Origin of the sequence: Candidatus Rhabdochlamydia oedothoracis (genome assembly GCF_019453995.1) — a bacterium.
Lineage (GTDB): Bacteria > Chlamydiota > Chlamydiia > Chlamydiales > Rhabdochlamydiaceae > Rhabdochlamydia > Rhabdochlamydia oedothoracis.
In genome coordinates, this window is the sequence record NZ_CP075587.1 from 115,344 (window position 1) to 171,801 (window position 56,458).

At 36.3% G+C, this 56,458-nt stretch carries 57 protein-coding genes, 1 tRNA gene and 3 pseudogenes (1 of these 61 running past the window's edge); 36 read left to right on the forward strand and 25 right to left on the reverse strand.

What is annotated here, in order from left to right:
• Positions 1-531, reverse strand: partial view of an exodeoxyribonuclease V subunit gamma gene (locus RHABOEDO_RS00545; RefSeq protein WP_215216702.1) — the start only. Its footprint begins 2,559 nt before the window's first position; only the first 531 of its 3,090 coding nucleotides appear in the window; it begins with the start codon at positions 529-531; the stop codon falls past the left edge of the window.
• 131 nt (positions 532-662) lie between these two features.
• On the opposite strand from RHABOEDO_RS00545, the gene RHABOEDO_RS00550 reads away from it, so the two are divergent.
• On the forward strand, positions 663-2,282 hold the full coding sequence (locus RHABOEDO_RS00550) for an MFS transporter (RefSeq protein WP_215216701.1): 1,620 nt from the start codon (positions 663-665) through the stop codon (positions 2,280-2,282).
• A 132-nt stretch (positions 2,283-2,414) separates the two neighbouring features.
• On the opposite strand, the gene rpsT is transcribed toward RHABOEDO_RS00550, so the two are convergent.
• On the reverse strand, positions 2,415-2,705 hold the full coding sequence (gene rpsT / locus RHABOEDO_RS00555; protein WP_215216700.1) for a 30S ribosomal protein S20: 291 nt from the start codon (positions 2,703-2,705) through the stop codon (positions 2,415-2,417).
• Positions 2,706-3,112: 407 nt separating this feature from the next.
• Between rpsT and RHABOEDO_RS00560 the strand changes: the two genes are divergently transcribed.
• The 3 genes from RHABOEDO_RS00560 to RHABOEDO_RS00570 all read left to right on the forward strand — a co-directional run bounded on the left by RHABOEDO_RS00560 (position 3,113) and on the right by RHABOEDO_RS00570 (position 7,571).
• Complete coding sequence (locus RHABOEDO_RS00560; RefSeq protein ID WP_215216706.1) at positions 3,113-4,777, forward strand: RNA polymerase sigma factor; 1,665 nt, start codon at positions 3,113-3,115, stop codon at positions 4,775-4,777.
• 1 nt (position 4,778) lies between these two features.
• The gene (locus RHABOEDO_RS00565; RefSeq protein WP_215216699.1) at positions 4,779-6,869 is read left to right on the forward strand and encodes an ATP-dependent DNA helicase; all 2,091 of its coding nucleotides are present in this window, start codon (positions 4,779-4,781) and stop codon (positions 6,867-6,869) included.
• Positions 6,870-7,121: 252 nt separating this feature from the next.
• Complete coding sequence (locus RHABOEDO_RS00570) at positions 7,122-7,571, forward strand: hypothetical protein (RefSeq protein ID WP_215216698.1); 450 nt, start codon at positions 7,122-7,124, stop codon at positions 7,569-7,571.
• A gap of 975 nt (positions 7,572-8,546) precedes the next feature.
• Here the strand turns inward: RHABOEDO_RS00570 and RHABOEDO_RS00575 are convergent.
• From RHABOEDO_RS00575 to RHABOEDO_RS00585, 3 genes are all read right to left on the reverse strand, one after another.
• Positions 8,547-9,110: a hypothetical protein gene (locus RHABOEDO_RS00575; RefSeq protein ID WP_220017650.1), complete on the reverse strand. Its 564-nt coding sequence runs from the start codon at positions 9,108-9,110 to the stop codon at positions 8,547-8,549.
• 109 nt (positions 9,111-9,219) lie between these two features.
• Complete coding sequence (locus RHABOEDO_RS00580) at positions 9,220-11,025, reverse strand: hypothetical protein (protein WP_215216696.1); 1,806 nt, start codon at positions 11,023-11,025, stop codon at positions 9,220-9,222.
• Between the two features lie 22 nt (positions 11,026-11,047).
• Positions 11,048-11,380: a hypothetical protein gene (locus tag RHABOEDO_RS00585; RefSeq protein ID WP_215216695.1), complete on the reverse strand. Its 333-nt coding sequence runs from the start codon at positions 11,378-11,380 to the stop codon at positions 11,048-11,050.
• 99 nt (positions 11,381-11,479) lie between these two features.
• On the opposite strand from RHABOEDO_RS00585, the gene RHABOEDO_RS00590 reads away from it, so the two are divergent.
• Positions 11,480-12,493, forward strand: coding sequence for an IS30 family transposase (locus RHABOEDO_RS00590; RefSeq protein WP_215216525.1), 1,014 nt, complete (start codon positions 11,480-11,482; stop codon positions 12,491-12,493).
• Positions 12,494-12,509: 16 nt separating this feature from the next.
• On the opposite strand, the gene RHABOEDO_RS00595 is transcribed toward RHABOEDO_RS00590, so the two are convergent.
• On the reverse strand, positions 12,510-12,890 hold the full coding sequence (locus RHABOEDO_RS00595; protein WP_215217786.1) for a hypothetical protein: 381 nt from the start codon (positions 12,888-12,890) through the stop codon (positions 12,510-12,512).
• 71 nt (positions 12,891-12,961) lie between these two features.
• On the opposite strand from RHABOEDO_RS00595, the gene RHABOEDO_RS00600 reads away from it, so the two are divergent.
• Entirely contained in the window at positions 12,962-13,132 is a 171-nt protein-coding gene (locus RHABOEDO_RS00600; RefSeq protein WP_215217785.1) for a transposase family protein, read from the forward strand.
• A 130-nt stretch (positions 13,133-13,262) separates the two neighbouring features.
• Here RHABOEDO_RS00600 and RHABOEDO_RS11330 read toward each other — a convergent pair.
• Positions 13,263-13,352 (reverse strand): annotated as a pseudogene (locus RHABOEDO_RS11330) (transposase); the annotation flags it as partial.
• 89 nt (positions 13,353-13,441) lie between these two features.
• Here RHABOEDO_RS11330 and RHABOEDO_RS00610 point away from each other — a divergent pair.
• On the forward strand, positions 13,442-13,795 hold the full coding sequence (locus RHABOEDO_RS00610) for a transposase (protein ID WP_215217041.1): 354 nt from the start codon (positions 13,442-13,444) through the stop codon (positions 13,793-13,795).
• Positions 13,752-14,267: a transposase gene (locus tag RHABOEDO_RS00615; RefSeq protein WP_215216393.1), complete on the forward strand. Its 516-nt coding sequence runs from the start codon at positions 13,752-13,754 to the stop codon at positions 14,265-14,267. Before RHABOEDO_RS00610 ends, RHABOEDO_RS00615 begins: the two co-directional genes overlap by 44 nt.
• Before the next feature lie 387 nt (positions 14,268-14,654).
• Here RHABOEDO_RS00615 and RHABOEDO_RS00620 read toward each other — a convergent pair whose 3' ends face one another.
• From RHABOEDO_RS00620 to RHABOEDO_RS00630, 3 genes are all read right to left on the reverse strand, one after another.
• Positions 14,655-14,864, reverse strand: coding sequence for a transposase (locus RHABOEDO_RS00620; RefSeq protein ID WP_215216434.1), 210 nt, complete (start codon positions 14,862-14,864; stop codon positions 14,655-14,657).
• Positions 14,865-14,886: 22 nt separating this feature from the next.
• Positions 14,887-15,075: a hypothetical protein gene (locus RHABOEDO_RS00625; protein ID WP_215216394.1), complete on the reverse strand. Its 189-nt coding sequence runs from the start codon at positions 15,073-15,075 to the stop codon at positions 14,887-14,889.
• Between the two features lie 78 nt (positions 15,076-15,153).
• A tRNA-Ala gene (locus RHABOEDO_RS00630) sits at positions 15,154-15,226 on the reverse strand.
• 791 nt (positions 15,227-16,017) lie between these two features.
• On the opposite strand from RHABOEDO_RS00630, the pseudogene RHABOEDO_RS11645 reads away from it, so the two are divergent.
• The 4 genes and pseudogenes from RHABOEDO_RS11645 to RHABOEDO_RS00655 all read left to right on the forward strand — a co-directional run.
• Positions 16,018-16,445 (forward strand): annotated as a pseudogene (locus tag RHABOEDO_RS11645) (IS3 family transposase); the annotation flags it as partial.
• 209 nt (positions 16,446-16,654) lie between these two features.
• The gene (locus RHABOEDO_RS00645) at positions 16,655-17,836 is read left to right on the forward strand and encodes an amino acid aminotransferase (protein ID WP_215216396.1); all 1,182 of its coding nucleotides are present in this window, start codon (positions 16,655-16,657) and stop codon (positions 17,834-17,836) included.
• Positions 17,837-17,988: 152 nt separating this feature from the next.
• Positions 17,989-18,963 (forward strand): rod shape-determining protein MreC, encoded by a 975-nt coding sequence (locus tag RHABOEDO_RS00650; protein WP_220017651.1) that lies wholly within the window; start codon positions 17,989-17,991, stop codon positions 18,961-18,963.
• Positions 18,964-19,095: 132 nt separating this feature from the next.
• Positions 19,096-19,245, forward strand: a complete 150-nt coding sequence (locus RHABOEDO_RS00655) for a hypothetical protein (RefSeq protein ID WP_215216398.1) — start codon at positions 19,096-19,098, stop codon at positions 19,243-19,245.
• A gap of 20 nt (positions 19,246-19,265) precedes the next feature.
• On the opposite strand, the gene RHABOEDO_RS00660 is transcribed toward RHABOEDO_RS00655, so the two are convergent.
• The 3 genes from RHABOEDO_RS00660 to RHABOEDO_RS00670 all read right to left on the reverse strand — a co-directional run bounded on the left by RHABOEDO_RS00660 (position 19,266) and on the right by RHABOEDO_RS00670 (position 21,864).
• The gene (locus tag RHABOEDO_RS00660) at positions 19,266-20,327 is read right to left on the reverse strand and encodes a CDP-glycerol glycerophosphotransferase family protein (protein ID WP_215216399.1); all 1,062 of its coding nucleotides are present in this window, start codon (positions 20,325-20,327) and stop codon (positions 19,266-19,268) included.
• Between the two features lie 184 nt (positions 20,328-20,511).
• Positions 20,512-20,712: a hypothetical protein gene (locus tag RHABOEDO_RS00665; RefSeq protein WP_215216400.1), complete on the reverse strand. Its 201-nt coding sequence runs from the start codon at positions 20,710-20,712 to the stop codon at positions 20,512-20,514.
• Between the two features lie 705 nt (positions 20,713-21,417).
• On the reverse strand, positions 21,418-21,864 hold the full coding sequence (locus RHABOEDO_RS00670; RefSeq protein ID WP_215216401.1) for a hypothetical protein: 447 nt from the start codon (positions 21,862-21,864) through the stop codon (positions 21,418-21,420).
• Positions 21,865-22,097: 233 nt separating this feature from the next.
• On the opposite strand from RHABOEDO_RS00670, the gene RHABOEDO_RS00675 reads away from it, so the two are divergent.
• The 3 genes from RHABOEDO_RS00675 to RHABOEDO_RS00685 are packed head-to-tail and all read left to right on the forward strand — an operon-like array spanning position 22,098 to position 24,877.
• A complete protein-coding gene (locus RHABOEDO_RS00675; RefSeq protein ID WP_220017652.1) occupies positions 22,098-23,018 on the forward strand; it encodes an A/G-specific adenine glycosylase in 921 nt (306 codons plus the stop codon).
• The gene (locus RHABOEDO_RS00680) at positions 23,015-24,094 is read left to right on the forward strand and encodes a glycosyltransferase family 4 protein (protein ID WP_215216403.1); all 1,080 of its coding nucleotides are present in this window, start codon (positions 23,015-23,017) and stop codon (positions 24,092-24,094) included. The genes RHABOEDO_RS00675 and RHABOEDO_RS00680 overlap by 4 nt, the downstream gene beginning before the upstream one ends.
• A gap of 21 nt (positions 24,095-24,115) precedes the next feature.
• Complete coding sequence (locus RHABOEDO_RS00685) at positions 24,116-24,877, forward strand: hypothetical protein (RefSeq protein WP_215216404.1); 762 nt, start codon at positions 24,116-24,118, stop codon at positions 24,875-24,877.
• A 5-nt stretch (positions 24,878-24,882) separates the two neighbouring features.
• On the opposite strand, the gene RHABOEDO_RS00690 is transcribed toward RHABOEDO_RS00685, so the two are convergent.
• Positions 24,883-25,269: a hypothetical protein gene (locus RHABOEDO_RS00690; RefSeq protein ID WP_215216405.1), complete on the reverse strand. Its 387-nt coding sequence runs from the start codon at positions 25,267-25,269 to the stop codon at positions 24,883-24,885.
• A gap of 164 nt (positions 25,270-25,433) precedes the next feature.
• Between RHABOEDO_RS00690 and RHABOEDO_RS00695 the strand changes: the two genes are divergently transcribed.
• Genes RHABOEDO_RS00695 through RHABOEDO_RS00730 form a run of 8 tightly spaced genes read left to right on the forward strand, consistent with a single transcriptional unit; the run spans position 25,434 to position 33,568 of the window.
• Positions 25,434-26,687, forward strand: a complete 1,254-nt coding sequence (locus RHABOEDO_RS00695) for a hypothetical protein (protein ID WP_215216406.1) — start codon at positions 25,434-25,436, stop codon at positions 26,685-26,687.
• Positions 26,684-28,978, forward strand: a complete 2,295-nt coding sequence (locus RHABOEDO_RS00700) for a type II secretion system protein GspD (protein WP_215216407.1) — start codon at positions 26,684-26,686, stop codon at positions 28,976-28,978. Before RHABOEDO_RS00695 ends, RHABOEDO_RS00700 begins: the two co-directional genes overlap by 4 nt.
• 2 nt (positions 28,979-28,980) lie before the next feature.
• Positions 28,981-30,630, forward strand: coding sequence for a type II secretion system ATPase GspE (gspE, locus tag RHABOEDO_RS00705; protein WP_245397529.1), 1,650 nt, complete (start codon positions 28,981-28,983; stop codon positions 30,628-30,630).
• The gene (locus tag RHABOEDO_RS00710) at positions 30,631-31,809 is read left to right on the forward strand and encodes a type II secretion system F family protein (protein WP_215216408.1); all 1,179 of its coding nucleotides are present in this window, start codon (positions 30,631-30,633) and stop codon (positions 31,807-31,809) included.
• 10 nt (positions 31,810-31,819) lie between these two features.
• On the forward strand, positions 31,820-32,200 hold the full coding sequence (locus tag RHABOEDO_RS00715) for a type II secretion system protein (protein ID WP_215216409.1): 381 nt from the start codon (positions 31,820-31,822) through the stop codon (positions 32,198-32,200).
• Between the two features lie 25 nt (positions 32,201-32,225).
• Positions 32,226-32,675, forward strand: a complete 450-nt coding sequence (locus RHABOEDO_RS00720) for a hypothetical protein (protein ID WP_215216410.1) — start codon at positions 32,226-32,228, stop codon at positions 32,673-32,675.
• A gap of 2 nt (positions 32,676-32,677) precedes the next feature.
• On the forward strand, positions 32,678-33,139 hold the full coding sequence (locus tag RHABOEDO_RS00725) for a YbhB/YbcL family Raf kinase inhibitor-like protein (RefSeq protein ID WP_215216411.1): 462 nt from the start codon (positions 32,678-32,680) through the stop codon (positions 33,137-33,139).
• A 57-nt stretch (positions 33,140-33,196) separates the two neighbouring features.
• Positions 33,197-33,568: a hypothetical protein gene (locus tag RHABOEDO_RS00730; protein ID WP_215216412.1), complete on the forward strand. Its 372-nt coding sequence runs from the start codon at positions 33,197-33,199 to the stop codon at positions 33,566-33,568.
• Between the two features lie 130 nt (positions 33,569-33,698).
• Here the strand turns inward: RHABOEDO_RS00730 and RHABOEDO_RS00735 are convergent, their stop codons facing one another.
• Both RHABOEDO_RS00735 and RHABOEDO_RS00740 read right to left on the reverse strand, forming a co-directional pair.
• On the reverse strand, positions 33,699-34,274 hold the full coding sequence (locus tag RHABOEDO_RS00735) for a hypothetical protein (protein ID WP_215216413.1): 576 nt from the start codon (positions 34,272-34,274) through the stop codon (positions 33,699-33,701).
• 226 nt (positions 34,275-34,500) lie between these two features.
• Complete coding sequence (locus RHABOEDO_RS00740) at positions 34,501-35,580, reverse strand: hypothetical protein (RefSeq protein WP_220017654.1); 1,080 nt, start codon at positions 35,578-35,580, stop codon at positions 34,501-34,503.
• Positions 35,581-35,832: 252 nt separating this feature from the next.
• On the opposite strand from RHABOEDO_RS00740, the pseudogene RHABOEDO_RS00745 reads away from it, so the two are divergent.
• Positions 35,833-36,522 (forward strand): annotated as a pseudogene (locus RHABOEDO_RS00745) (transposase family protein).
• Positions 36,523-36,692: 170 nt separating this feature from the next.
• On the opposite strand, the gene RHABOEDO_RS00750 reads toward RHABOEDO_RS00745, so the two are convergent.
• Entirely contained in the window at positions 36,693-37,832 is a 1,140-nt protein-coding gene (locus RHABOEDO_RS00750) for a class I SAM-dependent RNA methyltransferase (RefSeq protein WP_220017655.1), read from the reverse strand.
• Between the two features lie 252 nt (positions 37,833-38,084).
• On the opposite strand from RHABOEDO_RS00750, the gene RHABOEDO_RS00755 reads away from it, so the two are divergent.
• The 5 genes from RHABOEDO_RS00755 (at position 38,085) to RHABOEDO_RS00775 (ending at position 42,073) form a co-directional block, all read left to right on the forward strand.
• A complete protein-coding gene (locus tag RHABOEDO_RS00755) occupies positions 38,085-39,224 on the forward strand; it encodes a 3-oxoacyl-[acyl-carrier-protein] synthase III C-terminal domain-containing protein (protein WP_215216416.1) in 1,140 nt (379 codons plus the stop codon).
• Positions 39,215-39,721, forward strand: coding sequence for a hypothetical protein (locus RHABOEDO_RS00760; protein WP_215216417.1), 507 nt, complete (start codon positions 39,215-39,217; stop codon positions 39,719-39,721). Before RHABOEDO_RS00755 ends, RHABOEDO_RS00760 begins: the two co-directional genes overlap by 10 nt.
• On the forward strand, positions 39,691-40,431 hold the full coding sequence (gene ubiG / locus RHABOEDO_RS00765; RefSeq protein WP_220017656.1) for a bifunctional 2-polyprenyl-6-hydroxyphenol methylase/3-demethylubiquinol 3-O-methyltransferase UbiG: 741 nt from the start codon (positions 39,691-39,693) through the stop codon (positions 40,429-40,431). The genes RHABOEDO_RS00760 and ubiG overlap by 31 nt, the downstream gene beginning before the upstream one ends.
• An 80-nt stretch (positions 40,432-40,511) precedes the next feature.
• Positions 40,512-41,186, forward strand: coding sequence for an LbetaH domain-containing protein (locus RHABOEDO_RS00770; protein ID WP_215216419.1), 675 nt, complete (start codon positions 40,512-40,514; stop codon positions 41,184-41,186).
• Positions 41,183-42,073 (forward strand): polyprenyl synthetase family protein, encoded by an 891-nt coding sequence (locus RHABOEDO_RS00775; RefSeq protein WP_215216420.1) that lies wholly within the window; start codon positions 41,183-41,185, stop codon positions 42,071-42,073. Before RHABOEDO_RS00770 ends, RHABOEDO_RS00775 begins: the two co-directional genes overlap by 4 nt.
• Before the next feature lie 85 nt (positions 42,074-42,158).
• Here RHABOEDO_RS00775 and RHABOEDO_RS00780 read toward each other — a convergent pair whose 3' ends face one another.
• The 3 genes from RHABOEDO_RS00780 to recA form a co-directional block, all read right to left on the reverse strand.
• A complete protein-coding gene (locus RHABOEDO_RS00780; RefSeq protein ID WP_220017482.1) occupies positions 42,159-43,193 on the reverse strand; it encodes an IS630 family transposase in 1,035 nt (344 codons plus the stop codon).
• Positions 43,194-43,266: 73 nt separating this feature from the next.
• Positions 43,267-44,301, reverse strand: a complete 1,035-nt coding sequence (locus tag RHABOEDO_RS00785; RefSeq protein WP_220017482.1) for an IS630 family transposase — start codon at positions 44,299-44,301, stop codon at positions 43,267-43,269.
• Positions 44,302-44,724: 423 nt separating this feature from the next.
• Entirely contained in the window at positions 44,725-45,777 is a 1,053-nt protein-coding gene (gene recA, locus RHABOEDO_RS00790) for a recombinase RecA (RefSeq protein ID WP_215216910.1), read from the reverse strand.
• A 121-nt stretch (positions 45,778-45,898) separates the two neighbouring features.
• On the opposite strand from recA, the gene glk reads away from it, so the two are divergent.
• Positions 45,899-46,876, forward strand: a complete 978-nt coding sequence (gene glk / locus RHABOEDO_RS00795) for a glucokinase (protein ID WP_245397530.1) — start codon at positions 45,899-45,901, stop codon at positions 46,874-46,876.
• Here the strand turns inward: glk and RHABOEDO_RS00800 are convergent.
• Positions 46,817-47,659: an NlpC/P60 family protein gene (locus RHABOEDO_RS00800; protein WP_220017657.1), complete on the reverse strand. Its 843-nt coding sequence runs from the start codon at positions 47,657-47,659 to the stop codon at positions 46,817-46,819. The two genes, glk and RHABOEDO_RS00800, sit on opposite strands and share 60 nt — an antisense overlap.
• Positions 47,660-47,726: 67 nt before the next feature.
• Here RHABOEDO_RS00800 and RHABOEDO_RS00805 point away from each other — a divergent pair, with 67 nt between their 5' ends.
• On the forward strand, positions 47,727-49,283 hold the full coding sequence (locus RHABOEDO_RS00805) for a peptide ABC transporter substrate-binding protein (protein WP_215216912.1): 1,557 nt from the start codon (positions 47,727-47,729) through the stop codon (positions 49,281-49,283).
• Positions 49,284-49,321: 38 nt separating this feature from the next.
• Positions 49,322-49,732 (forward strand): hypothetical protein, encoded by a 411-nt coding sequence (locus RHABOEDO_RS00810; protein ID WP_215216913.1) that lies wholly within the window; start codon positions 49,322-49,324, stop codon positions 49,730-49,732.
• A 15-nt stretch (positions 49,733-49,747) separates the two neighbouring features.
• On the opposite strand, the gene RHABOEDO_RS00815 is transcribed toward RHABOEDO_RS00810, so the two are convergent.
• From RHABOEDO_RS00815 to RHABOEDO_RS00830, 4 genes are all read right to left on the reverse strand, one after another.
• A complete protein-coding gene (locus tag RHABOEDO_RS00815) occupies positions 49,748-50,329 on the reverse strand; it encodes a 5-formyltetrahydrofolate cyclo-ligase (protein ID WP_215216914.1) in 582 nt (193 codons plus the stop codon).
• A complete protein-coding gene (locus RHABOEDO_RS00820; RefSeq protein ID WP_215216915.1) occupies positions 50,283-51,572 on the reverse strand; it encodes a toxin-antitoxin system YwqK family antitoxin in 1,290 nt (429 codons plus the stop codon). Before RHABOEDO_RS00820 ends, RHABOEDO_RS00815 begins: the two co-directional genes overlap by 47 nt.
• Complete coding sequence (locus tag RHABOEDO_RS00825) at positions 51,569-52,114, reverse strand: hypothetical protein (RefSeq protein ID WP_220017658.1); 546 nt, start codon at positions 52,112-52,114, stop codon at positions 51,569-51,571. Before RHABOEDO_RS00825 ends, RHABOEDO_RS00820 begins: the two co-directional genes overlap by 4 nt.
• 90 nt (positions 52,115-52,204) lie before the next feature.
• On the reverse strand, positions 52,205-53,614 hold the full coding sequence (locus RHABOEDO_RS00830; protein ID WP_215216917.1) for a hypothetical protein: 1,410 nt from the start codon (positions 53,612-53,614) through the stop codon (positions 52,205-52,207).
• 92 nt (positions 53,615-53,706) lie between these two features.
• Between RHABOEDO_RS00830 and RHABOEDO_RS00835 the strand changes: the two genes are divergently transcribed.
• From RHABOEDO_RS00835 to RHABOEDO_RS00850, 4 genes are all read left to right on the forward strand, one after another.
• On the forward strand, positions 53,707-53,967 hold the full coding sequence (locus RHABOEDO_RS00835; protein WP_194845822.1) for a YggT family protein: 261 nt from the start codon (positions 53,707-53,709) through the stop codon (positions 53,965-53,967).
• Entirely contained in the window at positions 53,967-54,992 is a 1,026-nt protein-coding gene (dusB, locus tag RHABOEDO_RS00840) for a tRNA dihydrouridine synthase DusB (protein ID WP_215216918.1), read from the forward strand. The genes RHABOEDO_RS00835 and dusB overlap by 1 nt, the downstream gene beginning before the upstream one ends.
• A gap of 101 nt (positions 54,993-55,093) precedes the next feature.
• Positions 55,094-55,555, forward strand: coding sequence for a hypothetical protein (locus tag RHABOEDO_RS00845; protein ID WP_215216919.1), 462 nt, complete (start codon positions 55,094-55,096; stop codon positions 55,553-55,555).
• A gap of 151 nt (positions 55,556-55,706) precedes the next feature.
• Positions 55,707-56,291: an acyloxyacyl hydrolase gene (locus tag RHABOEDO_RS00850; RefSeq protein ID WP_215216920.1), complete on the forward strand. Its 585-nt coding sequence runs from the start codon at positions 55,707-55,709 to the stop codon at positions 56,289-56,291.
• Positions 56,292-56,458: the final 167 nt, after the last annotated feature.

The window sequence follows — 56,458 nt, forward strand, 5'->3', positions numbered from 1 at the left end:
GTAAGAAGAGAATATTTGATTCCACAATGTTTGTTGCCAACCTGATTTCTTGATCCAGATAGGTAAAAAATGTAGTCCATAGGCACCATATTCTTCAAATATATTAGACAGTTGATCGCTAAGACCTATAATTCTCTTACTTCTTTTAGACTTCTCTTCACAAGCGATATAGGAATACAGTTTGCTCATTTCATCTTTTTGCCAAGATTGTTCGATAATCTCTTCTAGTACCAGAGAAATTTCTATAGAATCCGGCATTTTTTTCCCAAAAGGAAATAGCCATTCATTGATGGCCTGTTTTAAAGAAAGAAATTGGATTCCTGTAACAATTTCCAGCTCTTTTGCAAAAAAACCAATTAGATATTCCTTAATGGATTGACTAGGTGTGATAATGATTTTTTTACTAAAGGGATGTGTCGAAGAAGCAATTAGATCTTGTTTTAGTTTATCGGCAAGACTTTCTATATTTTGGCTAAATGTACAAGGTAGAGCTATTGAAGGACAAGAGATCTCTTCTTTACAAGATTTCATTCTCGCTCTCTTTTGTTGAGCTTGTTATAGTGTATGGGAAGAATCCATTTTAATCTTAGTATATTATTCTTATGTGTTTTAGACAGCTTTTTAAAAGGATCCCCTCTTTTTCCAAAACAGGCCGTTGCTCTTTGGCCTGTTTAAATTTAGCTCAAGCGCTAGGGGTTGTGAATGATAATATTTTTAAATTCACAATGGTGTTTTTGCTGATTGAAACTTTAGGGGATATGAAAGCAAGTTTTATTCTTTCAGCAACGGGTGCCATTTACGTAATCCCCTTTTTACTTTTTTCTTCTTATGCGGGAATTTTAGCAGATCGCCTAAGCAAGCAGAAGTTGCTTGTTTTTATGAAGGGAATTGAAGTTCTTGCAATGGGTATTGCTATTGTTGCTTTTGCAGCAAGAGTCCCTTGGCTCTGTTACAGTCTTTTATTTATTTTAGCTGTTCACAGCGCTGTGATGAGCCCTTCTAAATACGGAATGATCCCAGAGCTTGTTTCCCAGCATATGGTTCCCCGAGCAAATGGATTAATTACCTCAGCATCCTATCTTGCTATTATTTTTGGCACTTTTTTGGCTTCTTTTTTAACAGAAAAGACTCATAGCCAATTTACTTGGATTGCTTGTATTTGTTTTATGATTGCACTGGGAGGTTTTTTTGCTGCTTTAGGCATTAAAAAAACACCAGCGCAAGCGACAAGAATAAAGGCCCATCCTTTTTTTTTAAAAGAGATTTACTATACCTTGAAAATCGCCTCTTTGACACCCCATTTAGTTACAGCGATTTTTAGTTCAGCATTTTTTTTATTTATTGGTGCTTTTACACAACTTAACGTAATTCCTTTTGCCATCCAAACCCTGCATTTAAGCAAGATTGCAGGGGGGTATTTATTTTTGGTTTCTGCTTTAGGGATTGCTGCAGGGGCTTTTTTGGCAGGGAAACTCTCCAAATATAAAACATCTTTAGGACTCTCTTGTGTAGCTTGCTTGGGCATTGCGATTAATTTTTTGTTTTTATCGATTACCACAAGTTTACCTCTTGTTGTTATCTCTCTAATTTTAATTGGTGCATTTGGGGGATTATTTGCTGTACCTTTTGACACATTTATTCAACTCAATAGCAAAGATGAAAGAAGAGGACAAATGATTGCAGCTGCTAATTTTTTTAGCTTTACAGGAGTATTTATTGCTTCTCTTCTTCTGTATGTATTTAGTCAATTTTTAGAACTCTCTTCTGCTAGTGGTTTTGCTGCTGTTGCAGCGCTTACCCTTCTGGTTTTTTTGGTTTTAATCTCTCGATTATCTGAATTTTTCTTTTCTTTTGTAGCAAAAGTATTCTTCTTTTTTTCTTCTCCGTGTCGTACGGAGTTTTCCGCTTTGGAGATAAATCTTTCTTCAATATTCATTTTAGAAAAGCCTTCTTTTCGCAAAGCTTTTTTTTTAGCAAGCAAGTTTCCCATGATGCATTTTCTTTTTCCTTCCAACAGATCTAAACAGCCTTGGTACTATCGCTTTGTATATTCATTACATGCAGCTCCTAAGGGTCTAGATATAAGAGAGCTGATTGCTTATGCACAAACACAACTTCTTCCAGAAAGACCTATTTGCTTATTTTTTAGAAAAACTTTTCAGATTCCCACAGCGGCTATATATGGATGGATTGAGTTATTTCAAACCGAACCCCTGGTCTTTTTCGTCCGTTTTTACAAAGAAAAAACAGGTTGGGTGTGCAAATTAGAAAAAAAAGATTAATCTTTTAAAGACTGTTTCTAATTATTAAAAGACGTTTCGATCTTTAGCTTTGAGGCAAAAAAGAACTCCGGCCATACATGACCGGATTTTCATATCTTTGGAGGATAAGAAATGATTTAAGCAAAATTCAAATTATACAGAAGCTTTTTTCGCTGCTGTGCTTAAACGGGCTTTTAGGCGACTGGCTTTGTTGATTTTAAAGACCCCTTTTTTAACCCCTTTATCCATTAAACTATAGACTTCACTAAGTTTTTCTTGAATGAAAGAAGCATCTTTTTGAGCAAGGGCTTCTTTTAAAGATCTTGAAGCGCTACCAACTCTTGCTTTAAGCACGCGATTGCATAGATTGCGCTTTTTGCTTTGTATATTGCGTTTCTCTGCGCTAGGGCGCTTTTCTTTCTTGTCTTTTTTTTCATTTGCCATAAGTTTTCCTTTGGACTTAAAGATGGAAGAAATATAACTTAAAAGAACATAATTCGTCAAAATGCTTTTAAGATAAAATTTATTTTATGAATAGGGTGTGAATAATAATGATGCCAACGACTTAATCGATAGTAGCATGCTAAAATTGCCTCTATCTTAAACAGAATCGCAAAAAGAGTTCTATAGAAAAAGTTTTTCCTGTTAAAAAAATTATACAAACTTTTATCGTATTGGGGATAATACAGATATTTCACTTTTCTTAAAAAAAATTTTATAGTTTTAATAGAAAAAGTAGACTTTTGATGTTAAACAATTTTATAAGAGGATAATAAATATAGAGTAGCTTGACAATAAGAAAGATTATTATCAAAATCGATTCATAATTTACTTAAATTAATTAGAGTCACATATCAAAAGGATTATTTAATAATTTGTTTACACAACAGCATCAACAAAAAGTCGAAGAACTTGTCGCTATAGCTAAAGAACAAGGGTATATCACATACGAAGAAATTAATGAAATTTTGCCTATGACATTCGATTCTGCTGAACAGATCGACCAGGTTTTAATTTTTTTAAGCGGTATGGATATTCAAATCCTTAATCAAGTTGAAGTAGAAAGACAAAAAGAGCGGAAAAAAGAGGCAAAGGAGCTAGAAGGATTACCTAAGAGATCTGAGATAACCTCTGATGATCCGGTACGTATGTACCTCAAAGAGATGGGTTCGGTTCCTCTATTGACTAGAGAAGAAGAGGTTGAAATTTCTAAACGCATTGAGAAGGCGCAAATTCAAATAGAAAAAATTATTATGCGTTTTCGTTATTCAACGCGTGAGACCATCTCAATTGCTAACTATCTCATTTCCTCCAAAGAGCGTTTTGATAAAATTATCTCAGAAAAGGAAGTCGAAGACAAAAACAATTATGTAACTGTACTTCCTAAACTATGCATGTTGCTTCGACAAGAAGATCAAATCTTAGAAAATCTTTTGCGTGAGCTTTATAGTACAGAAGAGAAAAAAATCGATAAGGTAAAACTTGCAGAAGAAATCGAAAAGTGTCGCATTCGAACACAAGCTTATTTGAGACGAATGCACTTTCGTCACAATATCATTGAAGATTTTGGCGAGGTGATCCTTAACGCTTACGAGCGATTTCTCATATTGGAAAAAGAGATACAAGAATTAATTCCTCGAGCAGAGAAAAATAAGTTCGCCGCGGGAAAACTGCGTGCAGTAAGGCGTAAACTATTAAATCGTGAGTTAGCTGCAGGGCGCACATTAGATGAATTTAAAAAAGATGTTCGTATGTTGCAGCGCTGGATGGATAAGAGCCAAGAAGCCAAAAGAGAGATGGTGGAATCTAATTTGCGCTTGGTGATTTCTATTGCTAAAAAATACACCAACCGTGGCTTGTCGTTTTTAGATTTGATTCAAGAAGGAAATATGGGATTGATGAAAGCTGTAGAAAAATTTGAGTATCGACGTGGTTATAAGTTTTCTACTTATGCTACTTGGTGGATTCGTCAAGCTGTAACCCGTGCAATCGCTGATCAGGCAAGAACCATCCGCATTCCTGTGCATATGATTGAGACAATTAACAAGGTTTTACGTGGAGCTAAAAAGCTCATGATGGAGACAGGTCGAGAGCCTACCCCTGAGGAACTTGCTGTAGAATTGGGTATAACTCCTGAACGTGTGCGTGAAATTTATAAAATTGCTCAACATCCTATTTCTTTACAAGCAGAGGTTGGAGATGGAGGAGAGAGCCAGTTTGGAGATTTTCTAGAAGATACAGCTATTGAGTCCCCAGCTGAAGCAACGGGCTATGCGATTTTAAAAGATAAAATTAATGAAGTGCTTGCTACTTTGACAGACCGGGAGCGCACAGTATTAATGGAGCGCTTCGGTCTTATCGATGGAAAACCCAAAACCTTAGAAGAAGTAGGAGTGCGTTTTAAAGTTACAAGAGAGCGTGTCAGACAAATTGAAGCAAAAGCGCTACGTAAAATGCGTCATCCCACACGTGCTAAACAATTGCAGGCTTTCTTGGATCTGTTGGAAGAGGAATAAGTTGTTCATTCGCTCTGCTGAGCAATTTTTTGCAGCTGTTTTTTCTGAAACAGGGCTGTTACAAAAACTGCCTAGATTTGAAATTCGAGCTGGACAAAAAGAAATGGCTCTTTTGATTCATAATGCTTATCAAGCCCAAGAAATTGTTTGTATTGAAGCAGGAACCGGTACTGGCAAAAGCTTAGCATATCTACTGCCTGCGATCTATTGGGCTATTCAGCATAAAAAACGCACTGTGATTTCCACTCATACTATTGCACTACAAGAGCAATTAATGAGTAAAGATATCCCTTTCTTACTCAAAGCATTGCAGATCGATCTAAAAGTCTCTTTAGCCAAAGGGATGAATAATTATCTATGTTTAAAGAAACTAAAAATAGTAGAAGAGCAGATTTTGTTCTTTCCTGAACAAGAGATTAGACTATTGCAAGCCTCAATTAAAACAGCTGAAGAAGGCACTCGCTCAGAAATGCCATTTAAAGTTTCCCAACCCATTTGGGATAGAATATCGGCAGAGAGGGATAGCTGTGATCACATCCGATGCCCTTACTATAAGGAATGTTATTTCTTCAAAGCTCGCAGGCAAACCTTAGAATCGCAACTTATTATTGTTAACCATCATCTTTTATTAGCGGATTATAAATTTAGATTACAGCAGGTCAAAGATTCTCCTCTTCCTTCTTATGAGTATCTGATCATTGATGAAGCACACCATTTAGAATTAATTGCTCTACAAAGCAGTGCAGAACGATTAGACAAACGCTATCTCTTATATCTTTTGTCTCGTTTGTTTTCAGAAACTCAACCAGAGAGCTCTTTATGTGGGCTAATTAGAAAAGATCTTTTAGGGTTTAATCGCTACTCCTTAGAACTCCAGCAGAAAATAGAAATTGATATACTCGGACAAAAAAAAGTTTGTAATTTACAAATAGAGCAGGTTTTCACGCATGATTATTTTAGTAAAATAGATGCTAAGTATCGCATTACAGATGCCTTTAAACAAACCTCTGTCTGGAAGGAAGAGATCCTGCCATCTCTTGCTATGCTAGCAAAAGAGCTAACAGGGCTTGCTGTTATCATTCAGGATTTAAAGCAAGAGTTAGATCAATACTCGGAAGAAAAGTTACATACATATGCACTAGAGTTGCATTCTCTTAAGATTCGTTTAGAAGAAGAAGGTAAAAAGATTTCCCTGTTTTGTACAAATGATCCGAGCTTAAAAAGAGTACAATGGTTGGAGAGAACCGCTCAGAATCTCTCTTATATAGATGCAAATCTAGATATAGCTCTTTTTTTAGGTAAGCAATTTTTTACTCCTTTACACGCAGCTGTTTTATGTAGCGCAACGCTTACTACGCAAAATAGCTTTTCTTTTATAAAACGTACCTTAGGACTAGATCAAATAGATAAGGTAGTTCAGGAAAAGATCTATCCTTCTCCTTTTTCTTTTGATACCCAAGCGCTTTTTTTGGTTCCCAAAGATTTACCTCTGCCTTCAGATCTACACTTCTTGTTACATATTGCGCAAACAATAGAGGAAATGATAGCAATTAGCCAGGGGAGTGTATTTGTGCTATTTACCTCTTTTGAGATGTTACACGATTGTTTTCAGAGATTGCAGAGCTCCTATCCTATCCTCAAACAAGGGGATCTTCCTCGGCATATGTTGCTTGAAAAATTTAAACAAACCCCAGGGCAGGTTTTGCTAGCCACAGATTCTTTTTGGGAAGGAGTTGATGTTCCAGGAGATGCGCTAAAATGTGTGATTATTGTAAAACTCCCCTTTGCTGTTCCTTCCGATCCTCTGCATGAGGCCTATATAGAAGCGATGAAGCAAGATGGCAAAAATCCTTTTTTGGAATATAGTGTACCCCAGGCAATTATTCGGTTTAAACAAGGTTTTGGAAGACTGCTTAGATCACAGCAAGATAGAGGGTGCGTAATATGCTTAGATCATCGTCTAATAAGCAAATCATACGGCAAGCTTTTCTTAAATAGCCTTCCCTCATGCAAAAATTATTTTGGCTCAAAAGAAGACGTATATAAAGAAATGAGAACTTTTTATGAGAATAAAAGAAATGCTTTAGCGTAAGATTTACTTTTTACCTAAGGGCTTTTTTAGGATTGGCTTAAGATTTCAGATCCCCTTGTAAAAAGAAAATAGGAGAAAAAACAACAGTAAAAAATTCTTTTCTTTTCTTATTCAATTTAAAAAAGTACACTAGTGTAATTGTTCAAATCATTTTTTTAGTGATTTTTCTAGCGTGGTTTTGAACATTCTAAACTTCCCATGTTTTATAAATTTTTTAAAGTTACATGTTACAGCTGTAATGAGGAGAAATAAATGAAAAAATATATGATCCTAGCTTGTACTATGGTCTGTCTGTCGATTTTTGCAGACTCTACTATTAATTCAGAGACCGGAGAAACTTTTCTTGAAGATATGGAGATTGTTAATCTCTGTGATTTAACAGAAGATGATCTATTACAGGTTACCCAGGGACTGCATCCTGACAAAATTATTGAATTCTCAGCCAACACTACTTTACCTATTGACTGCTATTTAAGAGGGGACTTGATTAATTTAGTACAAAACGTGGAAAAGTGGGGAGTAATAGAAATAAAACAAACCTTTTATGCTAGATGTACAGGTAAAGAATTGCTTTTTAGTTCTGATTTAACTGAATGGAAACCTTTATTGGAATTCATTACAGGCGAGGCATTTGTTATCTTAAGCCTTCAAGATGGGCAAACATTCCTTGCAATTGGGACAGAACTAATTAGGCGCACATAGGATTCAAGTTTATATGAGCTTAGAAGCTTTCCTGTTTTTAAGCTCATCATATATCTTTTTCAAGCTAGGTAAAATCTCTAAGGTTTTATCTGCTTCTTTCTAACCCTGTGTAGGTTATTTTCTCCTTGCGCAGTTTTTCCTTTGCAGTTCCTCAAGTTATCTTTTACGATTTTAATCGTCTAAACTGATTCTTAATAGCCAACGCGAATTCTAATCACTCCAGGATCCTATTGGAACAAGTCTAGACTAACCGTATTAGTCAATGTATTAATAGGATTATTTGTAGTAAGGACAGTAAATTTATCAGATCTTTCCACTATTTTATACAGTAAAGCAAAAATACCATCGAATTACAAGCGCCTTAAAAGATTTTTTACATGGCTTATTTCTGTAAATAATTATCCTTATTTGACTATGAAATTTGTGGTATTGGTTTTAGGTCTCAAAAAGGCCCTTTCAACCTCGAAGTGCACAAAAAAGAACATATAAATACTTGAAAAAACATCTATTGTGCACCCGAGCATAGCATGTTTGTAGATAAGCTCCTAAACGCTTCTAGTGGAGTTTCGAAGTTGAGAGCCTTTCTAGGTCTGTTATTTAGTATAAGTTTCCACCCTTTCCATATCCTTAGAAGTAGTATCTAAAAAGCTTTGTGTTTTAGGAAAATATTGCCTAACTAGTTAAAATCGTACCAAACCTTCCCATTTCCGAAGGAGTTGAACTAGCACGTGGAATATTTCCAAGGCTGTGGATAGATAGTAAAAAATGCAGCTTTTTTATTAAAGCTGCGGAAAACTACCACAAATACTACAACGAAAAACTAAACGTTTACAGCGATCGACCTATTCACGACTGGTCTTCTCATACAATGGATGCTTTTCGATACTTGTCCATTATCCAAAGCAAGAGAAGAAACAAAGGCATGACGGAAGAGGAAGCTGAGCGCATGCAAGCGATGTACCAGGTTCGCCATATTTAATCAAATGATACTGGATGTTCAGGTATGTAATTCGGATCTCGACGATGCATAAGATCTTCTTGTGTCGGTACGTATTCAGGTTCGTAAGTCGGATCTCGATGAAGATAAACATCTTCTTGATAATTCATAAATTTGGGTTTCACTACTCCTGCTGCACATCGAAGATCTTTTTTATGTCTCTCGCTATGCAAAGTACCTTGTTTAGCACAGAGCAAGTTAGTTTTAAGGCATTCTATTTTTAACATTGTAAAGAACTTAGGATCTATACAAATCCCCACCAGATCGTCAATACAATCAATAGGAAAATATATTAAACGCAAAATATCCAAGGGCATGTTGACGAATATCTCTTTCAGTCCTTTTTGGGCATGAGGAACTTTATCGCTGATAAATGGAGTAGATAGCAGGGTAGATGAGCCTTTAAGAAAGGCTTCTGCAATGCTAGTCACTCTTGTAGCAATGGTAATAACATTGGCTCCCATCCATACGCTAATCACAAGAGGTCTTATTAAATGTTGAGACTGCTCGGTATATTGTCTCTCGTCTGCTTGCTTATCCAACCAATTGTATATACCTGATTGCATGTGACAGTTAAGTAAGTAAGAAGCCGATGGCGAACAAGTAAACGAAAAATGTTCTAGCATAAGAAAACTCTCTAAATGTAATGGTTTATATTTTTATATTAACAAAGAGGTTTTTTTCCTGCTCTTTGAATGTATCGGTGAAAGCTCTTGGCCAAGCAAACATCCCGCTATGAAAATTTTTTCCTAATTGAACGTCTACCATAGCAACAGACTTTTTCGTCCATGTAAAGCAATTGTCCAATCCTCCAGAGAACCAGGAATCTGATCCGGTGACTGCCCATTCAATTTTTTCTCCTCTTTCTGTTTGTTCTTCATGTAAACGTTGTTGTTTAGCAATCTCTTGTAGCATTACTATAACTTGTTTAGCCGGTCTCACCCACACTTCAGTTCTCCGCATTCCCTGCGGAATATACATCTTTAACCTTCTTAACGAATAAAGTTTAGAGCGAATAGGTGGATTGAATTCAGATTTGTGTATGAAATACTCTCCATTTGGTACAGATCCTTGGAAGTATTCATTGGCAAGACCTTCAACTATAATTGCGGTGTGATTTTTAGAGGGGCCTTTTAGTCCATTTACTATAGTCACAGTCCAAGTAAACTTGCTAACACGCATTCTAGGGTCAATTTCACTTGGGAGACTGATTGGTTCGATTTCAATTAACTTTTCCGGAGATATTGAAGATAACAAGCTTACTCTTTTTTCTAAAAAAAATGATACATTGTTAATGTGGTGTTCAATTGGGTAATGGGCATGATTTTTAAAAACCTTGATAACGGCAGCTGCGCCAGCGACAAAAGCCAAATACCCGGCAGCTCCTGCTGCAATAATCCCTAAAGGAATACCCCCGAAAAATACACCCGCAGATCCTATTGCACTAATTGCATTATATGATAAATAGACGGCTCCAGGACCGGTTCCAAGGATCCCTATGGGTCCTGTTATGTTAAAAATGTCTTTATTCTTTTTTTCTATGCACTCTGTGTACTTTTGGCGTTCTTCTATAACTAAATCTAGTGCCTCGCGTTCTTTTTTACCAATTTCAATATTAAGAGACGCGTCGATCTTTAATATTTTTTTACATCTTTCTAAGACGGATTTAACTTCATTACATAGCTCTGTTTTGGAGTAAAGTTCTTTCTGAATTCTTTTTATTCGGTCATCTAAGTCCGGTTCAGAATAATACTCAATTACGGCTTGCAATTTTTTTCGTTCTTTTAAAAGAGGTTTTAATACTTTCTCGTATTTTTCTATAGATTTTTTACACCTATCTAATCTGCTATTTATTTCTTTATATTCTTCTCTGAGAAACTTAGAATCAATTATCCTTACTTGAAAATCAGTCATTAAACAATACAAAAGAGGCATGTTATCGAAGGTTTCTGTTTTGATTTTCTCAATCAGCTCAATTGTTTCTGGGTGGCATTGTAAAGAAGGAATTGTAGTTTTTTGAAAATCAAGAAAACAGTTTTCGTTTGTAGATTTCTTAAAGATATTCCAAGCTAAACCTTCAAGTCCGCAAACCAGATTAATGTCTATACTTTCTTCTGCATCATTAATTTCCCAGGTTTTGTAGATTGAACAAAAGTTCACAAAGCCATTATCTCCTACCATGACTGCAGATCTTTTTAAATAAGAAATCATCTCCTCTAAATTGTCTTCTTCTGAAATCTCAATACAATTAGTACAGAGTTCTTTTTGGTCTCTATCTATTGTTTTGTATTTTAAAGAACCTTGTTCTTTAATTAAAGAGACCACGAAATCATTTATATCCCATTGATGAATAACTTCCTTTGTTGTTACAGATCCTTCGTCTTTTATTCCACTGGTAGAAGGCAAAGGTTGTTGATGGAAGCCAGAAGTAATTGAATTAAACTGACCAATGCTCATACAAAACTACCCAAGTTAATTTTTAATGTTTCGTAATCCAATTAACTGTCTTATTAACCAACGCTGATGTTGTCAGATCTATACTTGTATGAATTGATGTTTGAGCAGCTTGTTTGCTAATAGGCTTAGCTATATCAATAGATTTAGCCATAATATCTGCAGCAGTAGATGAAAAAGTTTTTGCAAAGATGTTTTTACTGCAAGAGTGAGATTTTTCAATAGAAGCATCTGAATATGCCCCTAAAGCATTTTTAGCCGGAGCGGTATATTTTTTAGCTTCTGTATTTGCTTGTTCTTTCAAAAAATTTTCAAATCCAACGTGTCTTGATACTGCGTTTCCTACTGGTGATGACATAAAAACTCCTAAGTTTAGATTTAATACGGAGTCTTTTCAAGTTTGAAGTGCACAGAAGAATTAAAAAAAGAATAGGCAGGCGATGAAAGAATCTCTATTGTGATTTTTAACAATCAAACACAAGGAGAGACCTTGCCTAAAGGCTACCATCACCTAACCTATGACCAAAGATGTCAGATTTATATTTTAAAAGCTAGAGGAGATACATCTAGCTCAATAGCAAACATTCTAAAAGTTCATCATAGCACTATTAGTAGGGAACTTAAGAGAAATAAAGGGCAACGAGGATACCGTCATCAGCAAGCTCAAGAAAAAGCATTTCTTAGAAAAAATTCTCAGCCCAATAAAAAAATGACTCCTCAAATAGTTACCCGTATTGAAGAAAAAATCAAGTTGCAATGGAGCCCTATACAAATATCCGGATGGCTTAAAAGACATGGTAAAGAACATGTTAGTCATGAGACCATCTATAATCATATCTGGAAAGATAAACGACAGGGAGGACAGCTTTATAGAGAGCTCCGTCATCGAGGGAAAAAATATAACAAGCAGAGAAAGGGAGCTTCTGGAAGAGGGAACATGCCTGGTCGTATAGATATTAAGCAACGGCCTTGTATTGTAGAAAAAAAGACTCGTTTAGGAGACTGGGAACTAGATACAGTCATAGGGGCAGGACATAAAGGCGTAATTGTATCAATGGTAGAAAGAACTTCCAAGCTAACTAAGCTCGCCAAAGTTTCTCATAAAACTGCAGAGGAAGTAAGTCAAGCGTTAATTGAACAACTTAAACCTATCAAAGATTTTGTACACACATTAACAGCAGACAACGGAAAAGAATTTGCCTATCACCAAATGGTTAGTTTCGAGCTAGAGACAGACTTCTACTTTGCAACGCCCTACCATTCTTGGGAAAGAGGCTTAAATGAGCATACAAACGGACTAGTTAGGCAATATTTTCCTAAAACACAAAGCTTTTTAGATACGACTTCCAAGGATATAGAAAGGGTGGAAACTTTACTAAATAACAGACCTAGAAAGGCTCTCAACTTCGAAACTCCACTAGAAGTGTTTACGAGATTATCTACAAACATGCTATGCTCGGGTGCACAATAGATGTTTTTTCAAGTATTTATATGTTCTTTTTTGTGCACTTCAAGGTTGAAAGGGCCCGGTTAAAAAGATGTTGTAGTGTAACAAATAAGTATTTTAACAGTAAGTAAAAAAAAACTATAAGAAGTCTTAAAAATTGGGCATAAGAGTAGCTTATAGATAACAAGATTGTATTATAGTGGTTCCGATTCAAATAGAAAAATATAGGATTAACGACAAGTTTCAAGTTAACGACTTGAAACTTGTCGTTAATCCTATATTTCAAAACATCTGTTAGTTTCGGTATCTCTTCTAAGAAGAATCCTCTAATTGCCTGAAAAAAATTCACCGACGTTTCGTAATATCGATTGTATACCGTCTTTTCCCTTAAGATCTTCCACAAGCGTTCAACCAGGGCCAACGCATGAAGATTTTGCTTGATAATTGAGAGATAAAAAATGATTCTGGCTCCTTTTTCATAAGGAGTATAAAATGGAAGGATTCATTCATTCTTCATCTATTATGATGCATTTTTCGAAATTACCAGACCCAAGAAAGGCGCGCAATCAACTATATAGCCTTCATGATATTATCAGCACATCTATCCTAGCCATGCTATGTGGACAAGATGATTACATGGGCTTTAGCTTGGGGCTACTTTAAATCTTTTACAAAAAGATAAGACAAGCAAGGTCAGTTTACGTAAACGGCGCTTCATTGCATCATGTCGTAAAGATTATTTATTAGATCTGGTAGGTGCAAAGGAAATTCTTCATGCGTAAGCCCTGAGCGTTCAACTAGGATTCAAATTCGGCGAATAAGGAGGGAGATAGTGCACTTTAATCCTAGAAGACATCAGAAACTCTTCTAGTTTTTTATTTTTTTTTGATCTCGCATGAACCTATCTTGAATTGAATATAAATTTTCGCTATGATACCAGATCTTTTTATTTTTTAACTAAAGACAGATGACATGAGCAAGCAAGGATTAAATGAAGAACAGTTTAAAATACTCGAACCTCAAATGGAAAAATGGGTAAATCGTAACCATTATGGAAGAAAATTAGCGCCATGGAGACCTGTAGTGAATACTATTTTCTGGGTGCTTCGGACAGGAGCTCCTTGGAAAGATGCACCTAGAAACAAGGAGTTTTCTCATCCCTCAACAGCACACGCATGGCTTGGAAGAATGCAATCTGCTGGATTTTTAGATCAATTTTTAGAAGAGCTGCTTAAGCTTGCCGAACAGCTGGGGTGTATTGATGCCCAGAGACTCTCTGTAGATGGTTTTTTTTTCCAGCGGACGCGGAGGAGGAGAGCAAGTTGATTATGGCTACAAAGGTAAAGGCGTGACATCGCATTTACTGGTAGAAAAATCAGGAAAGCCTCTTGCAATCACTTTTACATCAGCATCCGGGGATGAGAAAAAACAAGTGATCCCTCTGCTTAGGAAAGTCATTCCCTTCATTAAAAAAGCATGGAATCAGGGAAAAGTACCCATACTTGAAGCAGATAAAGGTTATGACTCAGAGCAAACACGTATCGATGTTCTTTCCCATGAGGTTTTTCCTCTGATAGCTCGGAAAAGAAACACTAAGGGATATAAGATAAAAGGCATTTGCTACCTTGAAAAGCAACGTTGGGTCGTTGAGAGAACGATTTCTTGGTTAAAGACATGCTTCCGTCGTCTTACAGTGCGCTGGGAAAGAAAGGCAATATATTGGAACGGACTATTAATGTTTGGACTACTGGGATATTGGATGAATTTCTTAAGTCGGCAAGTATCTTTAAAACAGTAAATTTAATTCAAGATAGGTTCATTTAAAGAGGCCTTTTCAAACTCTTGCATAATTAACCTTTGTTTTTAAGTATTACTATTACTTATTAAGTGAGGTGTTTTTATATTATTTATTTTAACATAATTGTGTTTAAATAATAAACTAATTGATATTCTATTGAATTTATATTAATTTTTTTATAATTTAAATTATTTTATAGAGCAAAAGAAAGATATGCAGAATTTGAAAACTGCAAATTGTATAATTACCTGAAATAGGCTACATGTTTAGTCCCAAAGTATAATGGTGTATACTATAAACATTTAGCATCAAAGGAAACATTATGGGACAAATATGATCTTGCTACAATAAATTGGACATGAAGAACCCGAATAAATTAAAACAAATTTATTGCTGCAGTTCTTCCCGATATTTAGGAATATTTTCAAAAAAGGCATAAATTGCCGTCTTGAAATCTAAGAATTTTTCATAATATCGATTATTGCGAACTTTTTTATTCATGAATCGCCAAAGGCGTTCAATTAGATTGAGATCGGGAGAATAAGGAGGCAAGAATTTGATTTCTACTCTGGATGTGTTTAGGTAATTTGCGACGATTTTTGACCTATATTAGGCAGCATTATCGCATATAACCACGACTCTTTGTGCAAAAGGATACTTTAGATCCTTTTTCATACCATCCATAAGAGGGTTTCGAATTGTGTTGAGGATGAACCCCATCTAGATAAAGCAGTTGATCTATTTGAGCGAGTTCTTTTTCTAGTTTTTGTAATTCTTGCGAAAAAAGCTTTTTTGCTTCCTCATTCACTTTTCCAGGAATCAGCAAAACAAAGGTTTACAAAAAAAACCGAAGACATAATCATTTCTGAAAATGTCTCTGGTGATGTGGAGCGTAGCGGAATCGAACCGCTGACCTCAACAATGCCATTGTTGCGCTCTACCAATTGAGCTAACGCCCCTTAAAAGTCCTTTAAGATACTACGATTTCTGACTATTTTCAAGCTAAATTAAATCTCTAAAGTTTTAGCTGCTTCTTTCCAACATTGCATAAATAGATTAGATCTCTTGTGATCCTGCTAAAATAAATGGGACATGAAGAACCCGAATAAATTAAAACAAATTTATTAAAGAGGTTCTTATGAGAAAGCAAAAAAAATATGATCGAGAATTTTAAGTTAAATATAGTAAAGCAATATAAAGAAAGCGGGAAATCCATGACATCGATATTCCGTGATTTTGAAGTTCCTATGGAAACTTTAGCCGGGTGAATTCAAGAATTTAAAGAACAAGGAGAAAAGAGTTTTCCTGGATCAGGCGAGATCAAACCCTGCAATGAAGAGATGTATCGCCTTCGCAAAGAATTAGCAGATAGGAAACAGGAAAGAGATATCTTAAAAAAGGCTATGGCTATCTTCTCACGACCAAGAAAAGCAAATTAGAGTTCATGAAAAAGCAGCATTACAAGTGTAGAGTGAAGAAGATGGCAAAACTTTTAGAGGTGTCTAGAAGCAATTTTTATTGCTTTGTTCGTAGAAAGCCCAGTAAAAAAGCATGCATGAGCGTAGTCGATCTATCTCAAGAATTCACGCCGAACTAAAAAAAGAGGGTGTGATTTATTCTCGTAGAAGAATAGCAAAAATCATGAGAGCATAGGGGATACAAGCTAAAACATATAAGGTATGGAAAAAGACAGCTGTAGCTAAAATGCATAAAGAAATAGTTCCTAACTTATGTAAATCAAAACTTTACAGTAGGTGCTCCGAATCAACCTTGGGTGTCAGATATCAGTTACATAGCGACTCGTGAAGGATGGCTATATTTAGCAGTTGTGCTAGATCTGTTTTCAAGAAAAATTGTTGGATTCTCTATGGTAGCAGGATCCGAACGGATCTTGTTAAACGTGCATTACAGCAAGCTATTCTGATCGTGGTTCTCAATATGCAAGTGAAGATTTCAAGAGAAAAACCGATCAACATGAAATTATTTTAAGTATGAGTAGCAAAGGAAACTGTTACGATTGTAGAGAGCTTTTTTCACAGCTTAAAAACAGCGCATGCTAACTTTTGTAAATTTAAAACAAAAGAAGAAGCTATGGATAGTTTATTTGAATATATAGAAGTGTTTTACAACAAAAAGAGGCCTCATTCTACTTTAGGGTATGTCTTTTCAAGAATTTGAAACAAGATGGATGAATCAGCAAAGTATTTGTGTTCTTGCTGTCTAAAAAAAGGTGACAAGATCGGACTTTTATAGAAAGAAATAAAAGTTTTATTTTAATAGTTAATTTTGATCAAATTAAAATAGGAATGTTTTAGATAAGAACTTTGTTTTTTATTGTATTTTCAAAAAAGCCCCTGTGCATACAATGCAAAAAAAGGAGCAGAATTATGGGGGTATTTGACCAAGTAACACTATTACTACCCGACTCTATTTTTCAGTTAAATACTAGCTATCAAGCAGATATACGTAAAAATAAAGTAGACTTAGGAGTAGGGGTTTATAAAAATGAAAATTTGCTTGCAGAGATTTTGCCAAGTGTTGAAAAAGCACAAAAATATTTATTGAAGAATGAAAAAACAAAGACCTATCTTCCGATTGAAGGAGATCCTCTTTTTCTTAAGGCAGTTGGACAATTGGTATTTGGCGCTAATTTTTTTTCTGCTCATCAAGAGAGATTAGTTGCTGTGCAAGCAATTGGAGGAACAGGAGCTCTAAAGTTAGCAGGTATTTTCTTAAAACAAGAACTCTCTTCTAAGGTTTATGTTTCTAATCCTACTTGGCCCAATCATCAAGGGATCTTTAGGAATTGTGGTTTACAGGTCTATTCATATCCTTATTATGACAAATCTAACCGTTGCATAGAGTTTGAAAAACTCATGCAATTTCTCTCTCTTATTGAAGAAAAAAGTATCTTGGTGCTACACGCGTGCTGTCATAATCCAACAGGGATGGATCTAACCCCCGCCCAATCCAAGATCTTGCTTAAGGTATGTCAAGATAAGAAAATCATCCCTTTGTTCGACTGTGCCTATCTAGGATTAGGAGAATCTATACAAAAAGATCGTGCAATGATTAGACTGTTTGCAGAAGAAGGAATGGAAATGCTTGTTGCTTTTTCCTGTTCTAAAAATTTTGGTCTCTATGCAGAAAGAGTAGGAGCTCTATGGATTCTTGTTGAAAGTTGTTCTGTAAAAGAAAACGTCATCAGTCAGTTAAAAAAGATTATACGCACAAACTACTCTAATCCTCCTAAGTATGGAGCGCAAATTGTAACACATATCTTAAGTAGCAATTTAAAAAAAGAGTGGGAATTAGAGCTTTTTTCTATGCGTAAAAGAATGAATCAAATGCGCCATTCTCTATGTGCTTATTTAAAAAAACATCTATTTTTAAAACAAGGGTTAGGAATGTTTGGATTAAGCGGACTGAATCACTCCCAAGTTAAACAATTACAAGAAGAATATGCGATCTATATGACAGCAAATGGTAGAATGAATTTCTGTGGTTTAAATGCAGGTAATGTAAAATATGTAGCACAATCTTTATTAGATGTTATATGCGAAGAATAAATTATCGTTCTTATATATTTCTCACTGGAATTTTTTTTGTACTGTTTTCTTTCTCTCCAGGTAGATCTCTTGTGTTGCGTCAGATGACAATCTGTGCTTTCTCCTGTTTGTGGGAGCGCATCTATTTATTAACCCACCCTCTTCATCTTTCCATGTCATCTGTTGCGAAACAAGAATTAGAAACGCTCAGACAAGAGAATTACTTACTTCATTTGCAAGTTGATCATATTCGGGAATGGCTTTTATCAGAAGATCGCATAAACGAACAAATAGATTTGCTCAAATCTATGAACAGCGCAAGTTCTGAAGAAAAGGAAAAATTGTTTTTGCGTCGTCGCCGCGAAGAAATTATGAAGATTTTACAGCTAAAATCTAAAGCAATTCCTGCTAAGGTCATCTTTCGTGAACCTGGAAGTTGGAGCAACTATGTTTGGATAAATGTAGGAGAAGCCGATAATAAAAATTTACAGGAGGGGGTGATTGCTAAAAACAGCCCTGTTATAATCGGTAATTCTGTGGTAGGAGTGGTTGATCTCATCCATAAAACACAAAGCCGCGTACGCTTAATTACCGATAATCGTCTTACCATTGCAGTAAGAGCTGTTAGAGGAAAACAACAGGACCATTTTTTACTCGAACAACTCAATGCATTGCTATTTTCCTTGGAAAAAAATCAAAATAGCTCTTGCTCTCAAGAGGTACAGGAAGCAATTTCAGCTCTTGCTCGGCTCAAAGCTCAATTCATTCCTGTGAATCAAAATATCTATTTGGCCAAAGGTGAATTACAGGGAACAGGGCGCCCTTTGTGGCGCTCCTGTGGATCTTTCCTAAAAGGAACAGGTTTTAACTATGACTTTTCAGATCAAGAAGGATTTGCTCGAGATTTACGCTCTGGTCTTACCTATGAAAAAGGTTCTAGGCTGCCCTCTATTGCTTTATTAAATGTGGGAGATCTTTTAATCACAACAGGATTAGACGGTGTTTTTCCTGCAGGACTGTATGCTGGAATTGTTTCCAGAGTAGATATTCTACAAGAGGGTCAATGTTTTTATCATTTAGAAGCTATAGCAACCGCTGGAAGTTTTGATGAGCTCAATTTTGTATGCGTTCTTCCTGCCTTGAAATAGCTACAACCGTTCTTTATTTCAATAAAAAACATTGCAAAAAAAGTAAAAATTATTAAAAATCTAGACAATGAGAATTAAGGCATTATGTCTTGCATTGCTTGAAAAAAACTTAAAACATAAGGAGCTTATATTATGAGAAAGAGCATTTGGTTTTTACTAGCGGCTGTGGTTTCTTTATATGGCGTAGCATTTGCAGAAGAGGATAGTAATGAGCCGTCTGGCACAGAGATTGTTTCACAAGAAGATAAACAAGAGCAAGCTCCTGTCTCAGAATGTAGATAGCTAAAGTAGAAGACCATCGGTTACATCTGATGGTCTTTAATCCCATCTAATGCATAGAAAATGGTTTTTTTTAGCTGTTTAAGGCATGAGCAAGAGGCAAAAGCATATTGATACACTTCTTCTCTAATGGGTGTAAGCTCTTGCTGCTCATGATCTATCAAAGAATAAATGTTAGGGTAGTGCTGAGGCAAAATGGTTTGACCACAGCGAAAAAGATATGTGCTTAGAGGTTCTTTTAGATCGTTCTGATTTAAAAAAAACATAGGTCTGTTCACATATAAAAAATCATACCCAATAGAAGAGCGATCGCCAATGTATAAATCGCAATGCTTTAATAAAGGATAAATGGGTATTGGATCTGAAATAAAATACACACCGGTGATGGTTTTGCATTTTTCCTCTAGCTCTTCTACAAGAAAAAGATGTTGTAATTTTAAATTGGGATGAGGTTTAATGAGTAGTGTGTATTTGTCTGGTTTTTGTTCAATTAAAAGATCAATCGCTGAAAAAAACGAGCTAGATTTTTCATAGTCTTGCCAAGTAGGGGCATATAGAATGGTTTTTTTCTGTTCCAGGAGAATTTTTTTTGTCACATAGGTATCATACCAGTCTTTATGTTGCATATAGAATTGATAACGGAAATTACCTGTGGTCACATAGGGTTTAATTAGGTTGTAACGGTTAAAAAAATCAATCATTTGCTGCCCGTATACTAAAAGCAAGTTTTCTTGGCACAGCGCTTCTACATAAGGCTTTATATTTCCTTTATCAGAGTTTCCATGAGGGCACCAAATGGTATGGATCTTTTTTTTAGAAAGCAGTTCTGCAAGGAAGAGAAGTTCCTTGAGCATAATACGCGAAAAGCAAGAAAACACAAATCGATAATTTTTTGTTAGAAAAAAAGGAAGTTCTAAACAATCAAGGTAGAGCGTATCCGTAAATGGGTAGATCTCTTGCGCTTGTTTTAAGATTAGCTTTTCTGTAACAATTAAAGGAATTCCTAAAATAGCGCATAGAGGAGCTAAATGATCCAGATGATGGGTCTCTGGCCCATAAATGAGGCCGGCGGAAGAAGGATGCATGTTTTTGTCCTTAAGATAGCACATTATTGACAGAGATCCATAGGTTCATTTTATTTCTTTATCCGGCTCTATGATCTGAAAAATCTCTTCCCAAATAGGACAGCAAGAATCATATATAGTAGTGCCAATTCAAACAGCTAGCTTAATGGGATTCAAGTCAACGACTTGAAACTTGTCGTTAATCCTATATTTTTCTATGCGATTGAATCGGAACCACTATATTATCACCCGGTTTGGACGCTTTGATTTTTTCCACTACATAAATAAGTTCTTCAGTTGTTAACTCGCCGTATTTTGCTTCATCGAGTAAATCACCTAAATTCTGCATAGGTCTTTGCTTTGTTGGGGGAGTCTTTATTTTGTCTTTTTTCTTCTTCTTTTTCATTTGTTTCCTTTCGTTTCCCAATAATGCTTTCTAGTTTTTCTATGATAAGAAATACATTATGGAACAACTACGATTAAAAAGATGCTATACGATAACAAGAAAGTATTTTAACAGAAAGTTAAAAAAATCTATGAGATTTCTTTATGAGAGTTGCGGTTTCTAATTAAAGTTTGAGTTTGATCCTCAATAAGGAAAAAAGGAGCCTACAAAGAATGCTCTTGATGGAAAGATAGTTGCTCCTTTTCCTGTTTGAGTGGAGAAAAACTCATAAAATCTCCGGTGTTTCTTGGGATTAAAGTTATTTCAGGTTTTTAATGATTTGTTTTACTTCTGTTAATATGCTATCTACAAATTCAGCATCCGACAAGGTTGCTTGTTCAGGGAGGTTCAAACAGCTGATCCCATTTACCAACAGATCGAATTAATTGTGTAAAAGCTACTTCTAAAATTTAGCTCGTCTACTTTCATCAGTTAGCTAAAGAAGACTTCTTTCCAGGAGATCTACTTAGAAACGTCTTGCGTGTGGAAGCAAATTTCTGGATGTAATTTCCAATCGTCCAAAAAGTTTTATCGATGGGACAAAAGAAAACGCTTTAGTCCAATTTTTTTCTCAAAACTTTCCCTAATAGAAAATGTTCTCTTAGCAGAGAATCGATCAGATGTTTTGTACAAGCAGGGGTTATAAAAGTTCTTTTTGTTTAAGTACTATTGCGGTGTATTTTTCTCTTCAGTTGCAATAGCTGTTTTCTTTCTAGGGGGTTTCGGCTTTAAACGACGCTCTTCTTTAAGGCTGCTTTGATTGTCAATGTTCTGTTGATTCATTTTTTTTGTCAATGCTCCTAGCTGATCGTTTAAACTTAAAACCTCTGTTGTCTGTTCATCGTCAAGGGGCATAATCTGCTCTAATTTCAGGTCTTTATTGCTTGGGCCTATGAGGGTTTCCAGTTTTTGGGTAGCAACCAACCTAAGCTCACGCGCTTGATTTAAGCGTTCTAGGAGGGATTGGCGCTGTTGCATAATTTGTGTAGAATGCTCTTTATCTAGTGCTTCTTGATGTAGATTTGCCAGCAGCTCTCGCATTAAGTATACCTCTTTTCGCAGATTGACCTTAATCTCGTCGTGTAGCTGATTCCAATTTTTTTGCGACGCCATATGTTATAAGCTCCTTTATTCTACTAAATAATGGAAATGCTAAAAATATACTAGATCAACTAATTGCTTAATTTATAGAATGATTATCTTTTAAGGGTTTAGATGTTTAAAAATTTGTAATTATTTGTGTCATTGTGGATATAGAAGCTTTAAAAAAGTGGTTTTTGGAACAAAAGAGGGATTTTGCCTGGAGGGTAAGCCCAACGTCTTATGCTGTTTGGATCTCAGAGGTTATGCTGCAGCAAACAAGGGCCAAAGTTGTGGAAGGGTATTTTGAGCGCTGGATGATTTTATTCCCCAATGTGAAAGCGTTGGCCTTAGCTCCTCAAGAGGAGGTGATTAAAGCCTGGGAAGGATTAGGTTATTACAATCGGGCAAGAAATTTACATTTAGCTGCAAAATATATACTCAAAAAATATAAGGGGGTCATTCCGGATAAGAGAGAGGAATTAGAAAAAATTAAAGGCTTGGGCCCTTATACCGTAGGAGCTCTTTTAAGCTTTGCCTTTCACCAAAAAGCCGCTGCTGTTGATGCTAATGTAACACGTGTGCTTGCACGTTATTATCATGTAGAAGAGGATGTTACGAAGGCAGAGACCAAGCAGCTTATACAACTCAAGACGGAAAACCTTTTACCAGAAATTGAGCCTTGGGTGTGTATGGAGGCTCTGATCGAATTGGGCTCTCTGGTTTGTGGCAAAGTAGCTAAGTGTATAAAATGCCCTATAAAAGAGGGTTGCAAAACAAGAGAATTAAAGAGTCAACATCTCTTGCCTAAGAAACCTCCTAAAAAAAAGGTCGAGCTTCTACATCGCAATGTAATTGTACTCATGTATCAGGATAGTGTTTTATTAAGAAAGACAGGATCTGGTTTGATGGCTGATTTATATGAGTTTCCCTATTTTGAAAAAGAAAAACCGCAGGAAGAGATCTTGCTTACATTTCTTGCTAGAGAAGCCATTTACCAACAACACTTAAACGTTGTAAATCATACTTTTACCCATTTCAAAGCAACTTTGTTTCCTTCTATTTGGAGGGCTTTGAGAAAAGAGATGTTTAGCAACTACATATGGGTTTTAACAAAAGATCTGACAAAGTTTCCTTTTTCAGCAGGACATAGAAAAATTATCCAACAGATAGAAGGAATGAGATGAAAATCGTTCATACAGAAAGTTCCATGGGCTGGGGTGGACAGGAGATGAGAATTCTAGCAGAAGCAGAAGGAATGAGACAAAAAGGTCATACAGTATTCTTTGCACTCTCTTCTGGTAGTGAATTAGCAAAGCGCGCTAGGCAGAAAGGGTTTGTGGTTCATACATTTTGTTTTAAATGGAAAGCTCTCTTTTTTACCGTGGGAAAGTTGTTGTTGTTTTTTAAAAAAGAGAGGGTTGATTTGATCAATACGCATTCCTCTTTGGATGCTTGGATAGCGGGGATTGCTGCAAAACTGTCCAAAAAGCCCGTTATTCGAACACGCCATCTATCCACTCCTATCCGAGGGGGGGTAAATGGGTTTATTCTTTATAATAAGCTTGCTGATTTTGTGGTTTCTACTTCTTCTGCGGTGTTGCTTTTGCTGCAAGAAAAAGCTGATTTAAGTCCTTCTCGTATGCAGTGCATTGCAACAGGAGTGAATCCAAAAATTGCTGATGCTGTGCAAGATACTCTTATTTTTCGTAAGGAACTAGGTTTAAGTCCTACAGATATTTTAGTGGGGACAGCTTGTGTGTTGCGTTCTTGGAAAGGGATTCCCGATTTATTAAAAGCAGCTGATTTATTAAAGAATCATCAACAGATCAAATGGATTTTAATCGGAGGTGGGTATTTAGAGAGGTATCTGGTGATGATTCGTGAGATGAAATTAGAAAATGTGATTTGCGTAGGCCATTTAGAATCGCCTTATACAGCCATTAGCGCTTTAGATATTTTCATGCTTTTAAGCGTGGCTCACGAGGGGATCTCTCAAGCCACATTGCAAGCAGCTTTTTTTAAACGGCCCCTGATTACAACTAGTGTAGGTGGCTTGCCAGAGGTATGTATTCACGGAAGTACCGGTCTTAGAGTTCCTTCTTCTGATCCAGAAGCAGTAGCTCAAGCTGTGCTAAAAATGGCAGAAGATCGTCTTTTAAGAGAGCGCTTAGGGGAAAATGCAAAGATGTTAGTAGAACAAAAATATACGATTACCCATACTTTAGATCAAATGGAAGCTGTTTATCAAAAGCTTCTTTGAAAGTTAAGGTTGACTCAAATTATGAAAAAACTTAAATTAGAAGATCCTTTGCCATTTGGCAGGTTAGCTCTTGCAAAAATCTTTTTCTTAGATCGCTCGATAAACCGATCTAAAATCGCTATTTATGCCTGTTCTGGCATTTTTGTCGCTATGTTGGTTATGTACCAGTTTGGAAGGTTCGAAAGCAGATCGTCCGCTTATAAAGAAGCAAATGCTATGTATGCTAAATGGCGAGATCCCCAGGCCTTTAATAAACTAGAAAAAATAGTCAGCTCACACCCAGAGCTACAGACTAAGTTTGGAGGTTTAATTGCACAGCGTCTTTTAAGTATAGGGGAGACGAAAAGAGCAACAGCTTATATGACAAAAGCTCTAGAGAGAGCTCAAGGCTTAATTTCTCCTTATTATACCCGTTTTTCTAAAACAACTCTATTAATCGCCGATGATAAGCTAATGGTTGCTTTAGAAGAAGCAAAACAGTTAAAGAGCGATTTAGAAAAGGACGCTTTTCTATGGGAACAAATGGATTCGCAAAAACGGTCTGGCGGATTGTTATATGCTTATAACTTGATAAGAATTGCTGCCTTAGAAAGAGAATTAGGTTCAAAAGAGGGAGAAAAAGCAGCATGGGAAGAAATTTTGTGCAATGCTGGTTGGTCTAAGGTAGAAGAACCTGCTAAAACCTATGATCCAAAAGCTTATGCTACTCTTGCGCGTAATTTTCAATCGGGGTCCTTTTCCCTGCTTGACTATATCAAGCAGAGAAAAAAAGAATTGGAATAAAGATCTTATTTAGGATGCTGAGCTTGTATCTCTCTTGCTAAATGATAGAGATCTTTACCTCCATGAAGACCTAATAGTAAAAAAATCAGAGGTGGTAAAAAGATAGCTAGGACCAGAACCACAATTGCCAGTACGAATTGAGTGGTTTTTTCTTGTCTAAAGAGAAAATTAAGAACGGCTTTGGAAAAGTAGGCAACTTTTCTAAAGAAAAGAACGCCTAAGATCCCTCCTAAAGCAGAAGCTCCTATAGACCAGGCACAAGAATACATAATTAGCGCAAATAAAAAGGCTAGTGCAAAAGCTAAACAGAAAAAAAACTCAAAACGATGTTGTTTAGCGAATGTTTCAATTTCTTTTACAGAAACTCCTTCTTTTGATTTATTTTCATCCATACGACCTCATTAGTTAATAGTAACCTTATTAATTGCATTAAAATAGTAAATCGAATTTTTTAGCAACCTATTGCCGGTTTCTGAGCTCCTTTATTTGATCTTTTTTTTATTTTCTCAATCTCCTACACTTTTGATCATTCCTAAGAATGAGAGGGTAATGCACTGTGATTGTTCTTCTTTCTGCTAAATACAGTATCCGCTGTCTTTTTAATTACTGTATTATGGGAGTATGTGCTTGTATAATTGCCTTATCAAGCGGTTTACTCTTTTTTTCTTATCCTCTACCTGATGTAAAAACGCGGTTGATGCAAGAGGTAAGTCAAGTTCGTATACCCCTGCATCCCTATGAATTGATTGGCTCTTTTGCTTTAGCCTTAAATGAGTACCACACCTCTAGTTGGGCTAGACGTATTGCTAATGAACTTTTGGTATTAGGTTATAATACTAGGCCAGACCAGCAATCATCTGTTTCCATGGCTTTTTCTTTGAATAAGGAAAAAAATCCTTTCACTGTACAAAATGAGGAACTGGTTTTTCTAGAAGAGAGTAAAGAGGGATTGGTTCGCTCAGAAAAAAAGACTGCGCTCTGGATTCAGCCTATTCTATTAAATAATGGGGCTATTTTAATAAAGGTATCTCGACAATTTCACTCTACAGAGCAAAATGCAGAATTTATTTCTTCTTCTTCAGGATTGTTGCAAATGCAAAACGACGACTTTATGCAACAATTGCAAAATAGCAGCTATTTGAGTTTTGATTTATTGATCCAGCATTATGGGGGCCCGAGGTTTGCCGGATGGGAGAAGAAAGGCACATTAAAGTGTGTGAATCAAATGCAAAACTATGCGTGTTTTGTTTCGGAAGCAGACCTTCTTGTATTTAAAAACCAACAGTGGCAAGTTGCTTCTCTAACCACCAAAACTCAAGGGCTCCCTCTAGCACGAGTGAAAAAACTTCTTCCAGAGCAAATGCAATTAGAGGTTTGGGATGAAAAAGGCTTTTGCTCCAGCTTGATCGAAGTACCTCTGCGGAAAAAAAAGTTTAAAAAAATGAAGCTAGAAATCCCCTTTACCAAGATTCGTATGAGAAGTGCCACACAGGTGAGTTGTAGCTTAGGAAAGAAAAGACTGTTTTTAAAACAAGGGGACTGGTTATTCAAAACTTCTTCTGGATGGTGTCGGTTGGACAAACCAAGAGACATCGAGGATTATGTCTATCATCGTCTCCTAGCGGAAGTATTTATTTTCGATGCAATTGTAAAAGAGCAAGGTTGCTCTTTTATGAAAGGAACTCTTTTTGATGAAACAAGAATGCACATGCAACAAATTCAACTACCTATTCAAACGGAAAAAAAAGAAGCTAAAACGAGAAAAAAAACCTTTCTCTTGTTACCTTTTACTCTTAAGGGGTGTCTATGAAGAACGTTCTTCTCTATTTCTGTCTAGCGACCATTACCCTTTCAGGACAGACCTTATCCGATAAGTTATTACAAAAAGAGAATTCATCCTCTGCTAAAACAGATGTTTTATTAAAAGAGATCAATGAGCGGATTTATCTCTTAAGGTCTCAATTACAAGAGGGATACCACCAGGTGCAAACTCTATATGATACTAAGGCTAATGAAGAACGGTTTCAGGCTCTTTTAGCTGAAGTGAATACGATGAAACAAAAAATCCAGGCACAAGAAAAACAATGGCGAGAAATCGTCATTAAAGAATCTAAGCAAGAGGAAGAAGGATACGCTCTTTGGGATCAAGAAGAAACCACTCTTGCGCATTTAATTATGGAGTATGGTGCATTGGATTACCTCTATATCGTGCCTCCAGAAATGGCAAATATGAAGTTAAATATGCACTCTAATGTCCCTATTCCAAGAGAATCTTGGAATGATGTGTTAGAGATTATTCTCTCTCATAACGGGATTGGAATTAAGAATATAAATCCCTATGCTAGGCAGCTCTATTTACTCAAGCAAGAACCAGCTTGCATTGAAAGGATTGCCTCCTCTTTAGAACAACTGCTCTTAACACCAGAGCACAGCCGCGTTTTTTATGTCTTTTCCCCCCCCATTGAACACATAAAAAGCATTAAGCAGTTTTTTGAAAAGTTCTCTGATCCTAAACAAACCTTTATTTATCAAATCGGTCCCAAGATCGGCATTGTGTCTAACCGAGAAGAGGTACAAAAGATCCTACACTTATATCAGAGCGTATGGGGACAGATGCAAGGGAGGGTTTCTCGTGTGATTCCTGTGCTTAAAATGTCGGTTAAAGAAATGGAAAAGATTCTGCAATCTTTTTTTAGCGAGTCTATCGAGAAAACCCGGACTCCTTTGAATAAGAATGAACAAGAAGGGCTTACCATTTTCTCTCTTTTGCAAGGCAATTCTCTGGTGGCTATTGGTAGGAAAGAGGCAGTGGATAAAGCAGAGCGTGTTGTGCGCGAAACAGAAGATCAGTTACAAAACCCTGCTGAAATGACTGTTTATTTATATCCCTGTCGTCATAGCAGTCCCAATGATTTAGCTCAGGTGTTAGAAAAGGTTTATACCTCTCTTCTAGCTGCTTCGTCTGATACTAAAAAAGAAGCAGAGTTAAATTACTCAGCTCCTGGATCTCCTTTTAAAAGGCCTCCCGATGGATACCCTCCTGTCCCTCCTCTTGTAGTGGCGCCAAAACCGATTCATTCCAACACATTATCGACGGTTGGGATCGATTATGGTAGTGATCATTTTATTCCAGATCCTAAAACAGGAACTCTGTTGATGGTTGTTCGCCGTGATGCCTTAGGAAAAATCAAAAATCTCATACGCAATTTGGATATTCCCAAAAAAATGGTGCAAATTGAAGTGCTATTGTTCGAGAAACAACTCAATTGTGAAAATAGTCTAGGGATAAACCTGTTGAAGTTAGGGACAAAAAATGTCTTGAAATGGAGCTCTAATGTAGCACCAAGCGGATCAGGAGTATTGGAGTTTCTTCTGCACAATAACTCCTCTAAACATTTTCCAGCCTATGATTTAGCATATAGTTTCTTAATGTCACAAGACGATATTCAACTCAATGCAGCGCCTTCTATTATCACTGTAAATCAAACCCCCGCTACCATTTCCATTGTAGAGGAGATTTCGATTAATAATGGAGCAGCTCCTTTAGATACTAATAAGGGGACTGCGTTTGAAAAATCTTTTTCCAGGGCTCAATATGGAATTGTCATTACTCTTGTTCCCACCATCCATCTACCTTCTATAGATGAAGTAAACATGGAGGAAACCGGATTTGTTACTTTAAAGACCAATGTTACCTTTGATACAACAAGGCATGATGAACATAAAGATCGTCCTTTGGTGAATAGACGGCATATTGAAAACGAGGTATGTATTGCAGATGGGCAAACAATTATCTTAGGGGGACTGCGACGAAAAGCTTCTCAAGATAAAGAAGAAAAGATTCCTTTTCTAGGAGATATACCCGGTTTAGGGAAATTATTTGGAGCGACTAAGCTTAGAAGCAACGATACAGAGATGTTTATTTTCATCACGCCAAAAATTATTTTAGATGCTAAGGAGCAATTGCAACAAATTTTATATGAAGAGCTTCAAAAAAGACCGGGAGATCAACCTGAGTTTTTGGACTGTTTAGTAGAAGCACAGGAAAAAGCTCGATATAAAAAGATCAAAAATGGGCTTAGTTGCCTTATAGAGAAATAACTATGGCAATGCTAACGGGGTTTTTAGCAAAATTATCAGGTTTGTTTACGCAAAGAGAGCCTCCTGTTTCTTTAGTAAAAGCGCGTTCCTATATGGGGAATGTGGAAGAAAAAGCTAAAGAATTAGAAATTGCTTTCTATGCAGATCTTTTAGATTTTTTTTGTATAAAAAATAAAATTTCTCCCCTTTCCTACTCCTTTATTCGTAAAAATCAGCTGGTAATATTAGAAGAGCAGAGGGGAAAGTGGCTTATTGCCATGCTCAATCCTTTTGATTTAGAAGCTTTAGAACAGGTCCGATTTATTACGCAAAAAGATACGCAGGTGGTTTTTACAACTCAAGTGGCTTTTGAAAAAGCAATCGAGCAGCTCTTTCATCAAAAGGAGAATGAAGCGTCGGAATATATTGCAAGCCTACAACAAAATCAAGAGAGTTGTTTAGAAGATCAGCAAGAAGGCTATGATTTATTAGAGAGCGTGAGTGAAGTTCCTGTGATTCATCTTTTAAATGTCATTTTAGCAGAAGCTGTACAACAGGACTCCTCGGATATCCATTTTGAGCCGACAGAACAAGGGTTAGAGGTGCGCTATAGATTAGATGGTGTATTGCATATGCGTCATACTCCTCCTTTAGAGCTACAAACCCAACTCATTACGCGAATTAAAGTATTAGCTCGGCTAGATATTGCAGAACACAGACTGCCTCAAGATGGAAGAATTAAGCTGCATATGGGACAAAGACAGATCGATTTTCGGGTAAGCACCGTGCCCGTTGCTTTTGGAGAGAGGATTGTACTGCGTATTTTAGATAAAAATAATGTATCTCTTGGGTTAGATAAGATTGGTATGGATCCTGTTCTGCTGAGTGCATTTAATAAATTGATTCGTTTAAGCGAAGGGATTGTGCTAGTCACGGGACCAACTGGTAGTGGAAAGACAACCACTTTATACAGTGCTCTATCAGAAATTAATTCTTCTGAAATGAATATCATGACTATTGAAGACCCTGTTGAGTACAAACTTCCCGGTATGGCCCAAATTGGAGTCAATCCTAGGATTCATCTCAACTTTGCCACAGGATTAAGGCACATTCTCAGACAAGACCCCGATGTCATTATGATTGGTGAGATCCGTGATAAAGAAACCGCAGAGATCGCTATTCAATCCGCATTAACCGGGCATTTGGTTTTTAGCACGTTGCATACCAATGATGCGCCTTCAGCATTAACTCGTTTAGTGGATATGGGAATTGAACCTTATCTGCTTTCTTCTTCTGTATTAGGGGTATTAGCTCAGCGTCTTGTACGAAGAGTTTGTCCTCACTGTAGTGTTCTGTATCAACCCTTTGATCAAGAGCTCAAAGAGATAGGCCTTAGCAAAAGCGAAGTAAAGGAGGGTCTTTATCGAGGAGCTGGCTGTGAGGTATGTTATGGTTCTGGTTTTAAAGGAAGACATGCTATTTATGAGTTGATGTATGTAGATCACTTGGTTAGACAACAATTACTTCTCTCTGCAGATGCAACTACGTTACAAAAGGTGGCTTTGGCTCAAGGAATGAGTAGTTTACGACAGCAAGGAGCTGTTTTGGTCCAAAAAGGGATTACCACTACTTCTGAAGTATTGAGGGTAACTAAGATTTTGGAGTTAGGTTAGATGCCTTTATTTCGTTATCGTGCAATTACCACTAAGGGTAAAGAGATTAAAGGCGCTATCGATGCGGATTGTTTGGAAACGGCTAAAGAAAAACTGCGCAAGCAACAACTTTTGATTACCTCTTTAACGCATCTACAAAACAAACAAAAAGAGCTGGTTTTACCTCCAACTCTTCTACTTATCTTTACAAAAGAGCTTTCTCAATTACTTAAGGCAGGTCTTCCCTTGTATGAGAGCTTGTTGACCATGGAAGAAAAATACGCACGTCACAAGGCGCATTCTCTATTTTTAGACCTTTGCCATCGTTTGAAAGAAGGCTATCCTCTTTCAGAGTCTTTAAAAAAGTATCCTCATACTTTTGATACCATCTATATTTCCATGGTGCATATTGCAGAGCAAAGTGGGAATTTGGTTTCTACTTTTGAGCAGCTTGTCCAAATTATTGCCCATCAACAGATGGTAAGAAAACAATTAAAATCTGCACTAACTTATCCAGGTGTTCTTTTTTGTTTTTCTTTTCTCATTGTTCTAGGATTACTGCTATTTGTGATTCCTTCCATGAAAGAGCTATTTCAAGATCGAACTTTGCATCCTGTTACTGCCTTTGTGCTTGGTTTGAGTAATCAACTCAATCAACATATTTGGACCTTTTTTTTATCCATGATCATCCTTTGCACAGCAACTTTACTCGCTCTAAAGAAATTTTTTAAAGAGCTTATTTATCCTATTTTGATCCAGTTGCCCTATGTAAGCACGCTTCTTTTTCATAATACCCTTTTGCGCTTATCGCGTACTATGGCTATGTTGCTCAGTGCTGGGGTGCCATTGATTGAATCGATTGCTTTGGTCAAAAAAATAGTTAGACATCCTTCGCTTGAAAAAGTGTTAATCGATGCGCAGCAAAAGCTTGCGCAAGGCAAAAAACTTTCGTGGATCTGTAATGAACATCCTATTATGCCCGCTTTAATGACAAGAATGCTCTCTATTGCAGAAGAGACGGGAAAAATGGAGGAGGCTTTTTTTCATCTTTCTAAAATTTATGAAGAAGAATTAGAGAAACACCTTGCACAGATCTCAGCTTTTTTGCAACCTATCATGTTGATTGCTTTAGGAGCAATCATCGGTCTTGTGGTCTTATCTATTCTTATTCCACTAACCGATGTGGGCTCTTTTAATTAGGAGGAATTTTATGAAAAAAAAACAAGCACTCACTTTATTAGAGATTATGATTGTCATCGTCTTAATCGGTCTCATTGGCAGTGTTCTTGGATTTAGCATGAAAGGAAGTCTTGATAAAGGAAAGGTATTTAAAACCGAGCGGGCTATACAGCTTATTGAAGATACCCTCATGTTAGAAGTGGCCAAAGGAGCTTCTATTACAGATGTAGTTGAAAATGCAGAAACCTATCTGAAAGATTCAGGTATGGTAAAAAATGCAGCGAATATCTTAAAAGATGGATGGGGGATGCCCTTTGTCATTGAAAAAAAAGATGATCAAATTGTCGTGACTTCAAAGCGCTTAACAGAGCTGCAGGCGCCCAATGATTCCATTCAAGCGTCCCAAGAATAGCAGGCCATTCACCCTTTTAGAGGTAATGGTTGCAATCTGTATTTTTAGCATGATGGCCTCTATCAGTGGATGGCAGATCTTTCGTATGATCTCTGATTATAGATTTAACAATCAAGTAGCCAATTGTTTTTCCTCTTTGCAAAATGTACAATCTCTTGCGTTGATTTATCAAACAGACCTATCTTTTGAGATCTTTTTAGAAAATGACACCTATTATTATAGGATTCATTCCGATGAGCCTTTTCCGCCTTCTATTCTAAATCAAAAAAAAAAGCATGCTCTTTCTGCTGTAAAGGTGTGTAAATACAACAAAGAGCTCATCAAAAATAAAAAATGGGAAATCTCCTCCAAGGGGCTCATTTATCCAAGAGGACTGATTTATTTTGCTAAACGAGAAAAAAGGGAGTTGTGGATTGATTTACAAAAAGGCTTTCTTATAAACTGCACTAAAGAACAACCCCTAAAAAATTGGTAGTTATGCAATTACTCTCTCCCGCCTTTAATCATATGGAATCGATTCCTCTAGAATATAGCTGCAATGGCAACGACATAAATCCAGAGTTGATCATAAAAGAGGTCCCTTCTCAGGCAAAAAGTCTTGTATTAATCATGGATGATCCAGATGTTCCCCCATCTATTCGCAAAGATTGTATGTGGGACCACTGGGTTGTATTTAATATTCCTCCAACCACTACGCATATTCCCAAAGATGGTGTGCCTCAAGGGATTATCGGTAAAAATACAGGTGGAACGCTTTGCTATCAGGGACCTTGCCCTCCTGATCGAGAGCATCGCTATTTTTTTAAGCTGTATGCCCTTGATTGTGAGCTAGATCTAGCTGAAGGAGCCAGTAAAAGCCAAGTAGAGCAGGCTATGCAAGGACATATTATTGCGCAAGCAGAATTAGTTGGTAAATATAAGCAATATATTGACAACTAATTTATTTAATCCTTAAGTTGAAGTTTATTAGCTACACTTAAATTTAAGGAGGTAAGGGTGGATATATCAATAGAGTTGGCCAGGGTTTTTGGTCCCTTTTTATTAATTTTAGGATTATGGATGTTGTTTTATCATCACAACGCTCATAAAATTATGACATCGATGAAAAGTACACCTGCTATTTTTTATTGTCATGGATCTATCAATCTACTAATTGGTCTTTTTATCCTTAATGAATACAACTATTGGGATATGAGCTTATTTGTATTGATTTCCATATTGGGTTGGCTGTTTTTAATTCGTGGTCTCATGATTCTGTTTTTCCCACAGCTTTTGGTCAAATGCACAATGAGTTCAAACTCTTCTATTAGGCTAAATGGAATTTTCCCTCTGATATATGGAATTCTTCTTTGCTGGATAGGGTTTTAATAGCTAAAAATCCCTTTTTTAAATGAGGCTATTTAAGCTAGTTTATCTCTTTTTTGCGACATTAATTGTGCTAGGGTTTTCCTATTCGGATCCTGGCACAGTTAATGATTTCTCTATCCTATTTTTTGTTTCAAGGTATGATTTTGCTAATGAAACCATGCTTTTTTCTATAAGAAGCTTCTGAAAATCCACTATCTGATCGGCTAACTTGTGTTCTATTAGAGTAAAGTTCCTCTTTCAGAGAAAGAATGGTTTGTTTTAATGAGTTGATTTGATCTTCTTTAGCATCTACCATAGATTTTAGATTGTGAACAAAATTGTTTAGATAGTTAATTCGTCTTATACTTATACAAATGTAATGATGTAGCTCTTGGCAGCGTTGTTGTAACTGAGCATTCTCCCCATTCACTCTTTTTTCTAGTAGTTCTAATCGATTGGACCCTCCAGAAAATAGGTTAGATATTCTCTCGTAAAGAGTTAACTTTTTTACCGGTCGATTGTTTTGAGGAACATCATAAATAGGTTCTATCTCTTTTAGTGCTCTCATTTGGCTTGGCTTTCTAGAAAAGAGATTAGATATTTTCTCATATAAACGAGAAAATATTTTAGATATTCTCTTGTAAAGAGTTAACTTTATTGATTGATTGTTTTGGATGTTTTGATAAGTAAGTTTTGAGGGAATAGAAGGATTTGTAGAAATAGCCATAAATAAAACCATTATTAATTATAGATCATGATTCATACTATTTAATTACATTATTATATTTTTATTAAATAGTAAATAAAATAATATTTTTATTTATTGAGATGGAATAAATTTTTAAATTTCTATATAAACTTAGAATTTTACAAAAATTAAGAAGTGCTTGCTGATGTTCTCTTAAAGAAGATCAACAAGCACTAAAATAGCAGTCTGGTTTTTTAGAAAAATTTTAAGAAGGCTTATGATTTTTAGTGAATTCAAGACATTCTTTAATTATTTTATCCAAATCAGCCCATTCATCAGATGAATTAGTTTTAGTCGCATCTTTTAGGTTAGTAACTTGCATATCTTCTCGAAAAGTAACTCTTTTTTTAGAGAGCGAAGTTTCAACAGGCTCGAATTTAGGTTTATTTTCCTGAGGTGGGGGTAGAGGAGGGTTCTTTTTTTTAAGGGTTTTAAGATTTTGTTTAGCAATAACAATAGCGGATAAATTAGGTCTAATCGCTGCTTGCGATGCTTGCGATGTTGCAGAGATAACATGCTTCTTTTGTATTTCTTTTTCAGAGAAAGGAAGATCAGCGGTAACTGAGGGCTTTTCATTTTGGGTTTCATTGTAACATATAGGACTGCTTCCTCCTAATGCCTGGTTTTCAATAGTGGATATCTTTTTATCTGTAATAGTAGAGTTAGATTGCGGTTTTTTTTCATTTTTAGAGTACTCTGGCATTGGGGTTAAGCGTATTGTACTAGATCTAGATAGTGGCACGGGTTTTAGTTTCGGTGCTTGCAATGTTGCAGAATTTTCTTTTGTATTATTACTAAAGGGGATATTGAAGGGTGTGTTTGGGATTCCTGATGAATTAGCTTTAATCGCATCTTTTAGATTAGTAACTTGCGTATCTTCTCGAAAAGTAACTCTTTTTTTAGAGAGCGAAGTTTCAACAGGCTCGAATTTAGGTTTATTTTCCTGAGGTGGGGGTAAAGGAGGGGTTTTTTTTTTAAGGGTTTTAAGATTTTGTTTAGCAATAACAACAGCGGATAAATTAGGTCTAAACACTGCTTGCGATGTTGCAGAGATAACATGCTTCTTTTGTATTTCTTTTTCAGAGAAAGGAAGATCAGCGGTAACTGAGGGCTTTTCATTTTGGGTTTCATTGTAACATATAGGACTGCTTCCTCCTAATGCCTGGTTTGCAATAGTGGATATCTTTTTATCTGTAATAGTAGAGTTAGATTGCGGTTTTTTTTCATTTTTATTCAACAAATGGTATGGAAAAAAAGTCTTTTGAGTTGATGTTATAGAGGTCATAACGCATTAATCCTATTTTTGAAATGCTAAAATATTACTGATTTAATAAAAAACAATCAATATTCTGTACCATAAAATAAGTAAATAATAATGAACAAGGAGATTCTCAATTTATATTAATTAATAGACTTATTGCATAATTCTCTATTTTTAAGCTCTCATTTATAGATTCCTATCCTAACAAAAACATTAGATCTCTTGCATAACTTGTAGATAATCTATAAAATAATTAAAATTTTAAAAGGTTTTGTAATGAAATACGATTGTTTAAAGGATTTTAAGAACGAAGAGTTTCGTCGATTAACAGGAGTAAAAAGAGCCACATTTGAGAAGATGGTAGATATCTTAAAAGAAGCAGAATCTTCTAAAAAAAGGTTTGGAGGAAGACCCCATAGATTATCTATAGAGGATTAGCTTCTTATGACCCTTGAATATATGAGAGAATATAGAACCTATTTTCCTTTTGCAGCATCCTATCATATTTCAGAAAGTGCTTGCTAGCGGCCAAAAAAAACCAAAGATATTTTTATTCAGGAAAAAAGAAAAGGCATACGTTAAAAAGTCAGGTGATAGTAGACAAAAAGAGCCAGAAGGTTATTTGCACTGCATTTAGTAATGGTAAGCGTCATGACTTTCGATTATTTAAAGAATCTAAAACGAAAATCTATCCAAAGACCAAGGTAATTACGGATACAGGATATCAAGGGCTGCAAAAGATTCATTCCCATACAAATATGCCTAAAAGAAAAAACAAGAAAAACCCTTTAACAAAACAAGATAAAAAAAATAATCAATCCCCTGCCAAAGCACGTGTAATTAATGAAAATGTAATCGGAATGCTTAAGCGTTTTAAAATCATAGCAGATCGATATAGAAATCGACGGAAACAGCTTTTGCCTAAGATTTAATCTTATAGCAGGAATCTATAATTGGGAGCTTTAAAATTCAGGTTATGCAAGAGATCTATTTCGAGCTATTATACTAGTTTGATTTCAAATTAAGAATTGCATAAATGGGTTTTTTTGAAAAAGCTGCGCTATCTTGTAAGAAGATGTATAGTAGATTAGGTGGTAATTAAAATTTAGGTTTCAGAAGAACTCTAATACATTTAACTAGCTTCTTTTCAAGATGCACAAAGTCTCAACATGGTTACTCCCAGGAAAAAACAAGTATCCAAAAACTTTTTCCACGCGCCAACCGCTTTTTAGCAACCTACCACAATCGCGTATAAACGAGCTTGTAGAGCAACTCAAGTAAATAAGTTGCTCCGCTTGGGATTGATCAATTGCATCAAGCACAAAGGCTTCTAAGCCCTTTCTTGGAGGATCAACAACAATTACCTCAGATGTTTTAAGTAGCCCTAAACTTTTCTCCATCGATGTTGGATGGAAAAACATTTTGTTTTTTATTTCCTGAGAAAGGAAAGAGCAGGTTCGATCAAAGCACTGTTTAGCAAAGGGATTAATTTCAATACATTGAACCTCTTTGCTAAACGAAGCAAGATTTAGCCCAATAACCCCCATTCCAGAATAACACTCACAAACCCTTTTTGATGGAAGAGCTTCTTGGCAAATGATGGATAAAGCATGCTCAAATAAGCTTAAATGAGATTGAACAAAGCAAGCGGGATGAATAGAGCAAATAATCTTTCCCAATTTTTTCCGAAGATACATTTCACCCGCACACAATAACCAATTGTCACCAAAAATGCGGTTGGTTTTTTCTGTATTAAAGTTCAACCAGGTCGAATGAAATCCTCCTAAAGAATAAAGATGACGGATCCACGCATGAAGTTTATTTGTAGACTCAGAAATATTTACAACAATAGACAACTGAACCATCTGACTCTTTTCTTCCACCAAAAATTGTAGATAGCGCACTACGCCCTTACATTCATCATACGGTGTAATTTGGAAATCAATCATGGTTTGTCTTACCTGTTGATAACTCTTGAGAATGGCTCTGTGGTGCAAGGGACAATTAGGAATGGAAACCACATTGTGAGTTCCTCTTTGAAATAAACCAATAAGAGGAAAGTTGGCATCTCCTCTTACCGCAAGCTTAGCTCGAAAGCGCCAGCCTTGTGGTTCTTGATAGATGAGCGGAATTTCTAAGTAAGGGACCAGCTCAGCAAAAAATTCTTGTAAGGAAGAAAAAACAGGGGGAACAAGTTCTTGCCCTTGAAAGTCACAACCCGAACAAATAGGAAAATAATCGCAATGAAGCGGTGTTGAAAATGTGTTCATAACCATGTCCATAACCTTGTTAACAAGGTGTTGATTGTTCAAAAACGCTACTTTATCATCAACCCATCTTCAATTCATGAACAATTTATTTCCTCTATAAAAAAAAGCCTACTTATGAACACTTTCACACACCCATAAGAAGAAGACATATATATATAAGAGTAGTTAATAGAATTTAAGGCATTAGGTTCAAAGAAAAATACCTAGCTAATTAACGTAACTAAATACTATAAGTATTTTTTTTAACCCTTTGGAGCCATGTTAACTTTAAGCCAATTTGAAATCATTCGTCCTGCTTACGAAAGCTCCCAAGAAGAAACATTGAGTTGGCTCATTCAAGCGCATACGCAATCAGAAGCTTACACACAAGGAAAAAAGGCAGAACAAATTCAACCTTTTACACTTAATCTCAAACAAAAACTGGATCACGTTGCCTGTAAACCGAATCGAATTGCAAAAAGAGGGCATATTTTAAGCGATTTTTTACATACAGAGTGGGAAAAAATGAAGGTTTATCGTTTGGAAGAATCTTCCTTTGGAGTGGATTTAACAACCCGTTCTAAAATTTTTTCCGATCAGGTGGAAGCTGCATTTGAACAGTTTTATCCCAAATCTGCCATTTCTCCAAATCACTTAATCCATGTAACTTGCACTGGGTACGTTTCTCCTAGCGGTGGACAAAAAATGGTTTCCCAAAGAGATTGGGGAGAGAAAACCATTGTTTCGCATGTTTATCACATGGGGTGTTCTGCTTCTATCCCAGCCTTAAGATTAGCTCAAGGAGCTTTGCAAGCAGAAAGTTGTATCGATATCGTTCATACAGAGATTTGTTCTTTGCACACAAATCCTTCTTTGCATGAATTAAATCAATTGGTTTCTCAATCGTTGTTTGCAGATGGATTTATAAAATATCGAGTTCAAGCCAGTTGTTCCTCTGAGCATTTTCAACTCTATATTCTTCATGAAGAACTGGTTTCTAATTCCTTTAATGCTATGCACTGGAAAATGGAAAACTGGGGATTTGCTCTTTCTCTATCTCAAGAAATACCCGCTTTAATTGCTCAGTCTATTTATCCTTACTTGGTTCGTATGAGTCAAAAATCGGGATTTACTATCGAATATATCTTAGAAAATGCGCTTTTTGCTATTCACCCAGGAGGGCCTAAAATCGTTCAATCTATTCAAGCTGTGTTAGGTTTAAGTTTTGCTCAAGTATCTCATAGTAAATTCATCTTGCAACAGTTTGGCAATATGTCTTCTGCTACTTTGCCACATGTGTGGAAAGAAATTTTAAAAGATCCAAAAGTTATATCAGGATCTCTTATTGTAAGTTTGGCTTTTGGCCCAGGTCTTACGATTTGTGGATCTATAATGGAAAAGAGGTCACCATGTGGGTAGTACCTGTTATCCCGTTTGTTTTACAAGCCATCGCTATGGTTTTTGATGAGGGGTATTTTCATATAAAAAGAACGTTGCCTCTTTGGGAGAGAATTGGGCACCCCATTGACACCTTGAGTGTTTTGATTTGTTTTTTCTTTGCTCTTTTTGTCCCTTTTTCTTTTTCGACCTTAAAAATTTATTTGCTTTTTGCTGCTATCTCTTGTGTTTTGGTAACTAAAGATGAATTTGTACATAAGCACCATTGCTGCGCAAGGGAAAATTGGTTACACGCTCTGTTATTTACTCTCCAACCGATAACCTTAGGACTGGCTGGGTTTATTTGGCCTATTAGTCAGGAAAAGCCTGTTGCCAGCTGGATGCAACATTGGTTGAGCAAACCACAAATCTTGCATAATTTTTTACTATTTCAGGTAGTTGTGCTTATTCTTTTCCTTGTCTATCAATTAATATTTTGGAACTTAGTTTGGAAAGAAAAATGCGTAGAAAAAGAATAATTAATAACTCCTTTTATAAGGATCATCCCGTTGCTTTGTTAAGGGCGGAAAACGTACTTCGAAAGAATTGGATAGCTTCTCAAATAGCTTCTCACCAAAGTATTTTAGACATTGGTTGCGGTACAGGTTTTCTTGCAAATTTTTTGGCTGAAAAAGGACATACAGTAACAGGAATAGATCTTTCAGAAACAAGTTTAGAAGTGGCGCGTTTACACGATCAAACCAATTCAGTAGAATATATTAAAGCCAGCGCCTATCATCTTCCTTTTGAAAAAACAAAATTTGATGTTGTATGCGCAACAGATATTTTAGAGCATCTAGAATATCCAGAGCGGTTGATTCAAGAGGCTTCTAGAGTGCTTCGTCCCAAGGGACGCTTCTTTTTTCATACCTTTAATCGCACCCTAGCTAGTTACATTATTGTGATTAAAGGAGTAGATTGGTTTGTTCGAAATGCTCCCCAAAATATGCATATCTACTCTTTGTTTATTAAGCCAAAGGAATTGCAGAAAATGTGTTATTCAAATGGTTTTAATGTAGAAAACTTAAAAGGATTTCGCCCTAAAATTTTGACCAAAAGTTTTTTTCGCCTTTTATTGACTAAAAAAATTTCTAGCGATTTCTCTTTCTGTTTTTCTTCTTCTCTCAAAACAGGTTACTGTGGGGTTGCGCAAAAAGTTCACTCTCGTGCTTGTTATGAAAAAATTTAATAATTAAGACAGAAAAAATCTCTCTGCACATTAACTCGGTTATCCTTTAAAATGAAAGATTCACAACTTTAAAGGATAGTATGGAAAGTCTTTCTCTATTTTGTCTAGATGCCTATGAACATAGAAGTTTGTTTGACGGCCTGGAATATCCCTGGGAAGCACTAGAGCGGCTCTCGACCTATCTTTTAGAGCAAAAGTTAGGAAAAATTGAAATACACATCTCTTCTGGTGTGTTGCTTACAGATCCTGATAAAATTTCTATTGGCTCTGGAACAATCGTTGAACCAGGTGCTTACATTCAAGGTCCTTGTGTCATTGGCCGGGATTGTCAGATCCGCCAAGGGGCTTATATTCGAGGAAATGTGTTAATTACAGATCAATGTGTAATTGGTCATGGCTCTGAAATAAAGCATTCTGTTTTTTTTAATAAAGCAGCAGCCCCTCATTTTAATTATGTAGGAGACTCTATTTTAGGTAACGGCGTCAATCTTGGCGCAGGGGTGAAATGCGCAAATTATCGATTAGATCATCAATGCATTTCTGTTTATTGGGGTCAGCAAAAAATAAAAACTAGACTAAAAAAACTGGGTGCATGCATAGGAGATAATTCTCAAATTGGATGCAATACCGTAATCAATCCCGGCACCTGTATCGGCAAAGATGTGATCTGCCACCCAAATATGACCTTGCAGAGGTATGTTCCACAAAGAAGCCTTGTAAAATTCTCCTCACATGTGATAGTAGAATCTCTATGACAACCTTAAAGAACCAACTTTCTTTTTCTTCGTATTTAGAAAAAGTGGATCAAAAAATTACCCAAAGCCTTCTTGGTTTTGGAGAAAAAACCAAATTGCGCGATGCTTGCGAATACGCTTTGATGAGCGGTGGCAAGCGTTTTCGCCCTTTAATCGTTATATTGGTTGCAGAAGCGCTAAACAACCAGCTAGACGTTTCAGATGCAGCCCTAGCCGTAGAATTTTTTCATACAGCTTCTTTAATTGTCGATGATCTTCCTTGCATGGATGATGATGATCAAAGACGCGATAAACCCTCTACTCATAAAATCTATGGAGAATCAACGGCTCTTTTAGCTAGTTATTCTTTAATGACAGCTGGATTTGGCAAGATTCATCAAAACGCGGAAATTCTAAAAAAATCCCCCTCTCCTTTTTCTGCCTCGAGCGATGTCATTTGTGCGTTAGCCCTTTCCATAGCAACCCAATGCTCTGGGATTTTAGGTGCTACAGGAGGACAGTTTTTTGATCTTTTTCCCCCAGACCATTCTTTAGAAACCGCACAAAGAATTATCTCTCAAAAAACAGGAACCCTTTTTGAAATCGCTTTTGCTTTCGGTTGGCTTTTTGGAGGGGGGAATAGAAAACAACTTGAGTTAGTTAAAAAATTAGCACATCACTTTGGTTTTGCTTTTCAAATTGCAGACGATCTTCATGATATCAAACAAGATGAGCAAGAAAACCTTAAACTCAGCATAGCCCATATGCTAGGTCCTGAAAAAGCACTAGAATATTTCCAAAATGAGTTATCTAGCTGCTGTGAACACTTAAAGAAGCTGGGTCTTTTTACCCCTTATTTTAAAAAAATTATCGATATGCTTTCTCATTACGCAAGATTTGAGAAATAATTTTCCCAATATACAAGACTCTTATTTGCACAGAGGAAGAAATCGTTTGGGAGAACCGAGGAAAAGGGTATATACTAGTGCCGATTCAAACGGCTAGCTTAATGGGATTTAAGTCAACGACTTGAAACTTGTCGTTTATCCTACATTTCAAAATATCTGTTATTTTCGGTATCTCTTCTAAGAAGAATCCTCTAATTGCCTGAAAAAAAGTCACCGACGTTTCGTAATATCGATTGTATACCTTCTTTTCCTTTAAGATCTTCCACAAGCGTTCAATAGGATTCAAATTCGGCGAATAAGGAGGGAGATAGTGCACTTTAATCCTAGAAGACATCAGAAACTCTTCTAGTTTCTTATTTTTGTTTGATCTTGCATTATCCAAAATTACATGAATAATTCGAGCCTCTGTCTGTTTTTCTAGCTTCTTGAAAAAATCGAGCATTGCATCGGCATCAACTGTCTTATATTCCTCTGTAAAAATCTTCATTCCTGTCAGGCAAAGAGCTCCAGCAAAATGCAATCGCAATTGTTTCCCGGATGTCTGCAAAGTCTTTTGAACGCCTTTTTTGATCCATCCACATACGGCTTGGGACTGATGTTCAGGATGCACAGCATCTATGAAATAGATCTCTTCATCAGGGTTTAAGGTCTCCTTTAAAGCCCTATATTGTTCTATGAAAATTCGTTGTTTTTCAGGATCTAATTTCCCAGGAATCTTTTTAGGACGTTTATAAACAAATCCGTGCTGTATGAGCCAATCTGTCATGCCACTTCGGGAATATTTTATCCCATATTGCTCATGCACATAAGCTATGATCCCTTTGACTTTAAGATAGGTCTTTTCATGTAGGTGTTTTAGTAGAGACTCTTTTTGGTCTTGTGAAAGTTTTGATTTGCTACCGCCTCGAGGGCTACTTCCAGTTTTATTTTCGGAATCATATTCTCTGAGGTATTTCTGAACAGTGATAGGGCTTATCCGGAGTGTTTTAGCAAGATTTTTTGTTGAGATACCCTCATCATAGCCCAAAATTACACAAAGCCTATTCCGTTCAGAATAGTCTTTTGGATGCTTTAACTTGTGTTCTAAGTCAGCTCTCTGGCTAGGGATCAGTTTTTTCATACTCAATAGCTTAACACAAAACAAAATATTTTTCTATACGATTGAATCGGAACCACTATATACTAGTGCCGATTCAAACGGCTAGCTTAATGGGATTTAAGTCAACGACTTGAAACTTGTCGTTTATCCTACATTTCAAAATATCTGTTATTTTCGGTATCTCTTCTAAGAAGAATCCTCTAATTGCCTGAAAAAAAGTCACCGACGTTTCGTAATATCGATTGTATACCTTCTTTTCCTTTAAGATCTTCCACAAGCGTTCAATAGGATTCAAATTCGGCGAATAAGGAGGGAGATAGTGCACTTTAATCCTAGAAGACATCAGAAACTCTTCTAGTTTCTTATTTTTGTTTGATCTTGCATTATCCAAAATTACATGAATAATTCGAGCCTCTGTCTGTTTTTCTAGCTTCTTGAAAAAATCGAGCATTGCATCGGCATCAACTGTCTTATATTCCTCTGTAAAAATCTTCATTCCTGTCAGGCAAAGAGCTCCAGCAAAATGCAATCGCAATTGTTTCCCGGATGTCTGCAAAGTCTTTTGAACGCCTTTTTTGATCCATCCACATACGGCTTGGGACTGATGTTCAGGATGCACAGCATCTATGAAATAGATCTCTTCATCAGGGTTTAAGGTCTCCTTTAAAGCCCTATATTGTTCTATGAAAATTCGTTGTTTTTCAGGATCTAATTTCCCAGGAATCTTTTTAGGACGTTTATAAACAAATCCGTGCTGTATGAGCCAATCTGTCATGCCACTTCGGGAATATTTTATCCCATATTGCTCATGCACATAAGCTATGATCCCTTTGACTTTAAGATAGGTCTTTTCATGTAGGTGTTTTAGTAGAGACTCTTTTTGGTCTTGTGAAAGTTTTGATTTGCTACCGCCTCGAGGGCTACTTCCAGTTTTATTTTCGGAATCATATTCTCTGAGGTATTTCTGAACAGTGATAGGGCTTATCCGGAGTGTTTTAGCAAGATTTTTTGTTGAGATACCCTCATCATAGCCCAAAATTACACAAAGCCTATTCCGTTCAGAATAGTCTTTTGGATGCTTTAACTTGTGTTCTAAGTCAGCTCTCTGGCTAGGGATCAGTTTTTTCATACTCAATAGCTTAACACAAAACAAAATATTTTTCTATACGATTGAATCGGAACCACTATATAGTAGTGCCGATTCAAACGACTAGCTTAATGGAGTTCAAGTCAAAGACTTGAAACTTGTCGTTAATCCTATATTTTTGTATACGATTGAATCGGAACCACTATATATGTTCTTTTTTGTGCACTTCGAGGTTGAAAGGGCCTTCTTCTGTGCACTTCAAACTTGAAAAGATAATGTTAATCTCACCAAAAACGTCTGCTAAAATTTTCCTAGCCTTTGTAACCAAAATGCTTCTGCATTTTATGCCAGAGGAGGTTTTTTTTCTCTTTGCAGTAGACTATTTTGGTTTTAGAATTCATGATAGGAACTATGTTGCTTTCTATGAAAGATAGAACCACCGGTTATTACCGGTGGCTTGTTTTGTTAAACCAAGGCCTCTTCTTTTATAAGAGGGGTAACCGGGCCTTTAGCTTCTTTGATTTTAGCTAGGATTAATCTTTCTATTTCTTCTACTAGATGAGGATTTTTTTTCAATTCTTCTCTAGCAGATTCTCTTCCTTGTCCTAGGCGATGGCTTTGAAAATTAAACCAAGTGCCTTTTTTTTCCACAATACCTAGGTCAACTCCTAAGTCAATTAAAGTGCCAATACGAGAAATCCCTTCGTTGAATAAAATATCAAACTCGGCTACTTGAAAAGGAGGAGACACTTTATTTTTAACAACTTTTACTTTAACACGATTGCCAACTTCTGTGTTATCTGGACCTTTAATGCTGCCACAGCGACGAATGTCTAACCGAACAGAAGCGTAAAACTTTAAAGCTTTTCCACCTGTTGTAGTCTCTGGATTACCAAACATAATTCCAATTTTTTCACGTATTTGGTTGATAAAAATAGCACAAGTATTGCTTTTGGAAAGAGTCGCTGTTAACTTTCTAAGAGCCTGAGACATCATTCTTGCTTGCAATCCCATAAAAGAATCGCCGATTTCTCCCTCTAGCTCGCTTTTAGGAACCAAAGCTGCAACAGAGTCAATAACTATGACGTCTATTGCGTTAGAGCGCGCTAGCATCTCCGCAATATTTAGCGCTTCTTCTCCTGAATCGGGCTGAGAGATCAATAACTCGTCGAGCTTAACGCCGATTTTAGCAGCATACGTCGGGTCTAATGCGTGTTCTGCGTCTATATAGGCAGCTAGGCCTCCACTTTTTTGCGCATTGGCTACAATGTGGGTAGCAAGTGTGGATTTCCCAGAAGATTCATGACCAAATATCTCTACAATCCTTCCACGAGGCACCCCTCCAATTCCCAATGCGAGATCAAGAGTTATTGCACCTGTTTTAATCACCCCCATTTCTCCTTTTAAAGAGGAGTGCTTGCCTAGGGTCATGATGGATCCTTCACCAAATTGTTTTTCAATTTGTGTCATTGCTAGCTCTAGAGCTTTTCTTTTTCCTGCATCATTTTGTTGAGCCATAAAGTTCCTTTTGTTATCTGATCTTAAGATTGAATCTGGTTAAGCCTTTGCGTCAAGGATAATCGATTTTGTAAATGGTGTCTAATTCGAGAATTAATTATAAAAAAATAAAGGATAAATTATGTTATTAGCAGGTGATATAGGAGGAACAAAGGTTAGTTTAGCTCTTTTTGAAGAAGAGGCGCAGCTACAATGCGTAGAGGAAACAACCTTTCACAGCCGTGATTTTTCCAACTTTTCTTCTTTACTACATCATTTTCTAGCCCCTTTTCCTGATATTTCTATTTCCCGAGCTGGATTTGGAATAGCTGGACCTGTACAAGATGGGGTTTGTCGGGCAACAAATCTACCCTGGACCCTTTCTGCAAAAGATCTGCAGCATCAATGTAAAATCCCTCATGTGTTTTTACTCAACGATCTAGAAGCTAGCGGATGGGGATTGCAACTTCTTTCCCCTAGTAAATATGTAACATTAAACGAAGGGAAAAAAATAACAGGTAATCGGGTATTGATTTCTGCGGGGACAGGTTTGGGAGAAGCAGGTCTATTTTGGAATACAAAAATACACCATCCGATTGCAACAGAAGGTGGTCATACCGACTTTGCTCCTTGTAATGAAGAGCAACTAGAACTTTTTTCTTATTTATATAAACAATATAAACATGTCTCTTATGAAAGAGTCTTATCGGGATTTGGTCTGTATCAAATATATCGATTTCTAGTCGATACGCATAAAGAACAAAGCGATCCAGAAATTGAGAAGATCTCCACTAAACTAGAACCACAAAGACTTGTGATAGAAAAGGCTCTAGAAGGTTTATCCACAGCTTGTATACACGCTGTAGAGATCTTTGTTTCCATATATGGCGCAGAAGCTGGAAATTTAGCACTTAAATATCTAGCCAGAGGAGGCGTTTATTTAGGTGGTGGATTAGCACAGAGGTTATTACCATTTTTTAAACATGGTGGCTTTATGGCCGCCTTTACAGCTAAGGGAAGGTTTTCTTCTCTTATGCAAGAGATTCCTATCCATCTTATATTAGAGGATACAACAGCTTTGTTGGGCGCAGCGTATTACGCTAGCATAAAAACTCTCTGAATGCCAACGACGAATCACAAAAGATTTATCAGAGGGATTTTTATTTACAGGCTTCCTTGTTTTTAGAACCTCTTCTATTCTTTCAAAGAGACGGCGTGAATTAACTCCTTTTTCAGGTGTACTTTCGATACAAGTTTCCTTATCAATGACAATAATTACGTGTCCTTTCCATGTGATTAAATCAAGAGGTTGTAATAAAGAAAGTATCCCTTCTTTTTTTAAATTTTTAATTTTAAGGCCTTTTTTATATTTCACTAAATCAGCTGTATTGCGAGGGGTATATCCGCCAGTAGCGTAATAGAGAAGACCCGAGCAATCCACCCCTTTGAGTTGCCAGATGTTTTGTATCTTTGGGTCGAGACTGGAGAGATTTGCATTAGGAGGGTAAATTTTAGAAATTTTAGCAATACCTTCTGGATAGTTTCCTCCCCACAAATAAGGAGTTCCAATTAACTTTTTCAAAGTTTTGCAAATTTTATCTACGCTTGGTAAATTAATGAGTTGTTTTTTTGAAGAAGAATTAGGTAAAAACTCTCCGTGAATATACAATTCTTTACCGGAGTAGTTAGGAGTCTTTATCTTTAAAATATTTTTGGGTAAAGCTTCTCTTGGATCGAATGACATTCCTGGCAAAAGGATTGTTTCTAAGCATCTCATTAATCCTTGATTATCTAAGGGTATAAATTCACCTTTTTCTTTAAAATAGTTAGGAAATTCAGGTGTGTTAAATACGGGAATGGGATCAGTTGCTATTGAAAGCATGATTTTTTTTAAGCCTCGCATTATTAGATCTACCTATCTTATAGTACAAACACCAAAGATCTCTTTAATAAAATGATAGGAAGATAGCATGATTCAAATTTTTTTCACATGTATTATTGTACTTTTGAGCGGCTGTTTTTCTTTTTTAAAAGACAAAAAAGAAGCTCAATCACAAGTGCTGCGTATCAATATAGGAGATGATCCTCAAAGTTTAGATCCAAGACGTGCACGTGCTCTTAAAGATATTACCTTATTAAGACATTTATTTGAGGGGCTTACACGCAAAAATCCACAAGGCAAAGTGGATCTTGCTTTGGCAAAAGATATGCAAGTGTCAGAAGAAGGAACGCGTTATCGATTTACCCTGATTAAAAGCTATTGGTCGAACAAGGATCTGTTAACAGCTCATGATTTTGCCTACGCTTGGCATAAAGTGCTAGATCCTGCATTTCCATCGGATATCGCTTATCAAATGTATCTGATTAAAAATGCACAAGCTGTCAAAGAAGGAAAGATGCCCAGTTCAGAGTTGGGAATTCGTGTGTTATCGGATGATGAATTAGAAGTGGAGTTAGAGCATCCAGCGCCTTATTTTTTAGAATTGCTATCTTTCCCCCTTTTCTTTCCCGTGCACCGCAAACTAGATGCAGAAAATCCAAATTGGGGTTGGCAGAATTCTGGGTATATTTGCAATGGCCCTTTTACTTTAGCTAATTGGGAACAACGCAATTTGATTCGACTGCATAAAAATCCTCTATATTGGGATAGTTCTTCCGTTTCTTTGTCTGAGATAGTGGCCTATATGCTATCTGAAGAAACAGAGCTACGCCTATTTGAAAAAGGAGAAATTGATTGGGCTGGCTCTCCTTTATCCACCCTTCCTATTGAGGCCTTGGGTTCTTTGAAAAAATCTGCTTATTTTATGGATAAAGAGTTTTTAGGGACATATCTGATAAGGATACAAACGCAAAAATCCCCTTTTAATAATCGATCTATTCGACGCTGTTTTGCCTTAGCGGTGAATAGAGGAGATATCGTTTCCCATATCACTCAAGGAAATCAATTGATTGCAACGGGTTTAGTTCCTACAGGACTCGGGTTACAAGATAACCCCTATTTTTTAGATGCGGATTTAAAGAGCGCAAAAGACCTTTTACAACAAGACCTTCCTAAAATTACTCTTCTTTATCGAGCTGATGAGAAAAATCATGTGTTAGCACAAGGACTACAACAACAGTGGATGAAATCGCTAGGAGTGCTTGTAGAATTAGAAGCTGTAGAAGCAAAAATTTATTTTGATCGTATTTCCAAAGGAGACTATCAATTAGCAACAGGGTCTTGGATTGCAGACTTTGAAGATCCAATGAACTTTCTTGAGGTATTTAAATATAAAAAAGGCGGGTCCAATAATACCGGTTGGGAAGACGCTCATTATATACAGTTACTCAACTCTGCTAATAAAGCGGTAGACAGTAAACAAAGAACGCTTCTTTTAAAACAAGCAGAGCAGGTTTTAATGGATAACATGCCCATGATTCCTATCTATTATTATCGTATGCTCTATTTAAATCGAAATGTTCGCCAAGTAGCGCTATCTTCCACCGGAGGAATCGATTTTAAATGGGCTAAAGTTGACAGAAAATAAATTTTTACCTATTTCTAAGTAAAATTTTTAAGGTCAATATGAAAATGATATTAGCGCTAGCTTGCTTTCTTTTTATAACTTCCTATACGCAAGCTGAATCTATACGTTTATTTAATGATAGTGTTTATGATCTGCGAGCTGTAGTACGAGGAGCCGATGGTTCTTTTTTAGGAGAGATGCTCATTCGATCACAAAACTCAACCACTTGGTATAATACATATGGGCCCTACCAAAGCAGGGTTCCCATACAACAGAGTCGTTCTCAAACCCCTTATGTAGTCGTCTGGTATTGTTTAAATGGAGAGCAGTTCTCTATATGCGATACCGTAGCTACTGGAGGTATTGTAGAGGCTCTTAGTTGCCTAGGTACTCGTACATGTAGGGCCAGAAAAAAAGATAGTACTCCGCAAGAAGAGTATCAGGAAATGCAGCCTCCTCAAAATCGATAGATTTTTTTCCCTATATTAAAACAACAATAATTCATCTAGGGCAATATCATGTTTTTCAGTAGGTAAAGACTTGATGCAGAGCTGTTCTTGAAAACCGATTCCTATTGTGTAAGGTTTAAGGTGATTCTTTTGCAATTTTTCTAAGAGTTGATCGTAATGACCTTTGCCATAGCCTATGCGATGGCATGAGCGATCAAAGCCTAATGCGGGTACTAAAATGCAATTGATCTTTTCTAGGGCAATGGGATTAGAGAATTTTGGATGAGGTTCTAGTATACCAAAAGCGGAAGGGATACATTCAAACTTGGTAATTTTATGGGCTGTAAGACCTATATCTTCTATTTTAGGGAGTAAAAGTTTATGCTCTTTGAATAGGTCTTGATTCAGTAAATCGATATTAATTTCACTTTTAACGCTATAGAAAGACAGTATATTTTTGTGGGGTTTTAATTTTTTGCTAAGTTTCAAATAAGCATTATGATCAGCTTGTTTTTTTCTAGAGTCGCAAAGATTTTTACGTATCTTAATGAGTTCTTCTCTCATTAACTGTTTAGCGTAAGAGAGGTTCTTCATCAATTTTGGGTTTTCCTTTTTCATAGCTGATTTTTCTTAAGAATATGCCGTTGGAAGTATACAGGTTAGCAGTTCCTTTTCCTTGCTCTATTTGAGAGATAGGGGTGTCGTCTTTAGGCTTGAAGTAACTACCGGTGATTAATAGATCTCGATCATACTCTTCGATCAACATCACATCGCCATTTTCATACCAAGCTACGCTAGTCCCATGTCTTTTATTTTGGTTGAACTCTCTTTGGCTCTCTGGCTTGCCACTAGGGTACCAAGTTTTAACCATACCTTGGATCATATCATCATCCCAATAAAGGCAGAGTTTGATTTGCGGGTTTTCTAAAGAACCGTTGTAGTAGATCTTCTCTTCGCCATACTTTTTTTGATCTTTGATAGAATAAGTAGCATGTAGGCTTTGATTAGGATTGAATACTTTTACCTCTCCTTCTGCAACGGACTCAGAGAAAGTAATTAATTGATGCAGTCTTCCTTCTATAAATTCTGCTTTTTGACCCGAGCCATTGTAGATTTCGGCTATTTTTTTCCCGTTTGAATCAAAATAGGTAGCCTCCATTAAGTGATTTTTTTCGTATAACTCGCTAAATTGTAATTGTTCTTTGTTCCAATAACCTACAGAGAGCCCTTCTTTTTCTCCTTTGTGATAAGCTAGTTTTTGCAAAATATTACCATCGAAATCAAATTCTTCCAAATAACCTTCAATGAGCCCTTGCTGGTAAGGGATAATTTTTTTGATTGGTCCCTCAGGGTAGTAATAGATGCTAGGTGTATGTAAGAGTCCTTTGTCATAGAAGATCTCAGCAATGAGTTGTCCTCGTTCATTTCTTACGGTACTCTTTTTATCAAAGATCCAGCTGGCCTGAGCTAAATTATGAATATCAGCTACACCCTCGATGACAAAAGCATCTATTTTGAGCTCGCCGTTAGAATAATATTCTTGATATAGCCCGTGAGCTCTGCCATCGATAACCTCCAAATGGTGCCAGATCTGGCCATTATCGTGATAACTAGTCACTATGGAAGAGCTTTTGCCAAGATCGGTTCGCTTATAAACTCTAAGCACTTTCTGATAGGGTTGAGGTTGTAAAAAATCTATGTTTTGATAATTCGATAAACGATCTTGATTGCTAATGGTTTCTGCAAAACCATTTCTATCGATGATTTGTAAGCTTACAATTGTGTTAGGGTCAGACCGAAAAGAGAACCCACAGCCAGAGCAGACGATAAGGGCTATTATACAAAGTGTTTTTTTTTTCATAGAGCTTCTCGTTTAACCAATTTCATATCGATGCAAAAAACTTTTTGTTGAGGAGTAATAGATTTTTTCATGAGATTAAAATCTGTAATAAACAAAAAAGGAACACCAGGTTTTGGTCCATACGGCCAGATATGTACCTGTTCAACAAAACAAAGTAATTGTTTTAAATCTTCTTCATTGGCTTGAATAGTCTTTTGTTGTCTCTCTTCTACCTCGCAAAACAAAAGGTGTTTTCTAATTTTTTCTTCAAAAAAAGCTAGATGATTTTCTTGAGAAATCCAATTCAGTCGTTGAGAAGAGATAGGATCTAGCCTGTTTTCCAATAAAAGCGCTTGTAGTTTTTTTTGCTCTGGTTGTAGAAAACAAAGGGATTCTACATATTTATCTAAGTATTGAGGATCGCTTAGTTTTAATTGAGAAAGAATTTTTTCCTCTTTTTTTTGTATCAGTTCATTATATAGAATTTTTTTATGAATGATCTGGGTAGTGTTTGCCAGCTCTTCTAACTGGTACAGGCGGTAATAACCATGCAGTATGATCAAGCAACTAGGAAGAGGCGCTATTAGTAGTAACCATATCCAGTTAGATCTTGTGATTATCAAACGATGTAGAAAAGGGCGCATAAAAAATAGTTAGTTCAAAGGTTTTAGGGTGAAAATAGCGCAGTACTTATTGCCCTGCGCATGCCATTGTACCGGTTTTTTTGCATGAATCATGGGGTTTTCTTTAATTAGAGATTCATGAAATTCACGCGCAAGTCGTGGGATGGATGCAGTGAATGCAATTTCCACCTGCGCTTCGTAAGGAAGATTTTTTTGGTCAACAGTGGGGTATTTGAGCATTTGGTAGTGAATAGATAAGACCTCTATTCCTTCCTTTACCTTTCCTTCGTGAATAAATGCTGGATGAGCACTTATCCATGCTAACACATCGCTTACTTTAGGAATTGTTGGAAGCAGAGGAAAGGGAAATTTTTGTGTGCTGAGCTTATTTTTCCAGACAAGAAGCTTATTTTGCCAATCTTGAATCGACTTAGGAGAGGGTTTTTGCAATTCTTTGGGTAAAATAGAAGTGATGTGTGTAAGCAGTGCTGTTTGCTTTTTGTGTAGATATATTTGCATCCCCACTAAACTAGCTAGATTCAGAACTGCGCAAGCTCCTAGATAATAAAATGTTCTTTTTAAAAAACCTTGTTTGGTCTTTTTTGTCATAAACATTTTTTGACTAAAATTCACTTGGCGTCCATCTTCGGCAAGAGCCTCTAATGCTGCTCCTATGGCAAGAGCATGTAGATGGTGGTCTGGATCTTCTAAAGTTAGTTGTTCACCATCAAAAATTTCTCCTACTACGCTTTTAAGATTGATAGAAGAAGGGGTTTCTTCGATGTACACGCAAGTAGAATGAGTATCCCATCCTTTTTGACTTAAGAACAATTGGTATTTTTCTAGATTTTTTTTAAAACATGCAGGGTCTGCTGAAAACGCTTTAGCGGACTCAAGGCGATTTTCTTGATAAAACAAACAAAGTATTTCTTGAGATCCAATGTGAATAACAATCCCTTTTTTTTGCTTAGGAAACGCCCAAGTGATAAAACGAAATAAGCTAGCGGTAGCGCAGCCGACAAAATGGGTATGAAGACCTTTGCTTTCTAAGAATTCTACGTGCTTAAAGAAAAGATGCTGGGAGGTTATAAAAACTCCAACAGAAGAGCTTTTTTTAGCAATCCGATCAATACATACAGAAACCATAGAGTCATTTGGAGTCATTATTAAAGAATCTATTTGGAAAGGCAGTGTTGCTAGGATCTTTCTTTTTTCTGTTAAAGGAAGAGTCAAGCGTCTTAAGAGGACATCTTGCGCTTCTAAAAAACTAGATATATTGAAATTTTTATCATAAACAACCAAGTCTCTGTAAAGCTGTTTTATAGATTCGGGTGAATTTTTTATAGTAAAAATTTTTTGAATAGAGATTTTTAATTTTTTCTTAGTTAAAACCGCAATCCGCAAATGCTCTTGATTTAATGCAATTCCTACTGTAACCAAGAATAGACCTCAAATGATAAAATTTTTTTTTATATAATCCAGTCAAAAGTTGACCTTGAAAAGATTAACGAAAGTTAGATAATATTAGTGCCATGTCTATTTTACTAGCTAATATTATTCACTGGATTTTCTTTGTCTATACGATCATGTTGACCTTGCGTATATTGGGTTCCTGGTTTCCTTCTTTTTCCCATACGAGGTTTATGCATTTTTTACGGTTTTATACAGATCCTTATTTAAATGTGTTTAGAAATCTGATCCCACCGATTGGTGGGCGTTTAGATTTAAGTCCAATTATTGCTTTTTTTGTTCTACAATTTTTGGAAAACTTTTTCTTACGGCTTTTTATCTAATGTCCTTGTTGCAAAAATCTTTTTCATTAGGTTCGCTTACCCTTCCTTCTAATATCTTTTGCGCTCCTCTGGCCGGCTGTTCTGATCTTCCTTTCCGCCGAATGCTTGCTAAATACAAACCTGGTTTGATTTTTTGCGAGATGGTTAAAATGGATGCTTTAGTGCGTCAGAACCCCAAAACCTGTCGGTTTTTAGACTTTGAGCCTTCTATGCGCCCCATCGGTGCGCAATTATGTGGAAGCAAACCAGAGCTTGCAGCAGAATGTGCGCGTATTATCCAAGATTTAGGGTTTGATAGCCTTGATTTAAACTGCGGGTGTCCTGTTGATAAAGTGACAAAAGACGGCAGTGGTTCGGGGATGTTAAAAACACCTCAACTAATCGGAGATATCTTAGCGAATATGGTATCTGCGGTAAAAATTCCTGTTACTATTAAGATCCGCGCTGGCTGGGATAGCTCTCAAATTAATGCAGTAGAAATTGTGAAGATTGCTGAATCAGCCGGGGCAAAAGCGATTTGTATCCATGGAAGAACTAGAGCTCAGGCTTATAGAGGTCCTGCGAATTGGGATTGGATTCGCGAGTGCAAACAAGCAGCACAAACAATCAAAGTAATCGGTAATGGCGATGTCTTTTCAGCTTCTGACGCGGAAAGGCTTTTTTTATACACCAGATGCGATGCCATTTTAGTGGCTCGTGGCACAATGGGCCATCCTTGGATTGTAGAGGATATCTATGAGTATCTAACCACAAAAAAGGTACCCGTTCGAACTTCTTATGAAAGACGCGATATCTTTCTAGAACACCTAGAACACATTATTTCTTATCAAGAAGAGAGAAAAGCTGTTCAGGATTTAAGAAGGGTTGGATGCTGGTCTTTAAAAAACATGCAAGGTGCCTCTAAATTGCGCGAAGCGATTAACCGAGCAGAATCAACGTTGGAGATCCGCAAGCTAGTTACAGATTATGCTTGGGAAGAGGTAACAATCTCTCCTAAAACAGAAGAAGAAACCCCTTCTTGTTAAAATGTATTTTATATTTTTTTGTCCTCATACAACTTTCGAGAAAAAAATATTCCTGATATAATAAGGCCGTCTCTATTCATTAAGTAATAAAAAAAGGCTGTATGAAAAAGCTCTTAAAAATTGCTCGTACTTATCTTGCGTTAACCTTTAACCTTTTATTTGCTAATACACAAGAAACACAAGATTTAGAAGTTATAAAGTCTATTGAAAATACAATTTCAGATGCAAATATCTCTAAATTAGAGAGCTCTTTTTCTAGATATAAGCAAAAAGATTACCGTGTTTTGAGTTTATCTATACCTTATGTAAAGCTGTTTTATATAGGAATGGGACTAGACATTGATTACCATATGGATAAAGAAGAAGCGATGAATGCTTTCTTTTTTAAACGTTCTGCTGAGATACAACGTAGACCCTTTTTAGAATTATGTCCAAAGCTTGGATTGGGGAAGCAATACACAAGCAGTTTTTTAGAGATGCAAGTAGGTTTCTTAAAAATACCTATTCTCTTTAAGGAAGAGAATGCTGTTGTATTTGTTCTTAGATATGGAATGGGTTTTTAAAACACCTTTCTAGCTCTGCAACCCTCTTATCTTAAAGAATTCATTTAACATTTGTTGTTGTCATATAAATTTTCTTTCAAGAAGAAAAAAAAGATTCTCGTTAATAGAATGGTCATTATCCATTTTATTAATAAGAAAAGAGAAAGATTATATGAAAAAAATATTAAAAATTGTTCCTGCTTTTTTACTGGTCTTTGGCTCTTTATTTGCTAATACACAAGAGGTGGAAGTTGCAAAACCTATTGAGAATTCATTTGGATATGTGAATGTTGGCATGGAATCTCTTTTTTCTGCTCCCTTTTTTGGAGTCGGATATAGACTGCAAAAAAATCAGCATGGTTTAGATCTATCAGCATCGATTGTATGTAAAACCATTGATTACACGTCTTGCTTTGAAGCTAAAAAAGCTCGTATTCAAAGAAGAAAGGCTAATGTTTTGTACAACTTCTTTTTCTTTCCTAATTTAAGCTCTCAGGTTTATGTAGGATTAGGAGTTGGTGTTAACTACATCGATATAAAAAGACTCGGGTCCATCTTGGGTTTTTCTCCAGAGATTGCATTGGGCAAACAGTATAACAATAAACAGGGCAATCAACGTTTTATACAACTACAAGTTAGTTTGCCAGGTCTTTATACCAGATCTAAAAAAATCAGGTCTTATTGCGATTACCAAACGGTGAAAACCGATTTAGAATGCGCTCCTTTATTTACTTTTACCTATGGAATTGGTTTCTAAGCATCTTTTCGGGCTATTTTAAAAACAGAAACGGTCTCTAGAGATTCTTGATTTCATTATGATTAAAGATAAGATAAGGATTTTATTTTTTTTATATAAGTTTTCTTTTAAGAAGAAAAAAATGTTCTGTCTTCATAGAATGTCTTTTGTATTTCATTATTAACAAC

Bases quoted from the DNA above. Each gene is read 5' to 3' on its own strand.
- rpsT (WP_215216700.1), bottom strand. From the start codon at position 2,705: ATGGCAAATGAAAAAAAAGACAAGAAAGAAAAGCGCCCTAGCGCAGAG.
- RHABOEDO_RS00570 (WP_215216698.1), top strand. From the start codon at position 7,122: ATGAAAAAATATATGATCCTAGCTTGTACTATGGTCTGTCTGTCGATT.
- RHABOEDO_RS00580 (WP_215216696.1), bottom strand. From the start codon at position 11,025: ATGAGCATTGGTCAGTTTAATTCAATTACTTCTGGCTTCCATCAACAA.
- RHABOEDO_RS00585 (WP_215216695.1), bottom strand. From the start codon at position 11,380: ATGTCATCACCAGTAGGAAACGCAGTATCAAGACACGTTGGATTTGAA.
- RHABOEDO_RS00600 (WP_215217785.1), top strand. From the start codon at position 12,962: ATGGAAGGATTCATTCATTCTTCATCTATTATGATGCATTTTTCGAAA.
- RHABOEDO_RS00610 (WP_215217041.1), top strand. From the start codon at position 13,442: ATGAGCAAGCAAGGATTAAATGAAGAACAGTTTAAAATACTCGAACCT.
- RHABOEDO_RS00615 (WP_215216393.1), top strand. From the start codon at position 13,752: ATGGTTTTTTTTTCCAGCGGACGCGGAGGAGGAGAGCAAGTTGATTAT.
- RHABOEDO_RS00645 (WP_215216396.1), top strand. From the start codon at position 16,655: ATGGGGGTATTTGACCAAGTAACACTATTACTACCCGACTCTATTTTT.
- RHABOEDO_RS00650 (WP_220017651.1), top strand. From the start codon at position 17,989: ATGTCATCTGTTGCGAAACAAGAATTAGAAACGCTCAGACAAGAGAAT.
- RHABOEDO_RS00655 (WP_215216398.1), top strand. From the start codon at position 19,096: ATGAGAAAGAGCATTTGGTTTTTACTAGCGGCTGTGGTTTCTTTATAT.
- RHABOEDO_RS00660 (WP_215216399.1), bottom strand. From the start codon at position 20,327: ATGCATCCTTCTTCCGCCGGCCTCATTTATGGGCCAGAGACCCATCAT.
- RHABOEDO_RS00665 (WP_215216400.1), bottom strand. From the start codon at position 20,712: ATGAAAAAGAAGAAGAAAAAAGACAAAATAAAGACTCCCCCAACAAAG.
- RHABOEDO_RS00670 (WP_215216401.1), bottom strand. From the start codon at position 21,864: ATGGCGTCGCAAAAAAATTGGAATCAGCTACACGACGAGATTAAGGTC.
- RHABOEDO_RS00675 (WP_220017652.1), top strand. From the start codon at position 22,098: ATGCTGCAGCAAACAAGGGCCAAAGTTGTGGAAGGGTATTTTGAGCGC.
- RHABOEDO_RS00680 (WP_215216403.1), top strand. From the start codon at position 23,015: ATGAAAATCGTTCATACAGAAAGTTCCATGGGCTGGGGTGGACAGGAG.
- RHABOEDO_RS00685 (WP_215216404.1), top strand. From the start codon at position 24,116: ATGAAAAAACTTAAATTAGAAGATCCTTTGCCATTTGGCAGGTTAGCT.
- RHABOEDO_RS00690 (WP_215216405.1), bottom strand. From the start codon at position 25,269: ATGGATGAAAATAAATCAAAAGAAGGAGTTTCTGTAAAAGAAATTGAA.
- RHABOEDO_RS00700 (WP_215216407.1), top strand. From the start codon at position 26,684: ATGAAGAACGTTCTTCTCTATTTCTGTCTAGCGACCATTACCCTTTCA.
- gspE (WP_245397529.1), top strand. From the start codon at position 28,981: ATGGCAATGCTAACGGGGTTTTTAGCAAAATTATCAGGTTTGTTTACG.
- RHABOEDO_RS00710 (WP_215216408.1), top strand. From the start codon at position 30,631: ATGCCTTTATTTCGTTATCGTGCAATTACCACTAAGGGTAAAGAGATT.
- RHABOEDO_RS00715 (WP_215216409.1), top strand. From the start codon at position 31,820: ATGAAAAAAAAACAAGCACTCACTTTATTAGAGATTATGATTGTCATC.
- RHABOEDO_RS00720 (WP_215216410.1), top strand. From the start codon at position 32,226: ATGGTTGCAATCTGTATTTTTAGCATGATGGCCTCTATCAGTGGATGG.
- RHABOEDO_RS00725 (WP_215216411.1), top strand. From the start codon at position 32,678: ATGCAATTACTCTCTCCCGCCTTTAATCATATGGAATCGATTCCTCTA.
- RHABOEDO_RS00735 (WP_215216413.1), bottom strand. From the start codon at position 34,274: ATGGCTATTTCTACAAATCCTTCTATTCCCTCAAAACTTACTTATCAA.
- RHABOEDO_RS00740 (WP_220017654.1), bottom strand. From the start codon at position 35,580: ATGACCTCTATAACATCAACTCAAAAGACTTTTTTTCCATACCATTTG.
- RHABOEDO_RS00750 (WP_220017655.1), bottom strand. From the start codon at position 37,832: ATGGTTATGAACACATTTTCAACACCGCTTCATTGCGATTATTTTCCT.
- RHABOEDO_RS00755 (WP_215216416.1), top strand. From the start codon at position 38,085: ATGTTAACTTTAAGCCAATTTGAAATCATTCGTCCTGCTTACGAAAGC.
- RHABOEDO_RS00760 (WP_215216417.1), top strand. From the start codon at position 39,215: ATGTGGGTAGTACCTGTTATCCCGTTTGTTTTACAAGCCATCGCTATG.
- RHABOEDO_RS00770 (WP_215216419.1), top strand. From the start codon at position 40,512: ATGGAAAGTCTTTCTCTATTTTGTCTAGATGCCTATGAACATAGAAGT.
- RHABOEDO_RS00775 (WP_215216420.1), top strand. From the start codon at position 41,183: ATGACAACCTTAAAGAACCAACTTTCTTTTTCTTCGTATTTAGAAAAA.
- RHABOEDO_RS00780 (WP_220017482.1), bottom strand. From the start codon at position 43,193: ATGAAAAAACTGATCCCTAGCCAGAGAGCTGACTTAGAACACAAGTTA.
- RHABOEDO_RS00785 (WP_220017482.1), bottom strand. From the start codon at position 44,301: ATGAAAAAACTGATCCCTAGCCAGAGAGCTGACTTAGAACACAAGTTA.
- recA (WP_215216910.1), bottom strand. From the start codon at position 45,777: ATGGCTCAACAAAATGATGCAGGAAAAAGAAAAGCTCTAGAGCTAGCA.
- glk (WP_245397530.1), top strand. From the start codon at position 45,899: ATGTTATTAGCAGGTGATATAGGAGGAACAAAGGTTAGTTTAGCTCTT.
- RHABOEDO_RS00800 (WP_220017657.1), bottom strand. From the start codon at position 47,659: ATGCGAGGCTTAAAAAAAATCATGCTTTCAATAGCAACTGATCCCATT.
- RHABOEDO_RS00805 (WP_215216912.1), top strand. From the start codon at position 47,727: ATGATTCAAATTTTTTTCACATGTATTATTGTACTTTTGAGCGGCTGT.
- RHABOEDO_RS00810 (WP_215216913.1), top strand. From the start codon at position 49,322: ATGAAAATGATATTAGCGCTAGCTTGCTTTCTTTTTATAACTTCCTAT.
- RHABOEDO_RS00815 (WP_215216914.1), bottom strand. From the start codon at position 50,329: ATGAAAAAGGAAAACCCAAAATTGATGAAGAACCTCTCTTACGCTAAA.
- RHABOEDO_RS00820 (WP_215216915.1), bottom strand. From the start codon at position 51,572: ATGAAAAAAAAAACACTTTGTATAATAGCCCTTATCGTCTGCTCTGGC.
- RHABOEDO_RS00835 (WP_194845822.1), top strand. From the start codon at position 53,707: ATGTCTATTTTACTAGCTAATATTATTCACTGGATTTTCTTTGTCTAT.
- dusB (WP_215216918.1), top strand. From the start codon at position 53,967: ATGTCCTTGTTGCAAAAATCTTTTTCATTAGGTTCGCTTACCCTTCCT.
- RHABOEDO_RS00845 (WP_215216919.1), top strand. From the start codon at position 55,094: ATGAAAAAGCTCTTAAAAATTGCTCGTACTTATCTTGCGTTAACCTTT.
- RHABOEDO_RS00850 (WP_215216920.1), top strand. From the start codon at position 55,707: ATGAAAAAAATATTAAAAATTGTTCCTGCTTTTTTACTGGTCTTTGGC.